The organism is Micromonospora sp. NPDC049102 (assembly GCF_043197485.1).
GTDB lineage: Bacteria > Actinomycetota > Actinomycetes > Mycobacteriales > Micromonosporaceae > Micromonospora.
In genome coordinates, this window is record NZ_JBICTE010000045.1 from 1 (window position 1) to 45923 (window position 45923).

Below are 45923 nucleotides of genomic sequence, written 5' to 3' on the forward strand. Positions count from 1 at the left end.
GCCGCGATCTGGCATAACCGGACCACCGGCCAACCCGTGACCAGGTCCCTGATCGCCTACGACCACTGACCAGACTTCGGACTTACTCGTCTAGCCCATGGTGGTGCGGGCGGCGGTGTCGATGGAATCTGCCACCGGACCGGGTTTCGAGACAGCCACGACGCGTTCATTCGGCATCACCTACCGTGGCATAGGGCCAGTATTCGGGATGAAAAACGCCCAGGTCGGCGATTCGGATGGACGGGTGGGGCGCCGCCGTGCCGATGCGTCCACGTCCTGGCGGTGTGGCCTGCCACAATGCGGTCAGTCCGGACGGCGGCGCCGGGAGCGGGAGACCGGGAGGACGGTGCCATGCCGGACAGCGCACGCGAGGCGGAGCTGCTCGACGCCGAACGCACCCTGCAGGCCGCGCAGAGGGCCGGTGACGTCGCGGCCCTCGACCAGTTGCTGGTCGACCAACTGATCGCGATCGGCCCCGACGGCCGCAAGCACACCAAGGCGGAGGATCTCGCCGCGCACCGGGACCGGACCTCGGTCGTCGAGGAGCTGACCGAGGAGGAGTTGGACCTGCTCGTCGTCGGGTCGACAGGTGTGACGTTCTGCCTGGCCCGGGTCGCCGGGACGTTCGACGGCGCGCCGTTCAGCGCGCGCCTGCGCTACACCCGCACCTGGGTGCACGACGACCCGCACGGTTGGCGCGTCCTCGCCGCGCACATCAGCCAGGTCTGAGAGGCGGTCAGCTCACCGTCGCCTCGACCGGACCGATACGCAGCACGCCGTCGTGCAGCGGCGTGCAACGGACGCCACCCGTGGTGCGCAGCGCCTTCCAGGCGCCCGGCCCGACCGTGACGTCCATCCACGCGCAGGGGCGGGCGGCGCGGTTCACGCGCAGGCCGACGGGGCCGTCGCCGGAGTCGAGGATCAGCACCCTGCCGATCAGCTCGTCCACGGCGAGGCCGACGGTGAGGATGTTGCGGCGGACCTGCGCCAGGCCGATCCCCGCCGGCAGCGATTCCTGGGCGATCACCGTGACACTGGCGTCGCGGTGCGCCTGCTTGCCGAAGTAGCGATCGCCGACGATGCCGAGGCCGGCCCGGATCTGGACGGTGTCGACCAGCTCGCCGGGCGGGGCCGGCGCCGGGCCGTCGGAGGGCCGGCCCAGGAAGCGGTGTACGGGCGAGGCCAGCAACTCGACGATCTCCGGCATGGCAGGAATTGTACGAAGTAGACCGGCTCCGACGGGTCAGGTCCGCAGACGATGGGCCCGCGCCCTGGCTCGGGCTGTCGGGGAGGCCGGCGGCGACCGCCGTGGGGGCGGCTGCGGTAGTGAGCGGTATACCTCAGAGTCATGAATATGACCCTGAGGTATACCGCCCACCGGCACATCGACCTGGCGGGCCAGCCGAAGCGGATGGCGAGCGTCTAGCTCGACCGCGATCCGGCCTGGGCCGGTGTGCCGGTCACGGTGAGATGGCGTGCTCGGCCGACGTTGTCGAACGAGCCGAAGCCCACCCGCCCCGATCCGAACGTGGTGTCCTTCGCGGTCAGCAGCGGGTCGCGGTGCCCGTCGACGTAGACGGCGATCTCGCCGGTGGCCGGCAGGTGCACGACGCGTACGCGGTGCCACGCGGCGTCGGTGATCGCCGGGTTGGCCCCACGGGAGCGGCCGTTCCACTGGTGGTCGATGCGTTCCCGATCGGCATTGTTGACCTTGAAGATGCCGTTGTGCGGATAGATCGTGTTGTCGGTGGAGAGGTGGGCGTAGTAGAACTCGGTGTCCGAGCGCCAGCCGAAGACGATGATCACGTCCCGGTTGCTGACGTCGACCGGCGTGTCGAGTCGTACCCGAGCATCGACCTGCACCGACGACCAGGTGGGGCCGGTGGTCAGCACGGCGTACTCGAAGGGCCGGCGCGGGCCCGGCCGGCTCTCGCCGGCCTCGGCGAGGATGACCTCGTCGCGGGTGAACTGCCACTTCGTCGGCGTCACCGGCGCCCAGTTGGCGGCGCCGGCGGTGTGGCGCAGGGTGGTGCCGCCGACGTCGCCGCTGGCGAACTCCCGGGTGCCGGTGACCTTCCAGACCGTGCCGTTGGCCTTGGCGACGAGGTACAGCTCGCCGGCCGCGTCGGTGCCGAAGCGCAGGTCGACCCGGTTGGGGTCGCCGGGCGCGCCGGGTCCGGAGAGGTCCCGCATCCGCACCGGCGAACCCGCGGCGTCGAAGAGCGCGAGCTGGTGGATCGGGGCGAGGCCGCGGCCACGGCGCATCTCGTTCGCCTCGGTGTAGAGCACCCGGCCGTCGACCAGGTCGCCGAAGACGTACTTGCCGCGCAGCGCCGGCACCGCGCGTCCGCGGTAGACGAAACCGCCGGCCACCGCGACGCCGACGTCCGCGGTGCAGTTCCAGTCCGCGGCGGGGTCGTGGTCGTACGCGGCGACGGGGTACGTGTAGCCGTAGCGCTCGTCGTCGGCGGGCAACGGGAACAGCCGGTCGCAGGGGTTGGTGGCCGCCTTGTCGAAGACGAAGGAGCCCTCGCGCTCGCTCCAGCCGAAGTTGTCGCCGGCGCGGACCTCGTAGATCGCCTCGACGGCGTGCTCACCGATGTGCCCGAGGTACATCCGGCCGGTCGCCCGGTCCCAGCTGAACCGGTGCGGGTCGCGGAAGCCCACGGCGTGGATCTCGCCGAGCGCCCCGGTCCGCCCGACGAACGGGTTGTCGGCGGGGATGCCGTACCGGCCGTTGGCCGACGTGGTGCCCCTCGGGTCGATGCGCAGCAGCTTGCCGTGCGGCAGGCCCAGGTTCTGCGGGTCGGTGGTGCGCACGCCGAGGCCGCCGTCGCCTACCGCGAGGTAGAGCAGGCCGTAGTCGCGGTCGTGGCGTTTCGCCGTGGGGTTGAAGTTGATCTCCTGGATACCGTGCACCTGGCCGCCGAAGCCGATCCGCAGCACCTCCCGGCGGGTGCCGGCGAAGGTGTCGGCGGCCGGGTCGTCGGCCGTCCACTCGGTGATGACGCCGTGGTAGATCGTGCCGGCCTGGGCGTAGTCCGGTGGCGTGGTCGTCGCCGACGCCAACTCGGTGTGGATGGTGTAGAAACGGCCGTTGACGCCGAACTCGGGGTGGAAGGCGACGTAGCCGAAGCCCTGGCCGAGCCCCCGGCCGGAGAAGAACTGGGGCGCGAACGTCGCCGCCACGTCCAGGTAGACGTGCGGCACGCCGTTCTCGACCAGATAGAGGTTGCCGTTCAGGTCGGGCACCGCGCGCCGGCCGGACCCGTCGGGCAGCTCCATGATGGTGTTGATCCGGGCGGTCCGCATGAGCCGCTGGTCCGTCGGCGCGGGGGTCGGGTACGACTGCGGGAATCGCGCGTACTCGTCGAGGAGCAGCCCGAGGCGGGACTGGGTCGGCATCTCGGGGATCGGATCGTAGACGGCGTCGGCGGCCCGGGCGGGCGTGGCGAACAGGGTGGACAGCACCAGCACGAGCGCCGTGAGGCCGGCGGTCAGCGCGGTGGGGCGCAGCGCGCGGGGATGGTGGGCGGTGAGCAGCACGCGTGTCTCCTTCTCGGTGGGACGGTGCCGAGGGTGGTCAGCGGGCCAGGTGGCGGTCCTGCCGGCGCACGTCGGACGCGGAGACCACGCTGTCCAGGAACAGCAGGCCGTCCATGCGGCAGTCGCAGGGGTTGCGTTCCAAGTTCACCTTGAACCAGCCCATGATGGTGGTGCCGCCGGTGGCGCTGAACGCGCGTAGCGTCCGCACCACGCTGGCCGACCAGGTGCCGACCGTCCAGTCGTCGTTGCCGGTGGTCGTCGGATCGACCTGCCGGGTCTGCACGGCGTTACCGCTGCCCCGGGAGGCGTGGTCGGGCACCCGCATCGCCGTGCCGCCGTTGACCAGCTCGACCTCGGTGCCGGAGCGCCCCTGGTCGCGTTCGAGGGCGGGGTCACCGGGCACCGGGTGGTCGAAGTCGTACGCGGCGACCACGTGTGCCCGCAGCTCCGGGTGGACGTCGCGGGCGATGCTCCGGTCTGCCTGGGCCGGCGGCGCTCCGACACCGGTCAGCACGCCCACCACCAGCAGCGAGACGGCGACGATTCGAGTCCTGGACATCGTTCACCTCGTTTCGCGGCACGCCGGTGCCCGGTACGTAAGCGCTTACGTAAGCGCTTACGTACCCTAGGCTTCGACGATCGTCACTGGCAATAGATCGGGTGACATACATGTTTCCGGGGAGTTGCGGATGCCCAGGGCTGGCCAGCGGCCGCGCCTCGTGGAGGTGGCCGAACGCGCGGGGGTCTCACTGGCGACCGCCTCGCGGGCACTCGCCGGCCGCGAGGGGGTCAGCACCGAGGTGGCCGACCGGATTCGCCGGATCGCCCACGAGCTGGGGTACGTCGCCAACCCGTACGCCCGCACCCTGGCCGGGGGCGCCCGTTCCACCGTCGGGCTCATCGTCCACCAGGTCGACGATCCGTACTTCTCCGAGATCGCCGCAGGGGTCATCCAGCTCGCCGCCGAGCAGGGGCTGCTGGTGCAGATCTGCCAGTCCGGCCGGGACCCGGTCTACGAGCTGCGGCAACTGCGCCACCTGATCGCACAGCGGGTCGGCATCATCCTGATCAGCGGCTCGGGGTACGACGACCCGCGGGTCGAGGCCGAGGCCCGCGCCGAGTTGGCGGCGTTCCAGGACCACGGTGGCCGGGTCGCCGCCATCGGCCGGCACGCGCTCGGTGTCGACGCCGTCCTACCGGACAACGAGGCCGGCGGGCACGCGCTCGCCGCGCACCTGATGGACCTCGGTCACCGGCACATCGCGGTCGCCGCCGGCAGCGCCGGCCTCACCACGGTCGCCGACCGGCTCACCGGCGTGACGGCCGCGCTGCGGCAACGCGGCCTGCGATCGGCCGACCTGATTGTCGTCCACGGGAACTTCACCCGCGGCGGCGGACGGGCGGCCACCGAGCAGATCCTCAACGAGCACCCGGAGACCACCGCGATCGTCGCGCTGAACGACGCCATGGCGACCGGGGTGCTCTCGACGCTGCGGTCGCGCCGCGTGCCGGTGCCGGGGCGGATCTCCGTCGTCGGCTTCGACGACGTCTCCGTCGCCGCCGACCTCGCGCCCAGCCTCACCACCATCCGGCTGCCGCTGACCGAGATGGGCCGTACCGCGCTCGCGCTCGCCCTCAAGCCTCGCGCGGCGCGACCCCGCCGGCGCGCCACCGGTCACCTGCTGGTCGTCCGCGACTCGACCGGCCCCGCACCGACGACGTGAGCGGAGGCGGGCGAGGTCAGACCGCCAGCGCCGCCCGCACGGCGCGCTCCGCCGTGACCCCACCGTCGCCGTGCGAGGTGACCCGCCCGGATTCGAGGACGTGGTAGCGGTTCGCCACCCGCAGCGCGAAGCCGAGGTGCTGTTCGACGAGCAGCACGCTGAAGCCCGACTGCCGGGTCAGCTCGACGATCCGCTCCTGGATCTCGGCGACCACCGACGGCTGGATGCCCTCGGTCGGCTCGTCGAGCATGAGCAGCCGCGGCCGGGTGATCAGGGCGCGGGCGATGGCGAGCTGTTGACGCTGACCGCCGGAGAGCAGCCCGGCCCGTCGCCGCAGCAAGGGGCGCAGCGCCGGGAACAGGTCCAGCACCTCCGCCGTGGCCACCGCCCCGTCACGCCGACCGTCGGCGACCAGGCGCAGGTTCTCCGCCGCCGTCAGGTGCGGAAAACACTGCTGGCCCTGCGGGACGTACGCCATCCCGCGCGCCACCCGCTCGTGCGGCGCGAGACGGGTGACGTCCTCGCCGTCCAGCTCGACCACCCCGGCGGTCGGGCGCAGCAGGCCGGCCGCGACCCGCAGCAGAGTGCTCTTGCCGGCGCCGTTGTGCCCGAGCACCGCGGCCACCCCGTCGGGTGGGACGGCGAGGTCCACCCCGTGCAGTACCCGGGAACGTCCGTAACCGGCGTGCACCCCACGCAGGGTCAGCATCATGCCTCCGAAGGACTGGGGACCGACCCGGCGGCGACCGGGTGACCAAGGTAGACCTCCTGTACGCGCGGGTCGGCCTGGACCTGCGCCACCGTGCCCTCGCTGAGCACCTTGCCCGCGTGCAGCACGGTGACGCTGCGCGCGAAGCGCCGCAGGAAGTCCATGTCGTGCTCGATCACCACCACCGTGCGGTCCCGGCTGACCGTCTCCAGCAGTGCGCCCGTGGCGTCGCGCTCCTCGTGGCTCATCCCGGCGACCGGCTCGTCGAGCAGCAGCAGCCGCGCGTCCTGCACGAGCAGCATGCCGATCTCCAGCCACTGCTTCTGGCCGTGCGCGAGCGTGCCGGCGAGCTGGTCGGCACGCTCGATCAGCCCGATGGTCTCCAACGCGGCGGCGACCTCGTCCGGAATCCCCCGCCGATGCCGGGCGAGGGTCGCCCAGCTCCGGCGGGCGCCCGCCGCGATGTCGAGGTTCTGCACGACCGACAGCTCCTCGAAGATCGTCGAGGTCTGGAACGTCCGCCCGATGCCGAGGCGGCTGATCCGGTGCACGGGCCGACCCAGCAGCTCCTGGTCGCCGAAGCGGACCGAACCGGTGGCCCGCACCAGGCCGGTGATCGCGTCGACCAGGGTGGTCTTGCCGGCGCCATTCGGCCCGATCAGGAACCGGATGTCGCCGGCCGGCACCTCCAGCGAAACGCCGTCGACGGCGGTGAACCCGTCGAAGCTGACCCGCAGGTCACGAACGGACAGCCCGTCCAGTCGGTCCTCGCTCATGCCGCTGGCACCTCCGCCCGCTCGGTCCGTCGTCGACCCAACGCCGACCACCGGCGCGGGCCCGCGTCGCGGCGGCGGGCCAGCGCCCACAGCGACGCCAGGCCGCCGGGCAGGAACGCCACCACCACCACGAAGAGCAACCCCTGCAGGTACGTCCAGGTGCCCGGGAACCGTTCCGAGAGGGCGGTACGCGCCCAGGCCACCGCGACCGCGCCGAGCACCGGGCCGAGCAGCGTGGCCCGGCCACCCACCGCGACCCCGATGACGAACTCGATCGACGGGACGATGCCGATCAGGGCGGGCGAGATGATGCCCACCGCCGGCACGAACAGCGCACCGGCGAGGCCCGCCATGCCGGCCGCCACCACGTAGGCGACGAGCTTGACCGACGCCGGGTCGTACCCGAGGAAACGGACCCGCTCCTCGCTGTCGCGCACGGCCACCAGCAGCTCGCCGTAGCGGCTGTGGATGAGCTGGCGGGCCAGGGCGAGCAGCGCCAGCAGGACGCCGGCGATGATGAAGTAGACCATCCGCTGGTTGACCGGGTCGTCGAGGTCGTAACCGAAGAAGCCCTGGATGTCGGTCAGCCCGTTGGTGCCGCCCGTGGTGCCCTGCTGCCCGATGAGCAGGATCACCATGGCGGCCGCGAGGGCCTGGCTGAGGATGGCGAAGTACGCGCCCCGCACGCGGCGACGGAACACCAGCGAGCCGAGCCCGAAGGCGACGGCCATCGGCAGCAGCACCGTGGCGGGCAACGCGAACCAGGGGCTGGCGAACGGCCGCCACCACACGGGCACTTCGTCGAGCTGCCCGTACAGCTGCATGAAGTCCGGCATCCCACCCGGGCCCGCGTCGGCGAGCTTGAGGTGCATGGCCATCGCGTAGCCGCCCAGACCGAAGAAGACGCCCTGGCCGAGGGTGAGCATGCCGCCGCGCCCCCAGGCGATGCCGATGCCGACGGCCACCATGGCGACGCAGAGGTACTTGGCGAGCAGGGCCAGCCGGAAGTCCGACAACAGCAGCGGCGCGACGCCGAACAGCACCGCCGCGCCGAACGCGAACCCGGCCGCCGCGCGCAGCCGTGACCGGCCGCCGGACCGGCTCGGTGGCGTGGCGTCGGCCGGGGCGGGCGGTGTGGTGGTGCTCGGGGGCGCGGGTGTCACGGCGGTCATGCGAGGCTCCTGGTCCGCAGGGTGAACAGGCCCTGTGGCCGCCACTGGAGGAACGCGACGATCGCCACGAACACGATCACCTTGGCGACGCTGAGGGTCGTCAGGTACTCTCCGGTGGCCTGGAGCACACCGAGGGCGAAGGCGACGATCACGCTGCCCTTGAGCTGGCCGATCCCGCCGACCACGACGACCAGGAAGGCGTCGATGATCAGGTTGGTGCCCATGGTCGGGCCGATCGGGCCGAGCAGGGTCAGCGCCACCCCGGCGAGCCCGGCCAGGCCGGACCCGAGGAAGAACGTCGTCCGGTCGACCCGGGCGGTGGGGATGCCGGACACCGCGGCGAGGTCGCGGTTCTGCACCACCGCTCGGATGCGACGCCCCAGCGGGGTGAGCCGCAGCGCCAGGGTGAGCGCGGCGACGGCGGCCAGCGCCAGGGCGAGGATGAACAGCCGGTTGTTGGCGATGGTCAGCCCGCCGGGCAACGCCACGTTGCCGGTGAGCAGGTCCGGCGCGCGGGTCTGCACGTTCGGGCTGCCGAAGACGTCCCGCGCGAGCTGTTGCAGCATCAGCGACACACCCCAGGTGACCAGCAGGGTGTCCAGCGGACGGGCGTAGAGCCGGCGGATCAGCAGAATCTCCAGCAGCACGCCCATCGTGCCGGCGACCACGAACGCCACCGGCAGCGCGACCACCAGCGACAGGCCAGCGGAGGTGATGCTCTGTTGCAGCACGTACGTGGTGTAGGCGCCGGCCATGATGAACTCGCCGTGCGCCATGTTGATGACGTTCATCTGGCCGAAGGTCAGCGCCAGCCCGAGGGCGATGAGCAGCAGCACCGCGCCGATGCTGATGCCGGTGAAGAGTTGACCGAAGAGGACTGTCACGGTGGGTACTCCGTACTGCTGGTCGGGGGGCCCGGGCGGGGCGCGTCGTCGCGCCGCCCGCCCGGGCCGGCGTCGTCAGCTCAGGCCGCTCGCCCACGGGTAGGTCTTGAGGTACGGGTCCGGCGTGACCGGCTTACCGGAGTTCCACACCTCGGTGATCAGGCCGTCGGCGCCGATCTTGCCGATGCGGGCGGTCTTGGCGATGTGCTGGGTCTTGCCGTCGACGGTGACCAGGCCCTCCGGCGCGTCGAAGGTGATCCCGTCGGAGGCGCCGCGGACCTTCTCGACGTCGAACGCGCCGGCCTTCTCGACCATCGCCTTCCACAGGTAGACGCTGACGTAGGCGGCCTCCATCGGGTCGCTCGTCGGCTTGTCCGCGCCGTACTTCGCCTTGTACGCGGCCACGAACTTCGTGTTCGCCGCGCCAGGCGTGGTCTGGTAGTAGTTCCAGGCGGTGAGCTGGCCCTGGAGGTACTGGGTGCCGATGCCCTTGACCTCTTCCTCGGCGATGGACACCGACACCACCGGCATCCCGGTCGCGGTCAGGCCCGCCGACTTGTACTCCTTGAAGAAGGCCACGTTGCTGTCACCGTTGAGGGTGTTGAAGACGGCCTTCGCGCCGGACGACCTGACCTTGTTGACGATCGTGCCGAATTCGGTGGACCCGAGCGGCGCGTAATCCTCGCCGATCACTGTCATCCCGTTCGCCGCCGCGTACGCCTTGATGATTTTGTTGGCCGTCCGGGGGAAGACGTAGTCGCTGCCGACCAGGTAGACCGACTTCGTTCCCTGGGACTTGAGGTAGTCGAGCCCGGGAACGATCTGCTGGTTGGTCGTCGCGCCGGTGTAGAAGATGTAGGGCGACTGTTCCAGACCCTCGTACTGCACCGGGTAGAACAGCAGTGCCTTGTTCTTCTCGAACACCGGCTTGACCGCCTTGCGGCTCGCCGACGTCCAGCAGCCGAAGACGGCGGCCACCCGGTCCTCGGAGATGAGCTTCTCGGCCTTCTCGGCGAAGGTCGGCCAGTCCGAGGCGCCGTCCTCCCCCACCGGCTGGATCTTCTTGCCGAGGACGCCGCCGGCCGCGTTGATCTCCTCGACGGCGAGCATGATGGAGTCGCGGACGGTGACCTCGCTGATCGCCATGGTGCCGGAGAGCGAGTTGAGCAGGCCCACCTTGACGGTGTCGCCGGAGACGTCGGCGGTGACGCCGGCAGCGCCGCCCTCGTCACTGGTCTTGCTGCCGCACGCGGTCATGGCGGCCGCGGCGACGAGGGTCATGGCACCCGCCAGGATGCGGCGGCCCCAAAGAAGTGACATCTAATCTCCCTGCGGTGCACTCAGGTAGCGAAGGGACGGTCGGTGCGGTCCGGTGGAGCTGACGTTGGCGATGCCGGGGCGAACGGGTGGACGTCGCCTGCGGTCATCGCATCGGGTACGGGCACGCAAAGCGTCGACCGGCATGATTGCGTGAGTGTTTCCCAGCCCTTAATTGACTGTTTCCCCGGCACGTCCGGGAGCGCACGCCACAATGGCCGACACCGTCCGCGCAGGACAGTGTCCGCCGTGATTAATTCGATGGAGAATTGCCACCACAATGGTCGGCGAACAGATTTCGCCGACGGTGGACACACATTCGCGGCATCGGGCCTCCGGGCCAGATACTTCACGCAGGAAGCATCTTAGGGTCGAGCCGGGTGGGCCTGTCAAGGGTCCGGACGGGCGGTCAGAGCTGGGCGAGCACGGTGAAGTCGAGACCGTCGGCCTCGGCGAGGTAGATCCGCTGGCGCACGTGCCGCCGACGCAGCCGCAGCCGACCCCGCGGCCCGTGGTACGCCACCGTGTCGGCGGCCGTCTCGATCGCCCGTACGTCGAGGGTGCGGGCCTGCGCGATCAGGGCGGCGAGCAGCATCACGCCCTCGTAGCAGGACTCCCCCAGACTGCCCAGCGGCGGCGCCTCGACCCCGAACCGGCGGGCGAACTCGCCGTGGAAGTCGAGGTTCTCCTGCGTCACGAGGCCCGCGAAGAAACCCGCCGTGCTGTAGAGCCGCCGCGTCGCGCCGACGCCGCTCGCCAGCAGCATGTTCTCGTCCATCAGGGTGCTCAGCCGCAGGCAGCGCTGATCCATCCCGGCGCGGGCGAACGCCCGGTTGAACCGCACCGCATCGGCGCCGACGAGCAACATCACCACCGCGTCGGCCTCGCTGCGCTCGATGTGGCGCAACACGTCGTCGAAGTCGTGCGCCTCCAACGGCAGGAACGCCTGCCCCACCACCCGCCCACCGCCGCGCAGCGCGTACCGCTGGGCGGCCCGCGCGGTGCGCCGCGGCCACACGTAGTCGTTGCCGACCACGAACCAGCGGCGTACGCCCTGCTCGCCGGCGAGCAGCCGCATGGCGGGCCACAACTGGGCGTCCGGCGTCTCGCTGGTCAGAAAGACCCCCTCGGTACGCTCCCCTCCCTCGTAGAGGGCGGTGTAGACGTACGGCACGCGGTGGGCGACCCGGGGCGCGAGCGCCTGCCGCACCGAGGAGATGTGCCAGCCGGTCACGCCCTGCACGGCACCCACCGACACCAGCGCCTCGACCTGGGCGGCCACCTCGGCCGGTGGGGCGCCACCGTCGACGGGCACCAGCCGTACCTCGCGGCCCAACACCCCGCCGCAGGCGTTGATCTCCTCCACCGCGAGCTGGGCGCAGAGTTCGCAGGTCGGACCGAACATCCCCGCCGGACCGCGCATCGGGTACACCAGCGCGATGCTGACCACGGCCCGATCGACGGTGAGCCACGGCAGTGCCGGCGCGGACATGAGCACATGATTGCCCGGCCCACGTCGGAAGACCAGAGCTCACCACGGACCGGGACGGGCCGCGCGCGGGCTCAAGCGGTTGCAGCAGGCCCCTCTCGCGCAAGCAGAAGGGCTCGGCCATCCGCAAGAAGGCCGTCGTGAAGGTCGCCAGGGCGCACGCCCGGGTGACCGACACCCGGCGGGACTGGCAGCACAAGCTCTCCACACGGATCATCCGCGACAACCAAGCGGTGTACGTCGAGGACCTGTGCGTCGTCGGTCTCAGCCGGACCCGGCTCGCCAAATCGGTATACGATGCGGGCTGGGCAAGCTTCACCGCCATGCTGGAGTACAAGGCCACGAGGTACGGGCGCACCTTCGCCCGGGTGGACCGGTTCTTCCCGTCCACCCGCATGTGCTCCGACTGTGGCTGGATCAACGACAAGATGGTGCTGAACGTCCGGGAATGGGACTGCCTCTGCGGAGCAGCCCACGACCGGGACGTCAACGCCGCCATCAACGTGCTCGCCGCTGGACAGGCGGAGAGTCGAAACGACCGTGGAGCGCAGGTAAGACCGGGACTCGTCCCGGCACCGCGCGGCGAAGCGGTAACCCACCCGGACGCCGCGTGTTCCACGCGCAGCGTGGAGGGAATCTCCTTCCTTCAGGGCGGAGAGGATGTCAACATGACAGGGCCACTGGCCCAGGGAGTTCCATGTCAGACGTGTCCGGGGCGCCAGCCGACCTGCTGCGCTCGCTCACCCGCGCCGAACGGCTGCTCTCCCGCCGGTTGGCCGCCGTTCTGGCCGACGACGAGCTGACCACCGAGGCGTGGCGGGTTCTCTGTCTGCTGGCCGACGGTCAGGGCCATCCGATGACCGAGGTGTCCGCCGAGGCGTCGTTGCCGCCGGGCACCCTCACCAAGCTGGTCGACCAGCTCGTCGACCGTAACCTGGTGTTCCGACGGATCGACGCGCTGGACCGCCGACGTATCCGTGCCTACCTGACGACCCGTGGGCGCCGCGAGCACGCCCGCCTCGACGAGCGGGTCCGGGCCAGCCTCGCCGAGCTGGGCGTACCCGCCGACACCGCCCTGCTCGACCACCTCGACGACCTGATCGCCCGCCTCGACCCGGCCCGTCAGCGCGACCACGCCGAGGCGTCCGGCCCACACCGCTGACCCCGCGTCACTCCACCTTGGTCAGCAGCGGCTTGCCCTTCTCGACGACGTACGTGGCCAGCTCGACGGCCACCCCGTCGCCGACGTTGCGCGCCTGGTGGTGGACCCCGTACGGCACGGTCAGGGCGTCACCGACGTTGCACACGACCGGCGGCTGACCTTCGAGGGTGTACTCCAGGGAGCCCTGGAGCACGCAGATGATCTCCTCGCCGGGGTGGAAGTGCTTGAACGGCGGCGAGTCCGGCGTGAACTCGACCCGACTCTGGACGACCTCGCGGCCCTCGATGCTGAGATCGTGCCTCTGCAGGTCGACACGCCACAGCCCGGGAGCGCCCTCGACAGCCGTCGGACTGATGCCCTCGGGTCGATCCTTGCCACTCATCACGGCCTCCTGTGCGCCGTCGCGCGAACGGCGACTGGTCCGGTTGGCACATCCCCCCGAGGATAAGAGGCCGCGGACTCGTCAGGTGCGGGATGCCGAAGATGGGGCTTCGTCGTGTGGCGCACGCGTCGTTCTGCGCTCGCCGGCCACCTGTATCGGCCAATCGCATTGAGTGGGCGCCCATACTCGATGCGTGACCGATGGAAGCGCAGCCTTCTCACTCGCCGTTGCCCGAGCACTGGAGACCGCCGACTTCTCGATCCGACATCTCGCGCCTGGGGATCATCGGAAGCTTTACAACCTCGTCCGGGTCACGATGTCCACCGTCGCACCGGTCGACAGCTTCTACATCGCCTTTCTCCGCGACGAGCACATGCTGGTGATCCCCTATGTCTACGACGGGCAGGAGCACGAGCACTCCGGTTTCCAGGCCTACGGCCCGGAGGGCCTCACCGCGTGGATCAAGAAGAACGCGCGACCCTACCGATACGCGTCCGACCAGGGTCGCCTGCTCCACAAGGGCCACACCTTCGGTGACCACGAACGCCTTTCCCGCGACGCCATCGTCGTCCCCCTGCTCGATCCCGTCGACGGAGGGCAGCGGGTCGCCGGGCTCGCGTCGATGTTGACCTACCAGCCCGACGCGTACGGCGACGAGGCCGTCCTGGCGTTCGAGTGGCTCGCCCGTCGGACGATGCGAGCGCTGGCCCGCGAGCGAGAGGACGCGCACGAGATGGCCGGATTCGTCGAACGAGGTGAGCGAACCTCGTTGACTCACGGGTCCGTCCCCGGTGTCGTCGAAATGGTGAGCCATGCGTTGGGTTCGATGAAGGAGACGATCACTTCGCTAATCCAGGGCCCAGGCGACGGTGTCGACTCCAAAGGCACCCTCCGCGATCTGCTGGAGCAGTGTGAACGACTCCAGACCGATGTCGCCGAGCTCCTGCTGATGCCCACCACCGAGGGTGGTGATCTGCTGATCACGCTCACGCCCCGAGAGCGCGAGATCGCCGGGCTCATCGCCGACGGCTTGAGCAACGACCAGATCGCGACCCGCCTGGTCATCTCCGAGAAGACGGCCAAGACGCACGTGAGTCGCATCCTCCGGAAGTTCGGCGTCCGACAACGATCAGCGGTTGCCGCCAAGCTCAGGCCGTTCTGATCGAACGGGTACGACTTTGTCGTACCGGCCGCATGCGCACAGATACGCACCGGGTCAATAGCGCCTTTCCCGCCCTCCTCCGAAGCTGAACAGGTAAGCCCGTCGTCTCCACCCGGGGATGGGACAGAGAGGAAATCCGTGTTGACACCGATCAGGAAGACCACGATGCCGCAGCGGTTCGTCGCCGCGCTCGCGACGACCGGGGCGCTGGCGATGTCCGTCGCGACGCCCGCCCAGGCCGACGGCGCCAGCGGTGGGAGCAACTACTACGACGGCAAGGATCCGGCGGCCACAGGCTGCAACGCCAACGCCGCGCAGATCGCCACGCGACCGATCACCAGCCGCGACACGGGTCAGCAGGTCGCCACCATCCAGATCTTCTACTCCTGGTCCTGCCACTCGAACTGGATTCGGGTAACCGGAAACCCGTACGGCGGCAACACCACCAAGAACATCTCGTCGTCGCTGGGCGGTTGGAACAGTGAAGCGGATCTCGGCTACGGATCGAGCTATTCGATGATGGTGTACGCGCCGGGGACGACGCAGATCAACGGCGACGTGACCCTGTGGGAGCCGGGGATCAACGAGTACAACTGGAGGGCGATCGGCACCTTCTCCCTGTGATCGGGGGTTGACGTCGGCCCTGCGCCGCGCCGATCACCACGCACTCGGCAACGGACCGGTCGCCACCGACCGGCCCGTTGCCGCATGGGGATCCCGACTTGCCTCACACTGCGAGGTGGGTACGCAGCGTGTGCGCGTCGGGGGCGGTGGCGGTCCACAGTGTCGCCGGGCCGCCGGCCAGGGGCAGTCGGGCCAGGGTGCCGTCGACCGTCGCGGGCTCGGCGGGACGCTCCGGGTCCACCACCAGCAGCGACCCGGTCGCCGGCGCGCCGCCGAGCACCGCGGGGCCGGCCCAGCCGGGCGCTCCCGGCCCCACGGCCAGCGACTGGCGCAGCAGCGGCCGGCCGTCGTAGTCGACCCGGGTGTGCACGACAGCAGCACCGGGCGTTTCGCCGTACCGGCCGCAGATCACCTCGTCACGCCAGGTCAGGCTCGCCCCCGCGGCCAGCTCGACCCGGGACTCGGCGAGGTGGGCGCAGCCGGCCGCCGCGACCAGTTGCTCGGGCAGCCAGTGCAGTGCGCCGCCGTCGCGCACGACGGCGCGTACCGCCATCCGCGACACGGCACCGGGCCGGCCGGGCAGGGCGACCGAGGCGGCGACGCTGTGCAAGCGCACCGCCGCCCCCGGTCCCACGTCGATCTCCAGGCGCAGGTCGTCGCCGGCGAGCGGACCGGCCGCCCCGCCGACGACGTACACGGTCACCACACGACCGTCTCCGGGCGTCTGCCGCAGCAACAGCGGCGTCTCGCCGTGCAGCTCGGTGAGGACCGTGCCGCCCCGGCTGTCGGCCCGGGCCACCAGCCGGGCGAGCGCACGCATCAGGCCGGGCCGACCTGTGCGGCGATCGGGTGCAGGGCCGCGTGGTGGGCCAGCTCGTGACGGATCCAGTCGGCCACCAGACCCGCCGTCGGGTCGCCGACGATCGACAGGAACAGCGTCGGAAGGTCGCCCCGCCGGGCCCGCGCGTCCCGGTCCATCACGGCCAGGTCCGCGCCCACCATCGGCGCGAGGTCCGTCTTGTTGATCACGAGCAGGTCGGCGGACGTTACCCCGGGCCCGCCTTTGCGGGGCACCTTGTCCCCGCCGGCCACGTCGACCACGAAGATCTGCCGGTCCACCAGGCCTCGGCTGAACGTGGCGGTCAGGTTGTCCCCGCCGCTCTCGACCAGCACCAGGTCCAGTGGGCCGACCGTCTCGGCCAGCTCGTCCACGGCGTCGAGGTTGGCCCCGATGTCGTCGCGGATCGCGGTGTGCGGGCAGCAGCCGGTCTCCACCGCGCGAATCCGGCTCGGGTCCAGTACGCCGGCCCGCTTGAGGAAGTCGGCGTCCTCGGTCGTGTAGATGTCGTTGGTGACCACGCCGAGGCGCAGCTCACCGGCGAACGCGCGGCACAGGGCCGCCACCAGGGCGGTCTTGCCGGACCCGACCGGGCCGCCGATGCCGACGCGCAGCGCCCGGCCGGCCCGCGCCAGCGGCGGATGCGGGTCCATTCCCGGTTCGGGGTGGGTGTGCGGAACGGTCTCGTCGTGCGGGATCGGGTCGGCAGTGGGCGCAGCGGTCGGCGAAACGGTGTCAGGACGCAAAGAGACGCACCTCCCAGGTGGCATGAGCTTCGGCATGGATGTCGGCAAGGGGCGCGGCGGCCGCGGGCAGCCGCTCGGGTGGATCGTCGGCGGCCCGGGCCGCCTCGGCGGCGGTGCCGTCGCACAGGTCGGCGAGACCGACCAGAACGGCCTGGACCTGGTACGGGTCGAGGCCGAGCAGGCGTACGCCGGCGCTGGCCGCGCCGGTCACCGTCCCGTGGGCGGCGACCATGGCGGTCTCGGCGCGGCTCAGACCGGCGGCGGCGCAGAGCAGCCCGAGCACCAACGGTTGGTGCGCTCCCTCGGGCGCGGCGGGCAGGTCGTCGAAGGACGCGCCCGGCCAGATGGCCCGGCCGGCGCGCAGCAGGGCCCGGCCCTGGCGACGGGACACCGCGCGCAGCGCCGGCGACGCGGTACGGGCGTCCAGCTCCGCGTCGAGCCGCGCCAGCATGCTCCCGCGTACGGCCGCTCCGGTCGACGTGGTCCCCCGCCCGGCGGGATCGGTCGGTGAGGTGCCCCTCCCGGCGGGATGACCCAGGCCGACCGGCCTCGTGGTGCCCTCGGCCGGCTCGGCGGCGGACGGCGTCACCGCCCGGTGCGCCGCCGCCGCGAACGCCGCGCCGACCAGCCCGGCGGTGGCCAGCCGGCCGACGAGGAACGCCTCCAGCGAGGCGAGGTCGGTGACCCGCCCGGCGGCCACCGCCGCCTCCAGGCCGCCGGAGTGCGCGTGCGCGCCGGCCGGGAAGCGACCGTCGGCGAGCAACAGGAGCAGACTCGACGTCGCCATCAGAACAGGAAGTACCGCTGGGCCATCGGCAGGCGTTGCACCGGGTCCGGCTCCACCACGACGCCGTCGATCCGGACGGTGAAGGTGTCCGGGTCCACCTCGATCCGGGGCATCGCGTCGTTCTCCGGCAGGTCGGCCTTGCCCCGCGAGCGCACGTCGGCGACGGGCACCACCCGTCGCCGCACGTCGAGGCGCAGCCCGGCGTCGAGGGCGGCCGGCGCGACGAACGCCAGGCTGGTCGCCGCCGCCGCCGCGCCGTACGCCCCGAACATCGGTCGCGGCAGCATCGGCTGCGGCGTCGGGATGGACGCGTTGGCGTCACCCATCTGGGCGTACGCGATCATGCCGCCCTTGATGACCAGGTGCGGTCGTACGCCGAAGAACGCCGGGTCCCAGAGCACCAGGTCCGCGAGCTTGCCCGGCTCGACCGAGCCGATCTCCCGGTCCAACCCGTTCGCCATGGCGGCGCAGATGGTGTACTTCGCCACGTACCGCCGGGCTCGACGGTTGTCGGCCGCGCCGTCGCCCGTCAGCGCGCCCACCCGCTCCTTCATGACGTGCGCGCTCTGCCAGGTGCGCAGGATGACCTCGCCGACCCGGCCCATCGCCTGCGCGTCGGAGCCGATGATCGAGATCGCGCCGAGGTCGTGCAGCAGGTCCTCGGCGGCCATGGTGGACGGTCGGATACGACTCTCGGCGAAGGCCAGGTCCTCGGGCACGGACGGATTGAGATGGTGGCAGACCATCAGCATGTCCAGGTGCTCGGCGAGGGTGTTGGCGCTGTACGGCCGGGTCGGGTTGGTCGACGACGGCAGCACGTTGGGCTCGCTGGCCACCGTGATGATGTCCGGTGCGTGCCCGCCTCCCGCGCCCTCGGTGTGGTACGAGTGGATGGCCCGACCGCCGATCGCCCGCAGCGTGTCGGCCACGAACCCGGCCTCGTTGAGGGTGTCGGTGTGGATCGACACCTGCACCCCGGAGGCGTCCGCCACCCGCAGGCAGGCGTCGATCGCCGCCGGGGTGGTGCCCCAGTCCTCGTGCAGCTTGAAACCGCCCGCTCCGGCGCGCAACTGCTCCCACAGCGCCTCTTCCGAGACGGTGTTGCCCTTGCCGAGCAGCAGCACGTTGACCGGCATCGTGTCCAGCGCCTCGTGCATGCGGGCCAGGTGCCAGGCGTTCGGGGTGACCGTGGTGGCCCGGGTGCCCTCGGCGGGGCCGGTGCCACCACCGACGAGCGTGGTGACGCCGCTGGAGAGCGCCTCCGTGACGATCTCCGGGCAGATGAAGTGCACGTGGGTGTCGACGGCCCCGGCGGTGAGGATCCGGCCGTTGCCGGCGATGACCTCGGTGGCCGGTCCGATCACCAGGTCGGGATGGACGCCGGGCATGGTGTCCGGGTTGCCGGCCCGACCGAGGGCGACGATCCGCCCGTCGCGCAGGCCCACGTCGGCCTTGACCACCCCCCAGTGGTCGAGCACCACCGCACCGGTGATGACGGTGTCGAGGGCACCCTCGGCACGGGTGGCCCGCGACTGGCCCATCGATTCGCGGATCACCTTCCCGCCGCCGAACACCGCCTCGTCGCCACCCACGCAGTGGTCGGTCTCCACCTCGATCAGCAGGCTCGTGTCGGCCAGTCGGATGCGGTCGCCGGTGGTGGGCCCGTACAGGTCGATGTAGCGGTCCCGCCGCACGGCGCTCACCGCGCCGGCCCGTCGGTGGTCGGTGCGGTCGGGGACGCCTCGTCCAGCGGCCCGGCGCATTCTCCCCGCAGGCCCGGGACGACGCGCGCGCCGCCGAGCGGCACCAGGTCGACGCTGCGACTCACGCCCGGCTCGAACCGGACCGAGGTGCCCGCCGGTACGGCGAGGCGCTGCCCCCAGGTGACGCCCCGGTCGAAGGCCAGGGCCGGGTTGGCCTCGGCGAAGTGGTAGTGCGAGCCGACCTGCACCGGACGGTCGGCGGTGTTGACCACGACCAGGGTGGTCACCGGCCGACCCACGTTGATCTCGACCGGGCTGGCCGCCGGCAGGATCTCCCCGGGGATCACGGGATCGGGTGGTGCACCGTCACGAGCTTGGTGCCGTCCGGGAAAGTGGCCTCCACCTGCACCTCCCTCAGCAGCTCGGGGATGCCGTCCTGGACGTCGTCGCGGTCGAGCACGGTCCGGCCGGCCGACATGAGGTCGACCACCGACCGGCCGTCGCGGGCCCCTTCCAGCAGGAAGGCGGTGATGATCGCGACGGCCTCGGGGTAGTTGAGTCGCAGGCCGCGTTCGCGGCGGCGGCGGGCGACATCGGCCGCGACGTGGACGAGCAGGCGGTCCTGCTCGTGCGGGCTGAGGAACACGGGATTCTCCGGTGGGGATCGGCGTGGCCGGCTCGCCGTCGGCTCCGCGCGGAGCCGCGCCGGGCAGCGACACCCGGAGTACGAGCTGAGTCACACGACCGCCGGAACCGCCGTCGCCGGGGTGGCCCGGGACTCCACCATCCCGGCCCGCACGACGGGCATCCGGCGGTGTCGGTCGGATGCGGACCGCACCGCCCACCGCTTGAGCAGACCGTAGAGGATCGCCACCGGCGGGGGCAACAGTGTGCCCGGGATGAGGGATCATGCCGTGCCGGCGGCAGGGTCGGAAAGCCGACGCGCCTGCGGGCCGCATCGTGGTTCCCGGCGGCTCGCACGCGAGCGCGTCGATGGGATCATGGCGGTAGCGGGCGTTCCCGTCCGCCTCGGCCGATCCACAGTGGAGGCATTCGTTGGGTGAGTCCCCGCCCCCCGCGTCGACCACCGGCGCCAGCGACGCCCGTCGGATCAGGACGCTCGCCGTGATCGGCGTGGCGGCCAACATCCTCGGTGTGGTGACCGCGGTGGAGAGCTGGCTCAAACAGGACGTACTGCTGTTCGCCCTCACCCTGACGGCGGTGCTGCTGCTCGGTGGGTTCTGGCTGTGGCGCCAGCGGACCCGCGTCGCGATCGCCCTGCTGACGATGGGCTGCCTGCTGCTCGGCGGTGTCGTGGCGACCCAGCTCCGCCACCCGTCGACGCCGTCACCCACCGCCGGCTCGTTGACGTCACCGCCCACCACCGGCTCGCCGACGTCGGCCACCGCATCCCCACCGACCAGCGGCCCCGCCGCGCCCTCCCCGAGCCAGGCCACCCCTGGTGCCAACCCCGACACACCTCGCACCCTCGTCGAACGGGACGTGGTGCTGCCCCGGTCCGCCGCCGTCAACGTCGACCGACCGGATCAGCGGGTCGTCACGAACCACACCGACGGCGCGACGGACGGGCTCGACCTCTACCACGACTGGGGGCAGGTGCGCTCGGACAACATCCAGGTCGCCAACACGCCGAGCGTGTACCAGTACTCCGGCGGCAACCCCGCCCAGGCGTACGCGGGCTGCGTGGCGTCGGCCACCGGCTCGGCGCGGGCCTTGTTCACGCCCGGCGCGAACTGGTGCTTCCGTACCTCGGAGGGACGCCTCGGGTTCGCCACCATCACGAACACGCGCGCCGACCAGACGTTCGTGGTCCACGTCGTCGTGTGGGACGCCCCGGGCACCTGACCCGATGATCGTTGGTCGCTGAGCAACAAACTGCACGGCGTGTCGTGTCGCTCAACGACCATCGATCACGGGCTCCGGCGTCGGGCGGGGCGTCGACGTGTCCGCAAACGGGATGTCATTCCCGCGACAGGCCGATGCGGGAGATGATCGCTCGATGACGGCGACGAGGCGTACGGGCGCACTGATCGGCGGGCTCTTCCTGGCGGTGGCCACAGTCGGGGTTTGGCTCGTCTGGCTGGGCTGGGACACCGGTTACACGGTCGACGCGCGGACCGGCGCGACGAGCGGCCCGTACGAGGCGTGGCCGGTGATCGGCTGTGTGCTGACGCTCGTCCTGCTGGCCGCACTGGCCGCGTGGCGACTCAGCCCGTGGCTGGTGGCACCCGTGATGACTATCGCCTTCACCGCCGCCTGGTCTCGACAGGCAGCGTCGCGCGACGACAGCGGTCTGTGGGTTGTCGGAGCAGTCCTGGTGCTGATCGGGATGGCGGTGGGCAGTACGACGGTGAGCCTCACCGCCCGCCGGGTTGCCGGTGGCCGGGTTGACCGTCCCGCCTAGACGAGTAAGTCCTAACTCACGACAGGGCCGGGTTGGGCTGGGTTGGGCTGGGTTGGGCTGGGGCGAAGGTCGCTGGTCGTCCGCTGTGACTGCTCGCCGTGTCGTTGTGCTGGTGAGCGGTATACCTCAGAGGAATGAATATGACTCTGAGGTATACCGCTGACGACCGTATCCGCTTCCAAGGAGGTGACCGAGAGTAACCGGACGCCGCCGTTCGCCTCCCTGCAAGCGGATGCGCCCACCGCCCCAGCGAAGGTTAGGAATTACTCGTCTAGAACGCATCCGGACGACCTCGCACCGGCTCGTTGGTTGGCGTCCTGCGTCGACACCAACCCGGCATGGACGGTTCGAACTGGTTCCACTATCGGTGCAGGCGGTGAGGACTGTGACAGCCTGTTCAACACCAACCATTATGGATCCAGGTTCCGACCAGCACGACGCACTGCAGGTAGAGAGCACGTCGCCGTCTTGCGTCCGGCGCCCACTCCGGACCTATAGCAAGAAGGCGGGCTCAAAGGGGCATAGAGCAACTGTCGCTCATCAGACACAGATGGATGATGGCCGATGCGCATAGCATGCAAGCTACGTTCAGCTCGGGCCTGGAAGGTGGTACGTCTTGGGCGCAGGAACCGTCGCGCATCAGTTTGCGGAAGACCCGGGATCAGTCTTTATCGACGTAATCCAGACTGCGTCTGAGCGGATCAGCGCGCAAGCGATCAAGGCCAAGCTGATCGAGGCAGGTGTCAAGAAGCTAGACGTCGATCACCACTGGAGGCTCTTCCAACGCGGGATCAAGTGGCATCCACAGATTACTGCGATAAACAAGAAGTACGGATGGTCGGCCGAACGGCAGTCTGCTCGAAGTTCACTCGACGTACTGGCCGGTCATTTACTCAAGACGTTGCCGCCTTGGGTCGCCCAGCATCTCGTGCACAACGTGGCTGCTGCGCTCGACGCCAGCGGGACGACCCCTTCTGGATGGGACCACGAGTTCGAGGAGGCCAGGTTGGTTGCCGATCTTGCCGTGGCAGTCGAGGTCCTGCAGTCTCGCGGTGACACGATCACAGAAGTCATGAAGCTCCTCACGGACGAGACGCGGCGCAAGCGGCTGTGGCCGCTCGGCCGGCCCGGCGAGAGCCTTCCATTTGACCCGGACTCCCACGAGGCCGAGTCGGGCGCACCGAACACCGGAGCACTCGTTCGGGTCGTGCGCTCCGGCTATATCTGGCGCGGAAGGGGTGAGCCTATCGTGGCCGCCAAAGCGACAGTGGCCCTTTAGGTCGGGCCCCCATGGCCAGGAAGCACAGCACCAAGAAGCTGGTCAGCGCACGCGAGCAATCCATCGATGCGTTGTTCAGCACAGAGTCGTTCGCTCTCGACTACTACCAGCGCGAATACGTCTGGGAGGAACCGCAGGTCGCGCGACTAATGAACGACCTCTCCCGAAAGTTTCTCGACCAGTGGAGCGACGAGCACTCACTGGCCGATGTTAAATCGTACGATCCGTACTTCCTCGGCCCGTACATCATCTGCACAGCGGACGGGCGGACCTCGCTCGTCGACGGTCAGCAGCGCATCATCACGCTTCTACTACTGCTGATCTATCTGCATCGGCAGGCAGCGGCGACGCCGAAGGCAAGCAGCAGGGCCGGCAGACTCTTGACCTTGATCATGTCCGAGCGGTTTGGCAGGCGGACATTCCGTGTGGACGTCGATGAGTACGGTGCCTGCTTCAACGCTCTGCTGAACGACCGTGGATTCGACGTCGTCAACGCCCGACCTTCTATCCGCCGCATCTCGCAGTCGTACCAGTACATCGACATCCACTACCCCGCACAGGTGCGCGGCGATGTCCTGGTCATGTTCATCGATTGGCTGCTCTACCGGGTCTCCTTGGTCGTGATGGACGCAGGCGACCGAGACCGGGCAGAGGAAATGTTCCAGTCGATCAACGATTGTGGCGTCCGGCTCTCGCCGATGGACCATCTCAAGCGTTTCCTGCTCAGTGACGCCGAAGCGGATCCGCGTGAGCAGGAAGGCGCTTGGACCACGATGGTGTCGGCTCTGGAAGACCTTGAGAAGGGCGCCGCGTTCGCCTACCTTCGGACCGTCTTCCGGGCGCGATTTCCCGAGGCCGCCCACAAGCCGGGGCCGAGCCTGAACGACGCAACACACGAGTGGGTGCGGGCGCACCAGGCAGAGATCTGGCCCAACCGCAAGAACGGAGACCGGGTCCGCCTCATCACCGAGGTGCTGTACCCCTTCCACACCACATACGCCACGCTGCTGCAAGCACGATCCCGGATCAACCCGGACCTACGAGCCGTGCGGTACAACACATTCAACGGCATAGCCGAGCAGTTCGACCTCACCTTCGCTGCCCTGAGGTCCAGTGACTCGGAGACGGAGCGGGTACAGAAGGCCGGCTTGGTAGCCAACTTTCTCGATCTCTTCTACGTGACGCAGACGCTTGGCGACGAACCGGTCGAGCAGCGACACATCGATGAGCTCGTCTCCGCGGTCATGCCTGCCGTACGACTGTCCGAGTCGGTTCAGGAGCTCAGCCGCACCCTTGGGGAACATGCAGCAGACTGGCCGGTCCGACTGCAGCTCATTCCGGACATGCGCTACGACACCCAACGCAGATTCGTTCACTACGTGTTGACTCGCCTGACCGCATGGGTCGAAATGGGCGCGACCAATGGCGAGGCGGATCCCACCGACCGCTTCCTCCTGCGCCGAGACCGTGACCGCGACTTCGAGATCGAACACCTCTTCACCAGCACGGCGTCGAAGTACGCGCACAAGGCGCCCGACGCCCGCTACTACGGCTTTCTGCGGAATCGGATTGGAGCGCTCCTACTCTTGGACGGCCCGGAAAACGGTAGCTACGGCGGGGTGCTCTTGGAGAAAAAGCTAGCGTCGTACCGGAAGGATACTCTGCTGGCCGGAATGATCAACCCGGACTTCTTCCAACGAGGCAACGTCCGGCTCCGGAAATTCCTCACCGGCGAAGGCCTGTACGGCATGATCGCTACCTATGACGCAAGCACCGCGCTGGAGCCGTTTATCGAGGCGCGCGGTCGCTTCTACTGCGAGATCGCTAGGAAGATATGGAGCCTCGACGCGCTCGGACTGGCCCCGCCGCCGGCGCCCGGCCCCCTCGCGCCTGGGAAGCGCACTCGCTACGGAGTCCGGTTCCAGGATTTGGTTGAGGCAGGCTTGGTAAGTGTGGGAGACCGGCTCGTCGGCCGCAGACGTGGCCAACTGTACTACGCCCGAGTCCGCCCAGAAGGAAGCATCGAGACCGCTTCAGGAGTCGCAAACGCGCCTACCAAAGCGATGGAAGACGCGGTCGGCGTAGCCAGCAACGGCTGGGCCTTTTGGGAGGTTGAGGGGACCAAGCAGCGGCTCGACACCATCCGGCAACGCTACCTCGAACAGGTCGCCCGTTAGAGCCTTCCGATACCACGCGATACCTGCTCGCCACTTGACCTACCTCGATCCAGGCACCCTGGGCACCCGCTTGATCTCGGAGGAGGACGTGTGCGTGCACAATGGTTCGAAACGGGCATCGGAGAACAGTCCTTGGACTCACTCTGATCCCGTGTCAGCGCTTGTCACTCCGCTCGTCTCAGGACGGCGCGGCGGTCCAGGGCGCGTCCGGCCCGGTGCGGTGGGCGCTCTCGCCGGGACCGAGGTCGAGAACGTCGAGCAGCGTGAGGTCGTGCTCCACGGCGTGGTGGAGGTGACTGAGCTTGCCCGTCGCGGGGTCGGCGTCGCTCGCACCGATGAGTTGCCAGAGCCCGTCGTCGGCGTCGTGGCTGACGTACAGGATCGGCTCTTTCTGGTCGAAGACCTCGCCGGTCTGGATGCTGCTGGTCCCCAGCAGCCAGTGTTCCATCCACCGTGCGCGCCGGTCACGCTCCATGACGCGGTCCACCACCCACCAGATGAACGGCAGATCCTGGTGTGCGCGGGCCTCGGTCGCGGTGAGGTCGGGGCCGCCCTCGGGAACTCGCTCGAACGGCTCGTCGACGAGCGAGCAGGCGTAGCTGTTCTCGCGGTCGAAGATGACCGCATGGAAACTGCCGCCGCCGGCGCTTCCGGCCCCGATCCCCACCGTGAGCCGGGCGTGGTGGTGCTCGGAGTTGGTCGTCCAGCCGAACGTGTACGACGCGAGCTCACCGCGCGGCCCGACGAATTCACCGAAAGCACGCCGTTCCACACCCGACCCGGCCGGCGTCTCGGTCAGCCGACCCTCGATCACCTTCAGATTCACGCGGGGAGAGTACCGGCACGGACGAAGCGCGCATGGGGGCAGCGGCACGTCGTCGGGTGCGGGCGCGCCGGGCGCCCGCACCCGCCCGCCGGTCAGCGGGCCGCTGCGGGCTCCGGCGTCGGGCGGGGTGTCGTCGTACCCGCGAAGGGGATGTCCGGGAGATCGGCCAGGTCCGGCTGGCCGTCGGGGTGCCGCCACAGTCCGCGCTCGCGCAGGATCGGCAACACACCCTCGCCGAACCAGTACGCCTCCTCCAGGTGGGGGTAGCCGGAGAGGATGAACTCGTCGATGCCGAGCGCGTGGTACTCGGCGATCCGGTCCGCGATCTCCCGGTGGCTGCCGACCAGGGCGGTGCCGGCTCCACCCCGGACGAGGCCGACGCCGGCCCACAGGTTGGGCGCGACCTCCAGGCTGTCGCGGGAGCCGCCGTGCAGGTCGAGCATCCGGCGTTGCCCCTCGGACTCGCTGCGACGCAGCCCGTCCTGCACCGCCGTGATGTCGGCCTCGGCGATGCCGTCGAGCAGCCGACGAGCCTGCGCCCACGCCTCGTCGGCGGTGTCGCGGGCGATGACGTGCAGCCGGATGCCGAAGCGCAGTTCCCGGCCGGCGGCGGCAGCCAGCGACCGGACCCGGTCGAGCTTCTCGGCGACCTGGGCCGGCGGCTCGCCCCAGGTGAGGTAGACGTCGCTGTGCCGCACCGCCACGGGCAGGGCGGCGGCGGACGAGCCACCGAAGTAGACCGCCGGCGGCGGATCGGGGAGCCGGTGCAGCCGCGCCTGCTCGACGCGCAGATGCGTGCCGGCGTGGTCGACGGTCTCACCCCGCCACAGCGCGCGTACGACGTGCAGGAACTCGTCGGCTCGCGCGTATCGGGCGTCCTTGTCCAGGAAGTCGCCGTACGCCCGCTGCTCCGTCGACTCGCCGCCGGTCACCACGTTGAGCAGCAGTCGCCCCCGGGACAGCCGCTGGAAGGTGGAGGCCATCTGCGCGGCCAGAGTGGGTGAGGTCAGACCGGGTCGGAACGCCACCAGGAACTTGAGGCGTTCGGTGACCTCGCTGAGCATCGCCGTGGTGAGCCAGGCATCCTCGCACCACGCGCCGGTCGGGGTGAGCGCGCCGACGAAGCCCAGTTGCTCGGCGGTGCGGGCGATCTGCCCCAGGTAGGCCACACTCGGCGGCCGGGCACCCCCGGCCGTTCCGGTGGGTACGCCGTGTCCACCGCCGACGACGTCCCGGCTGTCGCCGTTGGTGGGCAGGAACCAGTGGAAGGTGAGGGTCATCGCGGCTCTTTCCGTGTGTGCGCGTGGCGCTCCTGAGGGGTGGGACGAAGCCGCCGACAGCCTACCCATAAAACCTATCGGGTTAGTAGGCTACCGCCCACGCCCTCCCCCGCCGGTCGACGCGGCCCGGCCCACCTGCTCATCCAAGGAGCCGTCATGCGTACCCCCTCACCTGGTCATCCCCCGCGTCGCCGCCTGCGTACGGCGGCGTTCACCGCCCTCGTCCTGCTCGCCGCGGGCGGCGTGAGCGCGTGCGGCGAGTCCGCCGACGCCGGCGGTGACGGCGGCAAACTGCGCGTCGGCTACCAGCGTTTCGGTGGGTTGAGCCTGGTCAAGGCGCGCGACGCGGCACCGGACGTCGAGTGGTCGCTGTTCGAGAGCGGGCCGGCGCTCACCGAGGCGCTCAAGGCCGGGTCGATCGACATCGGGCAGGTCGGCGAGGCCCCACCGGTCTTCGCCGCCGCCGGGAAGATCCCGTTCTCCATCGTCGGCACCTCGGCCCCGATCCCGCAGGGCGAGGCCGTGCTCGTCAAGGCCGACAGCGGCTACCGCAGCTTCGCCGACCTCAAGGGCAGGACGGTCGCCCTCAACAAGGGCTCCAACGTGCACTGGCTGTTGGTACGGCTGCTGGAGGCCAACAAGATGACGCTGGGCGACATCAACGTCAAGTACCTCAAGCCGGCCGAGGGACGACCCGCCTTCGACAGCGGGCAGGTCGACGCCTGGGTGATCTGGGACCCGTACTTCGCCCTGGCCGAGCAGCCCGGCGTACGGGTGCTCGCCGACGCGACCGGCCTGGCCAGCAACCGCGAGTACGTGCTGGCGGCACCCGACGCGGTCGCCAAGCGCACGGACGATGTCCGGGCGTTCCTTCAGAGGTACCGCGAGGTGACCGACTGGGGTATCGCCAACCCGCAGGAGCGGGCGCGCACGCTCGCGCCGGAGTTGAAGATCCCGGAGGACGTCACCAGCCGTGCCCTGGACCGCAGCGCCAAGCCGCTCGCCCCGGTCACGCCGGCCATCGGCGACGAACTCCAGGCGATCACCGACAGCTTCGTCGCGCTGGACCTGATCCCGGGGCCGGTCGACATCAGGAGCCGGGTGGACGACCGTTTCAGCGCGGTGTTCCAGTGAGTCGTACACCGCTGCTCGAGACGCCGCCGGAGGTCGTGGCCGAAGCGGCCCCCGAAGCCCGCCGCCCACGGATGTCCCGGCGGTGGTGGCGGCTGGTCAGCCCGGTCGCCCTGGTCCTGGGCTGGGAGCTGGCGGCCCGGACCGGCCTGCTGGCGCCGGAGAAGCTGCCCGCGCCCAGCGACGTCCTCGCGACCGGCTGGCGACTGTCCCGCGACGGCACGCTCGCCGTGCACCTGGTGGACTCCCTCACCCGGGCCGGCGCGGGCCTGCTCATCGGCGGGGTGCTGGCGCTCGTCCTGGGTACGGTGGCCGGGCTGTTGCGACTCGGCGACGACCTGGTCGACCCGCCGGTGCAGATGGCCCGCATGTTGCCGCACCTGGGCCTGGTGCCCCTGCTGATCATCTGGGTCGGCATCGGCGAGTCGCTGAAGATCAGCCTGGTCGCCCTGGGCGCCTTCTTCCCCGTCTACTTCAACACCTACGCCGGCATCCGGGACATCGACGAGCGGCTGGTGGAGGCCGCCCGGGTCTGCGGGCTCGGGCAGGCCGCCCGGCTGCGTCACGTGGTGCTGCCCGGCGCGCTGCCGTCGCTCTTTCTCGGCCTGCGCCTCGCGATCGGCGCGGCCTGGCTCAGCCTCGTCGTCGGCGAGCAGGTCAACGCCCAGACCGGGATCGGCTTCCTGATGATGGAGGCGCGGGAGTTCAGCCAGACCGACGTGGTGGTCCTCGGCCTGCTCGTCTACGCGCTGCTCGGGCTGATATCGGACCTTGCCCTGCGCGTTGCGGAGAGGAGGATGTTGACATGGCGACGCGGACTGCGAGCCACCTGACCGGCGCGACCCCGGTGCTGACCGCCCACGCGATCCGCCGGTCCTTCGGGCCGACGGTCGTGCTGGCCGGGGTCGACCTGAGCATCGCGCGGGGCGAGGTCGTGGCCCTGCTCGGCGGCAGCGGTTCGGGCAAGAGCACCCTCCTGCGTATCCTGGCCGGCCTGGACGGCGAGGCCACCGGCGAGACCGTCGTGCACGGCACCGCCGCCGTCGTCTTCCAGGAGCACCGGCTCCTGCCCTGGAAGCGGGTGGCGGCCAACGTCGGGCTCGGCCTGTCCGGCCCGGACACCGCCGGCCGGATCGAGCGCGCGCTGGCCGAGGTCGGCCTGGCCGAGCGGCACCGGGCCTGGCCGGCCGAGCTGTCCGGTGGGCAGGCACAGCGGGTGGCCGTCGCGCGGGCGCTGGTCCGCGAACCGGATCTGCTGCTGCTCGACGAGCCGTTCGGCGCGCTGGACGCGCTCACCCGGCTGCGGATGCAGGTGCTGCTGCGCCGGCTACGCGCCGAGCACGGCTTCGCCGCCCTGCTCGTCACCCACGACGTGGAGGAGGCGCTGCTGCTCGCCGACCGGATCCTGCTCCTCGACGACTGCCGCATCGCCGCGGACCTCCCCGTCGACCTGCCACCCACCCGCACCCCGGACGACCCGGGCTTCGGCGCGCTGCGCCGTCTCCTGCTCGACCGACTCGGCGTTCCCAGCACCTGAGGAAGCGTTCCCACCACCTGACGAAGCGGAGATGCGATGACCCGCTGGACACCCGACCCCACCTTCTACCCGTCACCCCGGGAGGCGGCGACCGCCCCGGCGGAGAAGCTCGCCTACGTGGCGGCCTTCGACCGTACGGCCAGCCGCCCGGACGCCATCGTGGTGCTCGACACCGACCCGGACTCCCCCGCCTACGGCCGGGTCGTCGGCTGGACCGACCTGCCGCACCTCGGCGACGAGCTGCACCACTTCGGCTGGAACGCGTGCAGCAGCGCGCTCTGCCCGACCGCCCCGCACCCGCACGTCGAGCGGCGCTACCTGATCGTGCCGGGCCTGCGCTCCTCGCGCATCCACGTCATCGACACCCAGCCTGATCCCCGCCAGCCGCAGGTCGTCAAGGTGATCGGCCCGGAGGAGCTGGCCAAGCGGGCCGGTTACTCCCGGCCGCACACCGTGCACTGTGGTCCGGACGGGATCTACCTGTCGGCGCTGGGCGGCGCGGACGGCGAGGAGGGTCCGGGTGGCGTCGCGATCCTCGACCACACCACCTTCGAGGTCCGCGGGGCGTGGGAGGCCGACCGGGGGCCGCAGTTCCTCGCGTACGACGTGTGGTGGCACCTCAACCAGGACGTGCTGGTCACCAGCGAGTGGGGCACCCCGTCGATGATCGAGGACGGCATCATCGGGGAGCTGCTGCTGGGCCGCCGCTACGGTCACGCCATCCACTTCTGGGACCTCGCCAAGCGCCGGCACGTGCAGCGGGTCGACCTGGGCGATCAGTACCAGATGCCGCTGGAGCTGCGACCGGCGCACGACCCGACGAAGTCGTACGGGTTCGTCGGGGTGGTGATCAGCGTCGAGGACCTGTCCGCCTCGGTGTGGCTGTGGCACCGCGACGGGGACGCCTGGGCGGTCACCAAGGTGATCGACATTCCGGCGGAGCCGGCCGACCCGGCGGACCTGCCCGACCTGCTCGAACCTTTCGGGGCGGTGCCGCCGCTGGTGACCGACATCGACCTGTCCGTCGACGACCGTTTCCTCTACGTGTCCTGCTGGGGCACCGGCGAGCTGCGCCAGTACGACGTCAGCGACCCGCTGCACCCGGTGCAGACCGGCTCGGTGCACCTGGGCGGGATCGTCCGCCGCACCGCCCACCCGTCCGCCCCCGACGAGGCCCTGGCCGGCGGTCCGCAGATGGTGGAGGTCAGCCGGGACGGCCGGCGCGTCTACGTCAGCAACTCGCTCTACGGCTCGTGGGACGACCAGTTCTACCCCGACGGGGTGGGCGCGTGGCTGGCCAAGCTCGACGTGGACGTCGAAGCCGGCGGACTCACCCCCGACGTGCGGTTCTTCCCCCACGGGGACGAGTTCCGGGGGCTGCGCGTGCACCAGACCCGGTTGCAGGGCGGGGACGCGTCCTCCGACTCGTACTGTTTTCCGTGACCCTCGGGACCCTGGCCACGCTCGCGGCGCTCGGCGCGTTCCACGGCCTGAACCCGGCGATGGGCTGGCTGTTCGCGGTGGCCCGGGGTCTTCAGGAGCGCAGCCGGGCCGCGCTGCTGAAGGCCCTGCCGCCGATCGCGGCGGGGCACCTCGCCTCGGTGGCGATCGTCGCCGCCCTGGTCACCGCGACCAGGTCGGTGACGACGAGCACGGCCCTGGCGGTGGTCGGCGGGGTGCTGCTGGTCGGCTTCGGACTGTGGCGACTGCTCTCCGAGCGGCACTTCCGCTGGGCGGGGATGCGACTGTCGGCGGCACAGCTCGCCGGCTGGTCGTTCCTCATGTCGTCGGCGCACGGCGCGGGGTTGATGCTGCTGCCGGTGCTGGTGACCGAGCCGGTGTCCGGGGGCCACAACGGGCACCTGGCCGCCGCGCCGGTCGGTGCGCTGCCCGGGCTCGCGGCCGCCGGGGTACACACCGTGGCGATGCTCGGGACCGCACTGGTCATCGCGGTGCTGGTCTACGAGGTGCTCGGGGTGGGGGTGCTGCGCAGGGCCTGGTTCAACGTCGACCGACTCTGGGCCGGCGTGCTGGTGGCGGCCGGGCTGGTGACGCTGATCCGGGCGTGAGGCGGCCTTTTCGTGATCGTTGGCTGCTCAGCAGTACCGGACACGGCGTGTCGTGTCGCCCAGCAACCAACGATCAAGGAAAGCCGGCACCCGGCCCCGGTGCGAAACCCTGGGGCCGGGTGTCGCAGCGCCGTTACGGCGCTGGTGTCCGATCGGCTACCGGTACCCCTCAGGCGCGGGCCTTCGCCGGCTGCTTCATGAAGTCCATGATCGCCTTGTTGACCTCGTCGGCGTGCGTCCACGGGATGCCGTGCGGCGCGCCCTTGAGCGTGATGAGCGTGCCGGTGGGCATCATCGGGCCGAGCCGCTGGCCGGTCACCGGGTAGGGCAGCACCCGGTCCTGGTCACCCTGCACGATCAACACCGGAATGTCGATCTTCGGTAGGTCCTGGCGGAAGTCCTCCTGCCAGGAGTCCACGCTGTCGTGGGTGGCCTTGCCGGAGGCCATCGCGCCGATCTGCCAGTGCGCCCGGTACGCCTCTTCGCTGACCCGCTTGCCCATGTTCTGGTCCGGGTTGAAGAACGCGTCGCAGAAGGACGTCAGGTAGGCGAAGCGGTCCTTGATGATGGCGTCCTGGAAGCCCTTGAAGAGGTTCCGGTCGACGCCCTCGGGGTTGTCGTCCGCCTTGGCCAGCATCGGTTGCAGCGGGCTGAGCACCACTGCCTTGCTCACCCGCTGGGAACCGTAGTTGCCCAGGTAGCGAATCACCTCGCCGGTGCCCATCGAGTGCCCCACCAGGGTCACGTCGTTGAGGTCCAGCTCGGTCATCAGCACGTCCAGGTCCGCGGCGAACGTGTTGTAGTCGTACCCGTACGCCGGCTGCGCCGAGTTGCCGTAGCCACGCCGATCGTAGGTGATCGTCCGGTATCCGGCGTCGAGCAGCGCCTTGGTCTCCTTCTCCCACGTTGCCCCGTTGAACGGGAAGCCGTGGATGAGCACCACGGGCTTACCGGAACCGTGGTCCTCGTAGTACAGGTCGATGGGTGCGGAGTTTTCCGTCCCCACGGTGATGAAAGGCATGTTTTCTCCTGCTCCGGTTTGGGCTGTCGGACGCCTCGCGCTTTCCCGCCGGGTCACCGGATATGCCGTTGGCTGACTGCATGACAGCCGATCCCAGGTCACGACTCCTGGTGCCGCGAACCTCTGCCACCTAGGCCGTGTGTCAAAGCCCCTGGCCGGCCTGCGGAGGCCGAGAGGACCGGCCGTTTCGGCCGCTGGTGAACCGTCGCTCGCGGGCCCGTGGTCCGGCCGGATCGGAGCCGCCCCCTCCATTGAGCGTGATGCCTGTGGGTCATCAAGATGACTCACAGGCATCACCCTCATCGTGGTGTCCGCCGTCCGCCGTCCGCCGTCCGCCCCTCTGCTCGACCGAGGACCTTGACACACGGCCTACGCGGATGACCCGACCAGAGCGCCATCAGCATTCGAAGACGGCTGCGGTCAGGGCCGCCTTCTGTTGGTCGCCGTACCCCGAGAGCAGGGCAATCGCCCCGACCCACTGCTCTTTCTGCGGCAGGTCGAGTTTGTCCTTGTTGGCGAGAACGAAGGCCTCGGCTGCGCCGAAATCCGTTTTGATGTCCTGCAGAGCCTGCAGCATCGTCTTCGCGACATCGGGCCCACCAACTCTGGTCACCATCGATTGCAGCTCGACCGTAGTGAGACCGCCGTCCAGCGGGCTGGTCGGGTTGAGCTTTCCAGCTCCTTCCAGACCGTTCACCGCCTCGATCAGCACTCTGGGTTGGTCGGCCGGCTCAGCGAGGGCGTAGTCGAAGACGATGTCGGCCTGCCCCTTCGCTTCGAACTCGAGCACGGGCGCGAAGACACTCAACTCAGGCTGGTTGGGCACTCGTTCGAGCATCTTCTCAACCTGGGCCAGGCTGGACGCTCGCCACTCAGCAGTCCATCGCTGCCGGTTCTCCCGAAGGACATCCCGCGCCTTCGTCAGGTTCGCTGCCCAGATCAAGTTACCGAGCATGTCGTCGACCACAGCGACCGCTGGGGTCTTCCTAGCCTGCTCACCAGCGGTCCGCAGAACCTCCGGGGTGATGTTGTCCCATCGCCAGCCGCTCGTTCCGGCTGCCCGCCCAAACAGGCTCTGCCCTGCCAGCAAACGTGCGTTGCCGGCATCGGTTGCATGCTCCGGGGGCGACATCGTCCATTCGTTATCGAGTCGGAGCCCGGCCGCCGGGGCAGGGTGCAACACCACCGCGCCATATTTGTTCGTCTGCTCGATCACCTGACTGAGCACCGAGGTCATGGTCGTCACCACGATGGGTAGCTGGCCACGTTGGGCGTACTGTTCGAGCAGATAGTTCAGGTCCGCGAGCGCGGATGGTAGCGCCTGGCGAGTCGGTTGGTTCAACAGAATCACCGGCTGCTGAACGGCAGCGGCGGCCGTGGCCAGATTGTTGATTAACGAGGAGTGGCGCTCGTTGCGAGCTGCCGGGATGACATGGACAAGCCCGTCACGAGTGTCGACGGTGGCAGGCAGCTTCAACGGCCACAGCGGCACGTGGGCGGTCTCCGCGGCACCGGCGGAATCTCCATGGCCGCCCAGGTCTTCCACAGCGGCCGGTGCCGGCCGGGTCGAACGAACGATTGGAGTTGGCGTCGCCGCCGTGAGGAAGCGACGCGGGGAGGCCATGATCTCGTGCTTGAGATTGGTTGGCACCGGTAGCCGGATCACACCGTCGGGAATTTCGATGTACTGCGGGGACAACCACCCGTAGGGATTGAGCTTGCCACCGGGTGGATTAGTGGGTTTGATCGCGGCGAGCCAGCGCACCCTGAACTCCAGGGTGGTGTACGAACCGCCGGTGGTCTTGACACCGCCGCTGGCGGCTTTCTTTTCCCGGGTGCCGGCACTCTCGTCGTGTCGACTAATGATGTCGGCTCCCTGCAACACCCCCATGGAGGCTGTCCCCGGCCCGTCGTAGTATTCGTAATTCGTCAGCGCGAAGTCTGGGTTGATCCAGGGCATGAACGCGTGACCGGCAGAGCTCGTCGTGGTGTGGCTGTCGGTGACTGTGGTTGCCTGCATCGACTTGTCCATCACGTCATGGGTAATCCCGTGTTCCGTGACCTCAATGGGATCGACGTGCAACTCGAGGTCGGCGAAGTGGTGGTAGAACCGGTAGCGCGGGAGCAGTATCCGTTCCGTGATACCGGTGGTGAGGAGTTCGGGCAGGCGGTTGGCGAGGAACGCCGGATTGATGATGGCAAAGATCTGATCAGCGATGACGCTCTTCGGGTGGAACCATGACGAGCCAGGCGGTGCTGACCATACGTAGTTCTGCCAGAGGCTGGCCACACCCTGGGCAGCCTTGACGATCAGGCCGGCGAATGGGCTTTCGACCTCCGATAGGGGCAGGGGAGCTGTGACGGCCTCGGGCGTGGCGAGGTGAGTAACGTGATCGCGTATCGCGCCGATGCCGAAGATCAGGCCCTCCCTGGCGCGAGCCAGTGTGGCCTGGTCGATTTCCAGGCCGACACGGTGATCGGCGAGGGATTGACCGACCGGCAGGTCGAACGTCGGCACTGTTACGGGCGCGACGGCCGTCGGTGCGGCCATCTCCGGTGCCACATCAGACACGGCCTGTTGCAGTAGTCGCGGGTCGAACTTCACCCGAGTTGTAACGACATAGTCGGGATTCGGCTGGCCTTTATCGTCATCCTGGCCGACCCACCACAGGTCCTCGGTCTGGAACGCACCGGAAGTCGCCGCGTCCGCCACTGCCGTCGGTGCCGTCTCGACCGTCACCTTCGCTGTCAATCGCAGGCGTACGTCGAACGTCGCCCCTCCGGCACTTCCGACATCGCGCAGACTCTCGGGTTCGATGCCGTTGTCGTTGGCCCACTGGACCAGGCCATCACCGGAGCGCCCGGTTTCCTGGATCAGGCCAGTGCTGAGTTCCTGATGCTCGGCTTGCGTCGTCGAGCGCTTGGTTATGCCGCGTAGGTCGCCGTGCAGGTTGACCAACATGCTGTTGGCACCATCCGGTTCGGTGACGAACCATCCCCGCATGTAATCGAGAATCGTCCGCGAATCGCGGGTCTCCGCCTCCCGCCTCGTCGTGTCACTGCCGGCCCGGTTTCCGAGCCGGTGCAGACTCGGTGCCACGCCCAGATATTCGCCGCCGATCGGGGATGCCTGAAGCATGACGGTGATGGTGCGGGTGCCGGGCAGTATTGGCAGTCCCCACGCGCGCAGGTACTCGGATACCGGCACCTCGATGCGGACGCCGCCGCCGAGCAACGTGTTCACCACCGCTCCGCCAGCGGCAGGGCCTCCAAGCTTGCCAATATCCTGACGTACGGCTTTGGCGACAAAATAGCCGTACCGCTCCTCAACCGACTGCACCACCTGGGTGAGAAACCCGCTCAGGACCGGTGGCTTCGCCACTGATCCACCCCCGAGTCCGTGCCGCAGCGTCGAGGGCAGGACGTAGGTGACCGTCTTGTCGTAGTGCAGTGCCATCTGAGGCGGCATCAGCCCCAGTTCGGTGGCGTCCAGCGCATCGAAGGCCGTTTGGCCGACGGCTGGCACGCTCACGGTGCGATTTCCCCCCGTGCCCGAGGGGAGCAAGAAGTTCGCGACCGCCTGGCCCCAGCTTCCGAACACACCAGCAGCGGTTCGCAACGCCCGCTGTGCTGCCCCAGCCGGCGGGAGAGCCCACTTGGCGACCTTGCCGGCGAGGTTACGTTCGACGCGTGTCTCGATCGACACCTCGACGTGGACGTTGACGGCAGCCAGCGCCATCCGACTGACGTTCATGTGCAGTCGCCCGGAACTGCCGGCGCTCTCCACCTCGGAGGCGACCGTCTTCTCCCGTCGCTGGGCAAGCTGGGGTTGATAGCTGTACTGGTCGATGTGGATGCCGCGCAGTTTTTTGTGGATGTTGAGAGGGAACCGCATTCGCAGCCCGCCCCAGAAACCCTTCGTGACCTGGAGTCCGGTGGAGTTGACTGCCGCCACGCCCATGTCGGAGTAGGTGCCGAAGGACAGTGGTAGGCCGTTCAACTGGAAGCCGTCAGCATCCTCGAACACCAGGCGCATGCCGATGGTGGCCTTGGTCTGCTCCTGGGATGCCCCCCGGGGTGCGCTGATCGGGCCATCGTAGATTTCCAGGGCGGCAGGGCCCCCTGCTTGGTCACCTACGGAGTGCCACGGGAGCCACTCGTCGAGCCCGGCCCCGAGCAGTTGCTCGACTTTCAGGCGCAACTCCAGCGGGATAGGCCCGTGCACCATCTCGGTCAGCGCCACGACTACCTGGCTGACAAGCGTGTCGGCAGTCAGGAAGAGCGGTGTGTCCGATGGCAGCGGCTTGTCGGCTGTCGGGCGGTAGCGCAACGGGGTGCCATCGTCCCCGGCGAACGAGGCCACCCCGGCGGCCTTGAGGCTGGGCAGGTCCAGGGAGTACGGAATGTTGGTCGACTGCCCATCCTTCGCAACCGCCTTCAATGTCATGTCGGACGGGATCGACATGGTGTACGTGCCGGTCACGGGTGGCGCCCGATGGACCACGGGAAGCGCGGGCCTGACCGACCCTGGCCACGGCTGATCGTTGAGTGGCGTCACCGTTCCGGGGCCTTCCAGCTGCATCAGGAAGACCACCGGTCCGGTGAACTGGGCTTCGTCGTCGACGCTGATGCCGTGCATACCCCAGGTGGCGAGGCCACTGCTGACCTGTGTCGCCTTGCCGTATTTGCCTTGCATGATCGGCCGGAACTGCAACGACTTCAACACCTTGGTGCTGACGTGCACCAACGCCAGCATCGGCTGTAGGCCCGCCCAGATTCCCGGATCCTTGATCGACGTGGTGATGAGGTCCTGGTTACTGGTCTTGTTGGCGTCAACCTCCGACAGTGGCAGCCAGCGGACGTACTGCGGATCCTCGAAGGTGACCGACTCATCGTCAGCCAACTGCCCTCGGCGGGCCATGATGCGGACCACGACCTGGTCGCCGCCGCGCCCGCTGATGCCCTTCCTGCTCAGTGCGAATGCAACGCCCGCTGCTCCCTGAGCCCGCCGGATGAGGCTGGCCGCGCTGTCCTCATTGAGTTGATCGCGAACCCGGCGGGTGTTCTCCAATGCCATCCGAGCGTCGGCGACGCTGCTCCACCGACCGGCGTAGTGGGTCGCGGCACCGTCCTCGTGGACCACCAAGCCTGGGTAGTGGGCACGAATCAACGCCAGCACCGCTTCCACCAATGGCTGCTGGCGAGGTCCGGCTGGGCTCTGACCGGGTGAGTCGAGAGTCAGGTCCGCGATGCGAGTGACTGCGGACAGCTGCTGCCCGGGACGCACCTGGAGAGAGAGGCTCTGAGAATCGACATCTCCCGCAAGCGTCGCCAGATCGGCCCACTGCTTGGCGTCTTCCCGCAGCACCCGTTGATAGAGAGCCTGCGTCAGCTGGCTCGGGCCTTTCAACTGGTTTGGCCGGTCGGACCGTTCGAGCCACACGTTGACATCGAAAGCAACGACCGCGGTCCGCTCACCGGTGAAGCGCACCCCGGACAGATCGGAAACATCGAGGCTGGGCCCAGACCTGATTCGCACCGCGTCCAGCGTGGGCCAGGCGAAGAGGTATGGCTCCAACTTCGCGACGGACGGCAGCGCCGCGCCAGCTACCGGGAGGAGCTCGATGCCGAACGCCTGCAACAGGAGACCGGGCGGGATGTCGAAGCCGTCCGCAGCGACCTGTTCCGAGTTGTGCGAGATCGATGTCTGATCATCGATGTCCATCCACGTTGCGTCGTCGCTCTCGATGATCACACGTGGGTTGACAGGGACGAAGTGGATTGTGACGCTCGACGGGGCATGGCCCGCGATGTCACCGAAGACGATCTCGTAGCCCTTCGTCGCCGCCGCGAACGATCCGGCGACCATCATCTTCGGTTTCAGTCCCGCGAGCAGTCGTTTATGCTCGGGGCTACCCGGCTTGGCGAGGTCCGCGACGTATTCCTCGACCATTTGACGAATTTCGGAAACCCCGGAGAATGTTTGAACCGCCGAATCTCTCGGCAACTTGATCGGTGCGTCGGCAGCCACCGTGGATGCTGCGTAGGTCGGGGCACCGTAGGTCGGATGCTTCGCCTCGGAGAAGTCGGTCGCGGCCGCGTCGAGGGGTCGGGCGGTCTCCCGCGACACGAAGATTTTGACCGCGCCGGGTACCGCGGTCTGACGGTCGACGTTCTGGTTCTGAATATTGTCGGGAGAGGTGACACCAATGTTCACCGTCGCGTCGAAAGCGAACAGGTACGAGATGTAGGAGGAATTCTTGATGGTGCGTTCCGACGAGAGGGCCAGACTGAGGGTGTTGGCTTCCTCGTGCTCACTCCAGACTATCGTGGCGAGGCCGGCATACGCCTCGTTCATGGTGAAGCCCTTTTTCACCAATTCGGGCTTGTGCCCCAGGTACCAGGACAGGTTGGTGTTCGTGTCGAGGAAGTTCATGTGCCCGTGACCACGGCTGTGCCGTCCGGCGAGACTCGTCGTCTGCTTGCCGCGCATCTCCACAGCGTCGGAGACCTGCCGCCACCCGTTCTCCGTACGCCCCAGGGCGAGCGACACCGCGACAGAGTGGCCCTGGACCTCGAACGTCCATTCGTCACCGATCACGTCTGCCGCAGCCGTGAGCAGCGCTGCTCTCGTCACCACGCTACTTAGCTCAGCTGGCTTCAGTTCGATGCCAAATTGGTAGAACGCCGAGACGATCTCCGACTTGATCTTGGTGATCAACGCGTCTGTGAAATCGGCGGGCTGATCCTCAGCTCCCAAAATCGCCCGCGAGTGACCGTCCGGAACCAGCCACAATGGTGGGGCGAACTTCTCGCGCGGCTCCCAGGAGTCCGATGGGGAGGCGAGTTCCGTAACGGGAACGTCGCGACTCTCGACCGCCTTGCCGATCTCCGCCAGCGTGTCGGTCAATATCCGCCTGGCTTCGTCGACCTCCGCGTCGATGTCGGTCAGCACCCAGGGTGCACGCTGCCCGCCATCCAAGGCGAACAGGGCGGCCTCAAGCCGACCAGTGGCATGCACGAGCTGCTGACGAGCCATGTTCCGCGTCCACACGATCCCCAGCGGCGAGGAACTGCGCTGCGTGCTCGCGTCCCGCTGGTCGGTGGGAAGGTGCGTCAACCTCTCATGCAGCTCACGCACCTGGGCAGCCAGAGCAGCGTGCCATTCGGGCCGCGCCGGGAGGCCACCTGACCGTACCGACTCCGGGTGTACGCCGGAGGTGCTGTCGGCGAGGACTTGACGCCAGGAGAAGAAGCCGTGGCTCAGTTGCTCAACTGTGGTCCGCAAGCCCTCGAGGTCGGCGCCAGATGCTCGTCCGACGTTGCTGCGGGTCGCTTCAAGATGGGCCTTGAGGATCGCACGCGGCCCGACATTCTCCTGTCCGGTCGAACCGACTGGTATGAGCTGCAAGGAGCCGAGCATCCCCGCGATGCTGTGGTCGAGTGTCTCCTTCAGCCGGTCCGTCAGCGGCTGCGGCAGATCGACTCGGGCGTCCATGCCCGGGATGCTCACCGGCGGTGAAACGCTGAGCGTGATCGGGTGGCGGGGCAGGGTCGCAGCGATGGTCCCAGTCGGGGCCTCGTGGAGCAGAGCGATACCGTCAGACGCTCGCACTGCGACGATGTCCTCGGTGACGCTGTCGGTGGTGGCACGAATCCGGACGCCCTGGTAAGGCATCAGGGCGATGAGTTCGTCCAGGAGCCCCCCGATTCCGCCCTCGACAGGTCGGAGTTGTTCGGCTGGCACTCCGCTGAGATCAAGGTCGGCGAACCGGGCGCCGACAATCTGCTGCGGCAGGCCCACCTCGACCCGCGTACCGTTCCATCGCAGCTGACTCAGCATCGGCGCGCCGTCGCGGATTCGAGCCAAGACTTCGGTGTCGGTCGCGGCGTCGGGGTAGTCCGCGATCAGGTGGCGCTCCGGCAGGACGAGTACGTGATCAGCGGCGTCGGCAGCGACAGGACGAAACGTCGCGTCGATGGGCAGCAGGAAGCGATCGTTACTTCCGCCGGCCTGAGCTCTGCTCAGGCGGACCGGCAGCCGTAGTGTGTCCGCCAGGGTGATCGCGTCGGCGAGATCCAGTTGGGCGGCAGCCGATGCCGACGAGCCTGCCAGCACCGTGCGCGCCTGCACGTCGAACGACTGTGTCTGTAGGAACCGCCCGGCCGCAGACACAACGGCCGAATCCGGGACCAAGTAGACCATGTTCACGCCGGGAACCGAGCTGGCAGACATGACCTCCGGCGGCACGTCCCGCTCCAGGCTGAGGTAAGAGCCAGAGGGCACCCACTTGTAAAAGTCCTCAGGACAGCCGAAATTCGATAAATCTGGCACTCACCGCTCCTCAGCCGACGGACGGCCCAGAATGCCAGTCAGCATGAACGTCCCGCCGTAAACTCTTATTACGATCATGTTTCAGTCGCGGCGTGATCGGCCGACTATCAGCCGGTCGTGATTCGCCGCCGCATGATCCTCCTCAATCGCGATTTGACCGGCAACTTCTGATAAAAGCGGCATAGGTCGTCGAAAACTGGGTCGCCCACTGCGACACCGGCTTGCCGTCCGGAACGGACACGAACCGGGCGGGGTGCCGATCGGGCCAGCGCCGCCTAGCCTCAAGGCGTGAGCGTTTCGCCCCGACTGCGTGCCGTCAGCGACCTGCACATCAGCTATGCGGAGAACCGCGCGTTCGTCCAGGAGCTACGCCCGGACCACCCCGGCGACTGGCTGCTGGTGGCCGGCGACGTGGCCGACCGGTTCGCCGACATCGAGTGGGCGCTCGACCTGCTGAGCAGCCGGTTCGCCAAGGTGATCTGGGCACCCGGCAACCACGAGCTGTGGACGCCACCGGGCGACCCGGAGCACCTGCGCGGCGAGGCCCGCTACCGCGAGTTGGTGGCGATGTGCCAACGCCTGGGCGTCGTCACGCCCGAGGACCCGTACCCGGTGTGGGACGGCGAGGGCGGCCCCGCCACCATCGCCCCGCTCTTCGTGCTCTACGACTACACGTTCCGGGTGCCCCAGGCGAGCACCAAACAGGAGTCACTGGACATCGCGTACAAGGCCGGCGTGGTCTGCACCGACGAAGCGCTGTTGCACCCCGACCCGTACCCGAGCCGCGAGGCCTGGTGCGACGCCCGCGTCACCGAGACCGAGCGCCGGCTCACCGAGCGCGACCCGGACCTGCCGACCGTGCTGGTCAACCACTACCCGCTGATGCGCGAGCCCACCGACATCCTGTGGTTCCCGGAGTTCGCCCAGTGGTGCGGCACCGTCCGCACCCGCGACTGGCACCTGCGCTTCGGCGCGTCCACGATGGTCTACGGGCACCTGCACATCCCCCGCACGACCTTCTACGACGGCGTCCGCTTCGAGGAGGTCTCGCTCGGCTACCCCCGCGAGTGGCGGCGACGCGGCCCGGTCCCCAACCCCGTCCGCACCATCAACCCCGCCGACGACGTACGCCACCGCGAGTCCGTCACCGGGTAAGCCCGACCACCGTCGCCAGTCGCGCCACGCCCGCCGGCGCCGGCCGCGCCCGAGCAACATCGCCGATGAGAGTACGCGCCAGAGGCCGCCCCCGGACCTCAGCCGGCGCGATACTGTCCGCGTCGACGAGGGCGCGTGCCGCCCCGCGCAGGTCACCGGCGTGCAGGTAGATGCGCGCGGCGTCCAGCAGGTAGGCACCCCGATACTCGGCCGGCAACCGCCGCCACACCTCCCGGCGAACGACGCTCACGTGTCGTGCCAGTGCGCCGTCGGTGTCACCCCGTTGCGCCGCGAGGAGCACCCGCGCCATCTCCACGGTGACCGTCCCGAAGCTGGTGCCGTGCGGGTCGTCGTACCCCCGGAGGTTCGCGGCAACGCCCGCGGCCCGGTCGATCAACTCGGTGGCGCGGCGGTGCTCGCCGCAGCCAGCGGCCGCGAGGGCGGCCTGGACCAGCAACGCCCCACCCACCGCCCACACGCGACGGTCACCCGGCCCTGCGTGCTCACCCCGTCCCCGTTGATCATGAAGTTGTTGTCGACTTTGATCTCCAAAAGTGCCGCTAACTTCATGATCACCGAGGTGGAGTGTCGGTGGAAGAGCGCGGTTGGCCGCCGTGAGGGTCGCCGACAGGGCCAGCCGGTCGCGGCCCGACGCGCGTAGGGCCTGGGCCACCGCGATTGCCGCCGTCGCCGCGAGGACGGGGTCGTCTTGGGCAGCGCCCATCGCTCGGTCGGCGGCCAGCCAGGCGAGGTCGGCCTCGCCGAGCTTGACCAGCAGCAGCGCGGTGATCCGGTACGCCTGCACCATCAGCTCCGGCGACCCCGCGCCCTGGGCGGCGTCGAGCAGGTTCGGCACCGTTCGCACCAACTGCGGGTAGTGCGCGTGCTGGTACGTCAACCAGGCGTGCCCGACCTGCCGCCTCAGCTCGTGCAGGTGTGGCGGGGTCGGCGGGGTGTCGTAGCGGGCGAGGGCGGCCCGGATGTCGTCCACTCCGGTCGGGGTGCTCGTCAGGGTGCTGGGCGGTTGGCAGAGCAGCACCTCTGGGTCGATCCGCAGGACGCGGGACAGCTCCTGGATCACGGAGTACCGGTCCAGGGGGCGGACGCCGCGTTCGATCTTGTCGACCCAGCTCTTCGACCTGCGCAGGCGATCGGCCAGCATCTGCTGGGTCATCGAGCGCCGCACCCGCCAGCCGGCGACCCGTCGGCCGATGGGGAGGTCATCGCTGCTCACGCCGCCACCGCCGATCCGGGACCGCACGAGTCGTGTCGTCCACGGGTACGCGCTCCGCCTCGGCCTGAGCCAGGATGCGCTGCTTGGCAGCCTCCCGCTCGGCCGCCTCAGCCTGTTCACCCTTGCTCGCCGTCTCGTCGCCGCACCCATCGTGTCTGCCGCTCATTCCCCCACCTCACGGGTCGGGGCGCGACGTGCACATGACTGAGTTGGCCGCCGCGCCCAGCTCGCCGCTCCATTCGGAGTCATTCAGCGATGCCTAGGTGACAGCCTGTGACGATCATCGGTTGCGATCCAGACTGATCGCGTCCGCTACTGTCCTTCGAGGTGTCCGCCTGGGTCGGCGGACAGGCCAGCGGACAGCTCTAGGAACTCGTCAGCAGCGCTCGTCCTGCCGTCGACAGCAGCGATCATGTGACGCAGCTCGGCGACACGGTCAACGGCACGCTGTGACCGCGCCGAGCGCGCCAGAGCCACGGAACGACCGGCCACGACGATGGCCTGCTCAACCTCTCCGGCTTGCAGCAGCGCTTGGGTGAGCCAACCGAGATACAAGGAGGTCTCGCGGGGCGAGTCGTCGCCGTAGCGACGGATGGCGTCTTCCAAGATGGGGACCGCTCTAAGCGGCCGACGCAATTCAGTCCACACACGCCCCGCCATGACCTGCACCTCGTCCTGGGTCAACCAGTACGCCCAGGAAGGCGCATCGCCCAGGTCAACGTGCTGGTAGATCTCCGCGACGTCGCCCAGGGCCCGCTCGGCGAGACTCGCCTCTCCCATGCGCGCGTGCGCCCAGGCCACGCGCTCAAGCAGCAGAGCTTGGCCAGTGGCCTCGGCCGCATCCCTGCCTCCCACGTAGGCCGATCGAGCCAGGGTTACCGCCTCACGTCGGTTGCCGAGATTCGCTTCAAGGTAGGAGAGGCTGCTGAGGCAGTTGGCTGCGCTCGCAGGGTCGCCACCAGCGTGTGCGGCGCGCATCCCGGTCAGGTAGTAGTGGCGTGCCTCAGCAACCCGGCCAGAATCCTCGGCGACGAAGCCCGCCAACTGACACAGGTCAGCAATGACGACGAGCAGCCGTCGATCTACTGCTTCCCTGTAGCTGCCCACACGCAAAAGGTCGGCGGTGGCGGCCAACTCGGCGTAAACCATTGCGTAGGTCTTGGCACCGCCCACGTGGTCGTCCAGCCGCCGAAGCTGACGAACCCGGTCCTCAATCCGAGCCACCGTTTCGTCCCCGACACGCCGGCCCGCGCTCAGCTCATATCGCTGCGGTGGCTCAGTGATCAGCCACTGATGGGCCAGCGCGGCAGCGTTCTCGGTCGTAGGCGCCTGCGTGACGAGCAGGTCTGCGAGCTGATCGGCATCGCGTCGCAACGATTGCACCCCACCGCTGGCCGCCCGCTTTCCCTCGACATAAGGGACCGCAGCGAGCGCGAGCAGTGTCCCGTCCGCTGCCAAGGCGGTGTCCAAGCGCTGGGCGGTACTCAGGGCCGGAGTCTTCCGACCGCAGGCCAGGTCGTGAAGGTAGCTCTTGCTGTAGAAGGTCTGCTTAGCCAATGCACGATAGCTGATCCCACGATTCATGATCAGCGTGCGGAGTCGATCGGCGAAGGACGAGGCGGATTCCGACATTACTGCTCCCGACAGGGCTGGGCGGGCAACGCGGATCTCGGCAACAGCCATTTCGGACAATACCCTCGCCGTCGTACCCCAAGCTACAGGACATGCGCCGAGCCTTCCCCAGCATAAATCGAAGCGCCTATTCAAGGCAGGACTCACGTTCGCCATCCGGCGTTCAGGACTCGTCCGCGACCACCAGTTGTAGCCCGAGCCCGCGTGTCGGCGACGTCGGGGGCTGATGAGGTCGAGGCTGCGCACGCTTCACGTCGACGGTCGGGAGTTCACCTGGCAGGCCGACATTCGGTCCGCAGCTGGCCCGGACGGTCGTCTTCACCGCTGTATAAGGCTTCGCGTGTGGGGTGCGGGAAAGACCGGTCGCGCCCTACAGGTCGACTTAACCGAGCGGCCCGTCGTTGCTTCTGAGCCTGGGTACGTCGAGACCGACATGCACGGCAGCGGGGAGACGTACCCCTACCCGACAGCCGAGGATGTACGCGATCTGTCAACGCCGGTTGAAATTTTCACGCGGCGTCGACACGATCTTGTCCATTACGGCCTCGGCGCTGGATGGACGCCGCAGGCGTTGGGTGGGACCTTCAGAATCGCGCCACCGACCGAACTTGAGCTACCGCGATTTGTCATCACCGAGCTTGTGTGAACGTCGACCAGCACCGCTAGACGAGTAAGTCCGAAGTCTGGTCAGTGGTCGTAGGCGATTAGGGATCTGGTCACGGGTTGGCCGGTGGTCCGGTTGTGCCAGATCGCGGCGGTCATCGCGAGGAGGCGTTGCGCGATGCGTGCGGTGACGCCTTC

Annotated in this window: 40 protein-coding genes and 1 pseudogene; 16 read left to right on the forward strand and 25 right to left on the reverse strand. The window is 69.1% G+C overall.

The features are described 5' to 3' along the window. The first annotated feature begins 351 nt into the window (after positions 1-351). The gene (locus ACGFH9_RS28950; RefSeq protein WP_393225434.1) at positions 352-729 is read left to right on the forward strand and encodes a nuclear transport factor 2 family protein; all 378 of its coding nucleotides are present in this window, start codon (positions 352-354) and stop codon (positions 727-729) included. 7 nt (positions 730-736) lie between these two features. On the opposite strand, the gene ACGFH9_RS28955 is transcribed toward ACGFH9_RS28950, so the two are convergent. The 3 genes from ACGFH9_RS28955 to ACGFH9_RS28965 form a co-directional block, all read right to left on the reverse strand. Continuing rightward, positions 737-1207, reverse strand: a complete 471-nt coding sequence (locus tag ACGFH9_RS28955; protein ID WP_393225437.1) for a molybdenum cofactor biosysynthesis protein — start codon at positions 1205-1207, stop codon at positions 737-739. Positions 1208-1422: 215 nt separating this feature from the next. After that, positions 1423-3546, reverse strand: a complete 2124-nt coding sequence (locus ACGFH9_RS28960) for a PQQ-dependent sugar dehydrogenase (RefSeq protein WP_393225440.1) — start codon at positions 3544-3546, stop codon at positions 1423-1425. A gap of 37 nt (positions 3547-3583) precedes the next feature. Beyond that, entirely contained in the window at positions 3584-4105 is a 522-nt protein-coding gene (locus tag ACGFH9_RS28965; RefSeq protein WP_393225443.1) for a hypothetical protein, read from the reverse strand. A gap of 130 nt (positions 4106-4235) precedes the next feature. On the opposite strand from ACGFH9_RS28965, the gene ACGFH9_RS28970 reads away from it, so the two are divergent. Next, on the forward strand, positions 4236-5270 hold the full coding sequence (locus ACGFH9_RS28970; RefSeq protein WP_393225445.1) for a LacI family DNA-binding transcriptional regulator: 1035 nt from the start codon (positions 4236-4238) through the stop codon (positions 5268-5270). Positions 5271-5286: 16 nt separating this feature from the next. On the opposite strand, the gene urtE is transcribed toward ACGFH9_RS28970, so the two are convergent. The 6 genes from urtE to ACGFH9_RS29000 all read right to left on the reverse strand — a co-directional run bounded on the left by urtE (position 5287) and on the right by ACGFH9_RS29000 (position 11620). Continuing rightward, a complete protein-coding gene (urtE, locus tag ACGFH9_RS28975; RefSeq protein ID WP_393225448.1) occupies positions 5287-5979 on the reverse strand; it encodes an urea ABC transporter ATP-binding subunit UrtE in 693 nt (230 codons plus the stop codon). Beyond that, the gene (urtD, locus tag ACGFH9_RS28980; RefSeq protein WP_393225451.1) at positions 5979-6755 is read right to left on the reverse strand and encodes an urea ABC transporter ATP-binding protein UrtD; all 777 of its coding nucleotides are present in this window, start codon (positions 6753-6755) and stop codon (positions 5979-5981) included. Before urtD ends, urtE begins: the two co-directional genes overlap by 1 nt. Further along, on the reverse strand, positions 6752-7927 hold the full coding sequence (urtC, locus tag ACGFH9_RS28985; protein WP_393225453.1) for an urea ABC transporter permease subunit UrtC: 1176 nt from the start codon (positions 7925-7927) through the stop codon (positions 6752-6754). Before urtC ends, urtD begins: the two co-directional genes overlap by 4 nt. Then, the gene (urtB, locus tag ACGFH9_RS28990) at positions 7924-8811 is read right to left on the reverse strand and encodes an urea ABC transporter permease subunit UrtB (protein ID WP_393225455.1); all 888 of its coding nucleotides are present in this window, start codon (positions 8809-8811) and stop codon (positions 7924-7926) included. Before urtB ends, urtC begins: the two co-directional genes overlap by 4 nt. 75 nt (positions 8812-8886) lie before the next feature. Continuing rightward, positions 8887-10131: an urea ABC transporter substrate-binding protein gene (gene urtA / locus ACGFH9_RS28995; RefSeq protein ID WP_393225457.1), complete on the reverse strand. Its 1245-nt coding sequence runs from the start codon at positions 10129-10131 to the stop codon at positions 8887-8889. Between the two features lie 406 nt (positions 10132-10537). Continuing rightward, positions 10538-11620: a substrate-binding domain-containing protein gene (locus tag ACGFH9_RS29000; RefSeq protein WP_393225460.1), complete on the reverse strand. Its 1083-nt coding sequence runs from the start codon at positions 11618-11620 to the stop codon at positions 10538-10540. A gap of 137 nt (positions 11621-11757) precedes the next feature. Between ACGFH9_RS29000 and ACGFH9_RS29005 the strand changes: the two genes are divergently transcribed. Together ACGFH9_RS29005 and ACGFH9_RS29010 are read left to right on the forward strand one after the other, a co-directional pair. After that, positions 11758-12420 carry an RNA-guided endonuclease InsQ/TnpB family protein gene (locus tag ACGFH9_RS29005; protein ID WP_393225462.1) on the forward strand — a complete coding sequence of 221 codons (663 nt, stop codon included), beginning with the start codon at positions 11758-11760 and terminating at the stop codon, positions 12418-12420. Further along, positions 12315-12779, forward strand: a complete 465-nt coding sequence (locus tag ACGFH9_RS29010) for a MarR family winged helix-turn-helix transcriptional regulator (protein WP_393225465.1) — start codon at positions 12315-12317, stop codon at positions 12777-12779. Before ACGFH9_RS29005 ends, ACGFH9_RS29010 begins: the two co-directional genes overlap by 106 nt. A gap of 7 nt (positions 12780-12786) precedes the next feature. On the opposite strand, the gene ACGFH9_RS29015 is transcribed toward ACGFH9_RS29010, so the two are convergent. Continuing rightward, entirely contained in the window at positions 12787-13161 is a 375-nt protein-coding gene (locus ACGFH9_RS29015) for a cupin domain-containing protein (RefSeq protein ID WP_393225468.1), read from the reverse strand. A gap of 172 nt (positions 13162-13333) precedes the next feature. Here ACGFH9_RS29015 and ACGFH9_RS29020 point away from each other — a divergent pair, with 172 nt between their 5' ends. After that, positions 13334-14323 carry a response regulator transcription factor gene (locus ACGFH9_RS29020; RefSeq protein WP_393225471.1) on the forward strand — a complete coding sequence of 330 codons (990 nt, stop codon included), beginning with the start codon at positions 13334-13336 and terminating at the stop codon, positions 14321-14323. Between the two features lie 141 nt (positions 14324-14464). Beyond that, a complete protein-coding gene (locus ACGFH9_RS29025; RefSeq protein WP_393225474.1) occupies positions 14465-14947 on the forward strand; it encodes a DUF2690 domain-containing protein in 483 nt (160 codons plus the stop codon). Positions 14948-15050: 103 nt separating this feature from the next. Here the strand turns inward: ACGFH9_RS29025 and ACGFH9_RS29030 are convergent, their stop codons facing one another. The 7 genes from ACGFH9_RS29030 to ACGFH9_RS29060 all read right to left on the reverse strand — a co-directional run bounded on the left by ACGFH9_RS29030 (position 15051) and on the right by ACGFH9_RS29060 (position 19895). Next, positions 15051-15767: an urease accessory protein UreD gene (locus tag ACGFH9_RS29030; RefSeq protein WP_393225476.1), complete on the reverse strand. Its 717-nt coding sequence runs from the start codon at positions 15765-15767 to the stop codon at positions 15051-15053. Beyond that, complete coding sequence (ureG, locus tag ACGFH9_RS29035) at positions 15767-16438, reverse strand: urease accessory protein UreG (RefSeq protein ID WP_393225536.1); 672 nt, start codon at positions 16436-16438, stop codon at positions 15767-15769. The genes ACGFH9_RS29030 and ureG overlap by 1 nt, the downstream gene beginning before the upstream one ends. 82 nt (positions 16439-16520) lie before the next feature. Next, positions 16521-17318: an urease accessory protein UreF gene (locus tag ACGFH9_RS29040; RefSeq protein WP_393225479.1), complete on the reverse strand. Its 798-nt coding sequence runs from the start codon at positions 17316-17318 to the stop codon at positions 16521-16523. Next, complete coding sequence (locus tag ACGFH9_RS29045) at positions 17318-19021, reverse strand: urease subunit alpha (RefSeq protein WP_393225482.1); 1704 nt, start codon at positions 19019-19021, stop codon at positions 17318-17320. The genes ACGFH9_RS29040 and ACGFH9_RS29045 overlap by 1 nt, the downstream gene beginning before the upstream one ends. Further along, positions 19018-19368, reverse strand: a complete 351-nt coding sequence (locus ACGFH9_RS29050; RefSeq protein WP_393225485.1) for an urease subunit beta — start codon at positions 19366-19368, stop codon at positions 19018-19020. The genes ACGFH9_RS29045 and ACGFH9_RS29050 overlap by 4 nt, the downstream gene beginning before the upstream one ends. After that, entirely contained in the window at positions 19365-19667 is a 303-nt protein-coding gene (locus ACGFH9_RS29055; protein ID WP_355245213.1) for an urease subunit gamma, read from the reverse strand. Before ACGFH9_RS29055 ends, ACGFH9_RS29050 begins: the two co-directional genes overlap by 4 nt. 90 nt (positions 19668-19757) lie before the next feature. After that, positions 19758-19895, reverse strand: coding sequence for a hypothetical protein (locus ACGFH9_RS29060; protein ID WP_393225488.1), 138 nt, complete (start codon positions 19893-19895; stop codon positions 19758-19760). A 182-nt stretch (positions 19896-20077) separates the two neighbouring features. Between ACGFH9_RS29060 and ACGFH9_RS29065 the strand changes: the two genes are divergently transcribed. The 4 genes from ACGFH9_RS29065 to ACGFH9_RS29080 all read left to right on the forward strand — a co-directional run bounded on the left by ACGFH9_RS29065 (position 20078) and on the right by ACGFH9_RS29080 (position 24902). Further along, entirely contained in the window at positions 20078-20887 is an 810-nt protein-coding gene (locus tag ACGFH9_RS29065) for a hypothetical protein (RefSeq protein WP_393225491.1), read from the forward strand. Between the two features lie 154 nt (positions 20888-21041). Beyond that, positions 21042-21446 (forward strand): hypothetical protein, encoded by a 405-nt coding sequence (locus ACGFH9_RS29070; RefSeq protein WP_393225494.1) that lies wholly within the window; start codon positions 21042-21044, stop codon positions 21444-21446. Between the two features lie 616 nt (positions 21447-22062). Continuing rightward, positions 22063-22725: a hypothetical protein gene (locus ACGFH9_RS29075; protein ID WP_393225497.1), complete on the forward strand. Its 663-nt coding sequence runs from the start codon at positions 22063-22065 to the stop codon at positions 22723-22725. Between the two features lie 11 nt (positions 22726-22736). Continuing rightward, complete coding sequence (locus tag ACGFH9_RS29080) at positions 22737-24902, forward strand: DUF262 domain-containing protein (protein ID WP_393225500.1); 2166 nt, start codon at positions 22737-22739, stop codon at positions 24900-24902. A 178-nt stretch (positions 24903-25080) separates the two neighbouring features. Here the strand turns inward: ACGFH9_RS29080 and ACGFH9_RS29085 are convergent, their stop codons facing one another. Next, entirely contained in the window at positions 25081-25728 is a 648-nt protein-coding gene (locus tag ACGFH9_RS29085) for a hypothetical protein (RefSeq protein ID WP_393225503.1), read from the reverse strand. Positions 25729-25820: 92 nt separating this feature from the next. Further along, on the reverse strand, positions 25821-27008 hold the full coding sequence (locus ACGFH9_RS29090; RefSeq protein WP_393225506.1) for an LLM class flavin-dependent oxidoreductase: 1188 nt from the start codon (positions 27006-27008) through the stop codon (positions 25821-25823). A 156-nt stretch (positions 27009-27164) separates the two neighbouring features. Between ACGFH9_RS29090 and ACGFH9_RS29095 the strand changes: the two genes are divergently transcribed. The 5 genes from ACGFH9_RS29095 to ACGFH9_RS29115 are packed head-to-tail and all read left to right on the forward strand — an operon-like array spanning position 27165 to position 31745. Then, a complete protein-coding gene (locus tag ACGFH9_RS29095) occupies positions 27165-28142 on the forward strand; it encodes an aliphatic sulfonate ABC transporter substrate-binding protein (protein ID WP_393225509.1) in 978 nt (325 codons plus the stop codon). Next, on the forward strand, positions 28139-28972 hold the full coding sequence (locus ACGFH9_RS29100) for an ABC transporter permease (RefSeq protein ID WP_393225512.1): 834 nt from the start codon (positions 28139-28141) through the stop codon (positions 28970-28972). Before ACGFH9_RS29095 ends, ACGFH9_RS29100 begins: the two co-directional genes overlap by 4 nt. Continuing rightward, positions 28945-29676, forward strand: coding sequence for an ABC transporter ATP-binding protein (locus tag ACGFH9_RS29105; protein ID WP_393225513.1), 732 nt, complete (start codon positions 28945-28947; stop codon positions 29674-29676). Before ACGFH9_RS29100 ends, ACGFH9_RS29105 begins: the two co-directional genes overlap by 28 nt. A gap of 36 nt (positions 29677-29712) precedes the next feature. After that, a complete protein-coding gene (locus tag ACGFH9_RS29110) occupies positions 29713-31119 on the forward strand; it encodes a selenium-binding family protein (protein WP_393225515.1) in 1407 nt (468 codons plus the stop codon). Continuing rightward, positions 31116-31745, forward strand: a complete 630-nt coding sequence (locus ACGFH9_RS29115) for a hypothetical protein (protein WP_393225518.1) — start codon at positions 31116-31118, stop codon at positions 31743-31745. Before ACGFH9_RS29110 ends, ACGFH9_RS29115 begins: the two co-directional genes overlap by 4 nt. A 169-nt stretch (positions 31746-31914) precedes the next feature. Here ACGFH9_RS29115 and ACGFH9_RS29120 read toward each other — a convergent pair whose 3' ends face one another. Together ACGFH9_RS29120 and ACGFH9_RS29125 are read right to left on the reverse strand one after the other, a co-directional pair. After that, on the reverse strand, positions 31915-32766 hold the full coding sequence (locus tag ACGFH9_RS29120; protein ID WP_393225520.1) for an alpha/beta fold hydrolase: 852 nt from the start codon (positions 32764-32766) through the stop codon (positions 31915-31917). A gap of 397 nt (positions 32767-33163) precedes the next feature. After that, the gene (locus tag ACGFH9_RS29125; RefSeq protein ID WP_393225523.1) at positions 33164-41017 is read right to left on the reverse strand and encodes a hypothetical protein; all 7854 of its coding nucleotides are present in this window, start codon (positions 41015-41017) and stop codon (positions 33164-33166) included. 372 nt (positions 41018-41389) lie between these two features. Here ACGFH9_RS29125 and ACGFH9_RS29130 point away from each other — a divergent pair, with 372 nt between their 5' ends. Continuing rightward, positions 41390-42256 (forward strand): metallophosphoesterase family protein, encoded by an 867-nt coding sequence (locus ACGFH9_RS29130; RefSeq protein WP_393225524.1) that lies wholly within the window; start codon positions 41390-41392, stop codon positions 42254-42256. On the opposite strand, the gene ACGFH9_RS29135 is transcribed toward ACGFH9_RS29130, so the two are convergent. The 4 genes and pseudogenes from ACGFH9_RS29135 to ACGFH9_RS29150 form a co-directional block, all read right to left on the reverse strand. Continuing rightward, positions 42246-43490, reverse strand: a complete 1245-nt coding sequence (locus ACGFH9_RS29135) for a helix-turn-helix domain-containing protein (protein WP_393225527.1) — start codon at positions 43488-43490, stop codon at positions 42246-42248. The two genes, ACGFH9_RS29130 and ACGFH9_RS29135, sit on opposite strands and share 11 nt — an antisense overlap. Continuing rightward, positions 43477-43656 carry a hypothetical protein gene (locus ACGFH9_RS29140; RefSeq protein ID WP_393225530.1) on the reverse strand — a complete coding sequence of 60 codons (180 nt, stop codon included), beginning with the start codon at positions 43654-43656 and terminating at the stop codon, positions 43477-43479. The genes ACGFH9_RS29135 and ACGFH9_RS29140 overlap by 14 nt, the downstream gene beginning before the upstream one ends. Positions 43657-43802: 146 nt before the next feature. Further along, the gene (locus tag ACGFH9_RS29145) at positions 43803-45122 is read right to left on the reverse strand and encodes a helix-turn-helix domain-containing protein (protein WP_393225533.1); all 1320 of its coding nucleotides are present in this window, start codon (positions 45120-45122) and stop codon (positions 43803-43805) included. A 687-nt stretch (positions 45123-45809) separates the two neighbouring features. Continuing rightward, a pseudogene (locus tag ACGFH9_RS29150) lies at positions 45810-45923 on the reverse strand (IS982 family transposase); the annotation flags it as partial.

Bases quoted from the DNA above. Each gene is read 5' to 3' on its own strand.
- ACGFH9_RS29000 (WP_393225460.1), bottom strand. From the start codon at position 11,620: ATGTCCGCGCCGGCACTGCCGTGGCTCACCGTCGATCGGGCCGTGGTC.
- ACGFH9_RS29140 (WP_393225530.1), bottom strand. From the start codon at position 43,656: ATGAGCGGCAGACACGATGGGTGCGGCGACGAGACGGCGAGCAAGGGT.
- ACGFH9_RS28950 (WP_393225434.1), top strand. From the start codon at position 352: ATGCCGGACAGCGCACGCGAGGCGGAGCTGCTCGACGCCGAACGCACC.
- ACGFH9_RS29070 (WP_393225494.1), top strand. From the start codon at position 21,042: ATGACGGCGACGAGGCGTACGGGCGCACTGATCGGCGGGCTCTTCCTG.
- ACGFH9_RS29110 (WP_393225515.1), top strand. From the start codon at position 29,713: ATGACCCGCTGGACACCCGACCCCACCTTCTACCCGTCACCCCGGGAG.
- ACGFH9_RS29120 (WP_393225520.1), bottom strand. From the start codon at position 32,766: ATGCCTTTCATCACCGTGGGGACGGAAAACTCCGCACCCATCGACCTG.
- ACGFH9_RS29040 (WP_393225479.1), bottom strand. From the start codon at position 17,318: ATGGCGACGTCGAGTCTGCTCCTGTTGCTCGCCGACGGTCGCTTCCCG.
- ACGFH9_RS29145 (WP_393225533.1), bottom strand. From the start codon at position 45,122: ATGTCGGAATCCGCCTCGTCCTTCGCCGATCGACTCCGCACGCTGATC.
- ACGFH9_RS28955 (WP_393225437.1), bottom strand. From the start codon at position 1,207: ATGCCGGAGATCGTCGAGTTGCTGGCCTCGCCCGTACACCGCTTCCTG.
- ACGFH9_RS29030 (WP_393225476.1), bottom strand. From the start codon at position 15,767: ATGCGTGCGCTCGCCCGGCTGGTGGCCCGGGCCGACAGCCGGGGCGGC.
- ACGFH9_RS29095 (WP_393225509.1), top strand. From the start codon at position 27,165: ATGCGTACCCCCTCACCTGGTCATCCCCCGCGTCGCCGCCTGCGTACG.
- urtC (WP_393225453.1), bottom strand. From the start codon at position 7,927: ATGACCGCCGTGACACCCGCGCCCCCGAGCACCACCACACCGCCCGCC.
- ACGFH9_RS29010 (WP_393225465.1), top strand. From the start codon at position 12,315: ATGTCAGACGTGTCCGGGGCGCCAGCCGACCTGCTGCGCTCGCTCACC.
- ACGFH9_RS29080 (WP_393225500.1), top strand. From the start codon at position 22,737: ATGGCCAGGAAGCACAGCACCAAGAAGCTGGTCAGCGCACGCGAGCAA.
- ACGFH9_RS29015 (WP_393225468.1), bottom strand. From the start codon at position 13,161: ATGAGTGGCAAGGATCGACCCGAGGGCATCAGTCCGACGGCTGTCGAG.
- ACGFH9_RS29105 (WP_393225513.1), top strand. From the start codon at position 28,945: ATGGCGACGCGGACTGCGAGCCACCTGACCGGCGCGACCCCGGTGCTG.
- ureG (WP_393225536.1), bottom strand. From the start codon at position 16,438: ATGGACCCGCATCCGCCGCTGGCGCGGGCCGGCCGGGCGCTGCGCGTC.
- urtA (WP_393225457.1), bottom strand. From the start codon at position 10,131: ATGTCACTTCTTTGGGGCCGCCGCATCCTGGCGGGTGCCATGACCCTC.
- urtD (WP_393225451.1), bottom strand. From the start codon at position 6,755: ATGAGCGAGGACCGACTGGACGGGCTGTCCGTTCGTGACCTGCGGGTC.
- ACGFH9_RS28965 (WP_393225443.1), bottom strand. From the start codon at position 4,105: ATGTCCAGGACTCGAATCGTCGCCGTCTCGCTGCTGGTGGTGGGCGTG.
- ACGFH9_RS29090 (WP_393225506.1), bottom strand. From the start codon at position 27,008: ATGACCCTCACCTTCCACTGGTTCCTGCCCACCAACGGCGACAGCCGG.
- ACGFH9_RS28970 (WP_393225445.1), top strand. From the start codon at position 4,236: ATGCCCAGGGCTGGCCAGCGGCCGCGCCTCGTGGAGGTGGCCGAACGC.
- urtE (WP_393225448.1), bottom strand. From the start codon at position 5,979: ATGCTGACCCTGCGTGGGGTGCACGCCGGTTACGGACGTTCCCGGGTA.